This window comes from Streptomyces araujoniae (assembly GCF_050871195.1).
Lineage (GTDB): Bacteria > Actinomycetota > Actinomycetes > Streptomycetales > Streptomycetaceae > Streptomyces > Streptomyces bacillaris.
In genome coordinates this window covers 3375064-3432734 of sequence record NZ_CP194070.1, presented here as the reverse complement: position 1 = coordinate 3432734, position 57671 = coordinate 3375064, and the positions used below count along the sequence as shown (strand labels likewise).

45 protein-coding genes and 2 pseudogenes (2 of these 47 only partly in view) are annotated in these 57671 nt (G+C 70.5%); 25 read left to right on the top strand and 22 right to left on the bottom strand.

Annotated features, from left to right (window positions below):
* The 4 genes from ACQ9ZG_RS14510 to ACQ9ZG_RS14495 all read left to right on the top strand — a co-directional run.
* Positions 1-71, top strand: partial view of a DUF3631 domain-containing protein gene (locus tag ACQ9ZG_RS14510; RefSeq protein ID WP_109916185.1) — the 3' portion only. The gene continues 1228 nt to the left of window position 1, outside the view; 71 of the gene's 1299 nt are visible here — the last part of the coding sequence; the start codon falls outside the window, past its left edge; its stop codon occupies positions 69-71.
* A 419-nt stretch (positions 72-490) separates the two neighbouring features.
* Complete coding sequence (locus tag ACQ9ZG_RS14505) at positions 491-1345, top strand: DUF2637 domain-containing protein (RefSeq protein WP_109916186.1); 855 nt, start codon at positions 491-493, stop codon at positions 1343-1345.
* A gap of 323 nt (positions 1346-1668) precedes the next feature.
* The gene (locus ACQ9ZG_RS14500; protein WP_109916187.1) at positions 1669-2229 is read left to right on the top strand and encodes a MobC family plasmid mobilization relaxosome protein; all 561 of its coding nucleotides are present in this window, start codon (positions 1669-1671) and stop codon (positions 2227-2229) included.
* The gene (locus tag ACQ9ZG_RS14495; RefSeq protein WP_109916188.1) at positions 2226-3932 is read left to right on the top strand and encodes a relaxase/mobilization nuclease domain-containing protein; all 1707 of its coding nucleotides are present in this window, start codon (positions 2226-2228) and stop codon (positions 3930-3932) included. Before ACQ9ZG_RS14500 ends, ACQ9ZG_RS14495 begins: the two co-directional genes overlap by 4 nt.
* A 150-nt stretch (positions 3933-4082) precedes the next feature.
* Here the strand turns inward: ACQ9ZG_RS14495 and tyrS are convergent, their stop codons facing one another.
* From tyrS to ACQ9ZG_RS14445, 10 genes are all read right to left on the bottom strand, one after another.
* Entirely contained in the window at positions 4083-5486 is a 1404-nt protein-coding gene (gene tyrS / locus ACQ9ZG_RS14490) for a tyrosine--tRNA ligase (RefSeq protein WP_109916189.1), read from the bottom strand.
* A gap of 97 nt (positions 5487-5583) precedes the next feature.
* Entirely contained in the window at positions 5584-6495 is a 912-nt protein-coding gene (locus ACQ9ZG_RS14485) for a glycosyltransferase family 2 protein (protein ID WP_109916190.1), read from the bottom strand.
* Entirely contained in the window at positions 6492-7394 is a 903-nt protein-coding gene (locus ACQ9ZG_RS14480) for a hypothetical protein (protein ID WP_258312237.1), read from the bottom strand. Before ACQ9ZG_RS14480 ends, ACQ9ZG_RS14485 begins: the two co-directional genes overlap by 4 nt.
* A gap of 185 nt (positions 7395-7579) precedes the next feature.
* Positions 7580-8344 (bottom strand): class I SAM-dependent methyltransferase, encoded by a 765-nt coding sequence (locus tag ACQ9ZG_RS14475; protein WP_258312238.1) that lies wholly within the window; start codon positions 8342-8344, stop codon positions 7580-7582.
* Positions 8345-8437: 93 nt separating this feature from the next.
* Positions 8438-9454, bottom strand: coding sequence for a nucleotidyl transferase family protein (locus tag ACQ9ZG_RS14470; protein ID WP_109916191.1), 1017 nt, complete (start codon positions 9452-9454; stop codon positions 8438-8440).
* Entirely contained in the window at positions 9451-10347 is an 897-nt protein-coding gene (locus ACQ9ZG_RS14465) for a radical SAM protein (protein WP_109916192.1), read from the bottom strand. The genes ACQ9ZG_RS14470 and ACQ9ZG_RS14465 overlap by 4 nt, the downstream gene beginning before the upstream one ends.
* Entirely contained in the window at positions 10341-11492 is a 1152-nt protein-coding gene (locus tag ACQ9ZG_RS14460) for a hypothetical protein (protein WP_181398285.1), read from the bottom strand. Before ACQ9ZG_RS14460 ends, ACQ9ZG_RS14465 begins: the two co-directional genes overlap by 7 nt.
* Before the next feature lie 17 nt (positions 11493-11509).
* Positions 11510-12445: an alcohol dehydrogenase catalytic domain-containing protein gene (locus tag ACQ9ZG_RS14455; RefSeq protein WP_181398286.1), complete on the bottom strand. Its 936-nt coding sequence runs from the start codon at positions 12443-12445 to the stop codon at positions 11510-11512.
* A 62-nt stretch (positions 12446-12507) separates the two neighbouring features.
* Positions 12508-13185, bottom strand: coding sequence for an HAD family hydrolase (locus ACQ9ZG_RS14450; protein ID WP_181398287.1), 678 nt, complete (start codon positions 13183-13185; stop codon positions 12508-12510).
* Between the two features lie 306 nt (positions 13186-13491).
* The gene (locus ACQ9ZG_RS14445; protein ID WP_109916195.1) at positions 13492-13689 is read right to left on the bottom strand and encodes a hypothetical protein; all 198 of its coding nucleotides are present in this window, start codon (positions 13687-13689) and stop codon (positions 13492-13494) included.
* Between the two features lie 212 nt (positions 13690-13901).
* On the opposite strand from ACQ9ZG_RS14445, the gene ACQ9ZG_RS14440 reads away from it, so the two are divergent.
* Both ACQ9ZG_RS14440 and ACQ9ZG_RS14435 read left to right on the top strand, forming a co-directional pair.
* A complete protein-coding gene (locus ACQ9ZG_RS14440) occupies positions 13902-14942 on the top strand; it encodes an AAA family ATPase (RefSeq protein ID WP_109916208.1) in 1041 nt (346 codons plus the stop codon).
* Positions 14939-15499 carry a phosphotransferase-like protein gene (locus ACQ9ZG_RS14435; RefSeq protein ID WP_109916196.1) on the top strand — a complete coding sequence of 187 codons (561 nt, stop codon included), beginning with the start codon at positions 14939-14941 and terminating at the stop codon, positions 15497-15499. The genes ACQ9ZG_RS14440 and ACQ9ZG_RS14435 overlap by 4 nt, the downstream gene beginning before the upstream one ends.
* A gap of 37 nt (positions 15500-15536) precedes the next feature.
* Here the strand turns inward: ACQ9ZG_RS14435 and ACQ9ZG_RS14430 are convergent, their stop codons facing one another.
* Entirely contained in the window at positions 15537-16394 is an 858-nt protein-coding gene (locus ACQ9ZG_RS14430) for an NAD(P)-dependent oxidoreductase (protein WP_109916197.1), read from the bottom strand.
* Complete coding sequence (locus ACQ9ZG_RS14425; RefSeq protein WP_109916198.1) at positions 16391-17065, bottom strand: HAD family hydrolase; 675 nt, start codon at positions 17063-17065, stop codon at positions 16391-16393. The genes ACQ9ZG_RS14430 and ACQ9ZG_RS14425 overlap by 4 nt, the downstream gene beginning before the upstream one ends.
* A gap of 61 nt (positions 17066-17126) precedes the next feature.
* Here ACQ9ZG_RS14425 and ACQ9ZG_RS14420 point away from each other — a divergent pair.
* The 4 genes and pseudogenes from ACQ9ZG_RS14420 to ACQ9ZG_RS14405 form a co-directional block, all read left to right on the top strand.
* Positions 17127-17425, top strand: a pseudogene (locus ACQ9ZG_RS14420) (IS110 family transposase); the annotation flags it as partial.
* A 21-nt stretch (positions 17426-17446) separates the two neighbouring features.
* A pseudogene (locus ACQ9ZG_RS14415) lies at positions 17447-17714 on the top strand (transposase); the annotation flags it as partial.
* A gap of 297 nt (positions 17715-18011) precedes the next feature.
* A complete protein-coding gene (locus ACQ9ZG_RS14410; RefSeq protein ID WP_109916209.1) occupies positions 18012-22061 on the top strand; it encodes an Eco57I restriction-modification methylase domain-containing protein in 4050 nt (1349 codons plus the stop codon).
* On the top strand, positions 22061-25447 hold the full coding sequence (locus ACQ9ZG_RS14405) for a helicase-related protein (protein WP_109916199.1): 3387 nt from the start codon (positions 22061-22063) through the stop codon (positions 25445-25447). The genes ACQ9ZG_RS14410 and ACQ9ZG_RS14405 overlap by 1 nt, the downstream gene beginning before the upstream one ends.
* A gap of 568 nt (positions 25448-26015) precedes the next feature.
* Here ACQ9ZG_RS14405 and ACQ9ZG_RS14400 read toward each other — a convergent pair.
* Positions 26016-26726 carry an LURP-one-related family protein gene (locus tag ACQ9ZG_RS14400; protein ID WP_109916200.1) on the bottom strand — a complete coding sequence of 237 codons (711 nt, stop codon included), beginning with the start codon at positions 26724-26726 and terminating at the stop codon, positions 26016-26018.
* A 298-nt stretch (positions 26727-27024) separates the two neighbouring features.
* On the opposite strand from ACQ9ZG_RS14400, the gene ACQ9ZG_RS14395 reads away from it, so the two are divergent.
* The 5 genes from ACQ9ZG_RS14395 (at position 27025) to ACQ9ZG_RS14375 (ending at position 35968) form a co-directional block, all read left to right on the top strand.
* The gene (locus tag ACQ9ZG_RS14395; RefSeq protein WP_109916201.1) at positions 27025-28908 is read left to right on the top strand and encodes a sensor histidine kinase; all 1884 of its coding nucleotides are present in this window, start codon (positions 27025-27027) and stop codon (positions 28906-28908) included.
* Positions 28909-29012: 104 nt separating this feature from the next.
* Complete coding sequence (locus ACQ9ZG_RS14390) at positions 29013-29705, top strand: response regulator (RefSeq protein WP_099218452.1); 693 nt, start codon at positions 29013-29015, stop codon at positions 29703-29705.
* A gap of 150 nt (positions 29706-29855) precedes the next feature.
* A complete protein-coding gene (locus tag ACQ9ZG_RS14385) occupies positions 29856-30845 on the top strand; it encodes a hypothetical protein (protein ID WP_109916202.1) in 990 nt (329 codons plus the stop codon).
* Positions 30846-31114: 269 nt separating this feature from the next.
* Positions 31115-32959, top strand: coding sequence for an HSP90 family protein (locus ACQ9ZG_RS14380; protein ID WP_109916203.1), 1845 nt, complete (start codon positions 31115-31117; stop codon positions 32957-32959).
* 12 nt (positions 32960-32971) lie between these two features.
* Positions 32972-35968 carry a hypothetical protein gene (locus tag ACQ9ZG_RS14375; RefSeq protein WP_499280626.1) on the top strand — a complete coding sequence of 999 codons (2997 nt, stop codon included), beginning with the start codon at positions 32972-32974 and terminating at the stop codon, positions 35966-35968.
* Between the two features lie 450 nt (positions 35969-36418).
* On the opposite strand, the gene ACQ9ZG_RS14370 is transcribed toward ACQ9ZG_RS14375, so the two are convergent.
* From ACQ9ZG_RS14370 to ACQ9ZG_RS14355, 4 genes are all read right to left on the bottom strand, one after another.
* Positions 36419-36850 carry a GntR family transcriptional regulator gene (locus tag ACQ9ZG_RS14370; protein ID WP_109915187.1) on the bottom strand — a complete coding sequence of 144 codons (432 nt, stop codon included), beginning with the start codon at positions 36848-36850 and terminating at the stop codon, positions 36419-36421.
* A gap of 46 nt (positions 36851-36896) precedes the next feature.
* Complete coding sequence (locus ACQ9ZG_RS14365) at positions 36897-37883, bottom strand: ABC-2 membrane transporter-related protein (protein ID WP_109915186.1); 987 nt, start codon at positions 37881-37883, stop codon at positions 36897-36899.
* Positions 37880-38827 (bottom strand): ABC transporter ATP-binding protein, encoded by a 948-nt coding sequence (locus tag ACQ9ZG_RS14360; protein ID WP_109915185.1) that lies wholly within the window; start codon positions 38825-38827, stop codon positions 37880-37882. Before ACQ9ZG_RS14360 ends, ACQ9ZG_RS14365 begins: the two co-directional genes overlap by 4 nt.
* Positions 38828-39137: 310 nt before the next feature.
* Positions 39138-39821 carry a phosphotransferase gene (locus ACQ9ZG_RS14355; RefSeq protein WP_028416093.1) on the bottom strand — a complete coding sequence of 228 codons (684 nt, stop codon included), beginning with the start codon at positions 39819-39821 and terminating at the stop codon, positions 39138-39140.
* A gap of 224 nt (positions 39822-40045) precedes the next feature.
* Between ACQ9ZG_RS14355 and ACQ9ZG_RS14350 the strand changes: the two genes are divergently transcribed.
* Together ACQ9ZG_RS14350 and ACQ9ZG_RS14345 are read left to right on the top strand one after the other, a co-directional pair.
* Positions 40046-41428, top strand: coding sequence for a carbohydrate-binding protein (locus ACQ9ZG_RS14350; protein WP_028416094.1), 1383 nt, complete (start codon positions 40046-40048; stop codon positions 41426-41428).
* A 283-nt stretch (positions 41429-41711) separates the two neighbouring features.
* The gene (locus ACQ9ZG_RS14345; protein ID WP_109915184.1) at positions 41712-42560 is read left to right on the top strand and encodes a dioxygenase family protein; all 849 of its coding nucleotides are present in this window, start codon (positions 41712-41714) and stop codon (positions 42558-42560) included.
* A gap of 99 nt (positions 42561-42659) precedes the next feature.
* Here ACQ9ZG_RS14345 and ACQ9ZG_RS14340 read toward each other — a convergent pair whose 3' ends face one another.
* On the bottom strand, positions 42660-44333 hold the full coding sequence (locus tag ACQ9ZG_RS14340) for a bifunctional 3'-5' exonuclease/DNA polymerase (protein WP_499280625.1): 1674 nt from the start codon (positions 44331-44333) through the stop codon (positions 42660-42662).
* A 576-nt stretch (positions 44334-44909) separates the two neighbouring features.
* Between ACQ9ZG_RS14340 and ACQ9ZG_RS14335 the strand changes: the two genes are divergently transcribed.
* The gene (locus ACQ9ZG_RS14335) at positions 44910-46163 is read left to right on the top strand and encodes a DUF2786 domain-containing protein (RefSeq protein WP_499280623.1); all 1254 of its coding nucleotides are present in this window, start codon (positions 44910-44912) and stop codon (positions 46161-46163) included.
* A gap of 36 nt (positions 46164-46199) precedes the next feature.
* Positions 46200-48326, top strand: coding sequence for an FUSC family protein (locus ACQ9ZG_RS14330; protein WP_415738824.1), 2127 nt, complete (start codon positions 46200-46202; stop codon positions 48324-48326).
* A gap of 188 nt (positions 48327-48514) precedes the next feature.
* On the opposite strand, the gene ACQ9ZG_RS14325 is transcribed toward ACQ9ZG_RS14330, so the two are convergent.
* The gene (locus tag ACQ9ZG_RS14325; protein WP_109915612.1) at positions 48515-49051 is read right to left on the bottom strand and encodes a hypothetical protein; all 537 of its coding nucleotides are present in this window, start codon (positions 49049-49051) and stop codon (positions 48515-48517) included.
* A 256-nt stretch (positions 49052-49307) separates the two neighbouring features.
* Between ACQ9ZG_RS14325 and ACQ9ZG_RS14320 the strand changes: the two genes are divergently transcribed.
* Positions 49308-49550, top strand: coding sequence for a DUF397 domain-containing protein (locus ACQ9ZG_RS14320; RefSeq protein ID WP_018489377.1), 243 nt, complete (start codon positions 49308-49310; stop codon positions 49548-49550).
* A gap of 179 nt (positions 49551-49729) precedes the next feature.
* On the opposite strand, the gene ACQ9ZG_RS14315 is transcribed toward ACQ9ZG_RS14320, so the two are convergent.
* Entirely contained in the window at positions 49730-50236 is a 507-nt protein-coding gene (locus tag ACQ9ZG_RS14315) for an ATP-binding protein (protein ID WP_109915613.1), read from the bottom strand.
* A 349-nt stretch (positions 50237-50585) separates the two neighbouring features.
* On the opposite strand from ACQ9ZG_RS14315, the gene ACQ9ZG_RS14310 reads away from it, so the two are divergent.
* The 5 genes from ACQ9ZG_RS14310 to ACQ9ZG_RS14290 all read left to right on the top strand — a co-directional run bounded on the left by ACQ9ZG_RS14310 (position 50586) and on the right by ACQ9ZG_RS14290 (position 55839).
* On the top strand, positions 50586-51467 hold the full coding sequence (locus tag ACQ9ZG_RS14310) for a Sco1979 family transcriptional regulator (protein WP_078507692.1): 882 nt from the start codon (positions 50586-50588) through the stop codon (positions 51465-51467).
* Positions 51468-51525: 58 nt separating this feature from the next.
* Positions 51526-52983, top strand: a complete 1458-nt coding sequence (locus ACQ9ZG_RS14305) for an aldehyde dehydrogenase family protein (protein WP_109915614.1) — start codon at positions 51526-51528, stop codon at positions 52981-52983.
* Positions 52984-53090: 107 nt separating this feature from the next.
* Positions 53091-53732, top strand: coding sequence for a PadR family transcriptional regulator (locus ACQ9ZG_RS14300; RefSeq protein WP_109915615.1), 642 nt, complete (start codon positions 53091-53093; stop codon positions 53730-53732).
* Positions 53733-53806: 74 nt separating this feature from the next.
* Positions 53807-54973 carry an ATP-binding cassette domain-containing protein gene (locus tag ACQ9ZG_RS14295; RefSeq protein WP_499280621.1) on the top strand — a complete coding sequence of 389 codons (1167 nt, stop codon included), beginning with the start codon at positions 53807-53809 and terminating at the stop codon, positions 54971-54973.
* On the top strand, positions 54970-55839 hold the full coding sequence (locus ACQ9ZG_RS14290; protein WP_499280620.1) for an ABC transporter permease: 870 nt from the start codon (positions 54970-54972) through the stop codon (positions 55837-55839). The genes ACQ9ZG_RS14295 and ACQ9ZG_RS14290 overlap by 4 nt, the downstream gene beginning before the upstream one ends.
* 70 nt (positions 55840-55909) lie before the next feature.
* Here the strand turns inward: ACQ9ZG_RS14290 and gad are convergent, their stop codons facing one another.
* Entirely contained in the window at positions 55910-57337 is a 1428-nt protein-coding gene (gene gad / locus ACQ9ZG_RS14285; protein WP_109916369.1) for a glutamate decarboxylase, read from the bottom strand.
* A gap of 30 nt (positions 57338-57367) precedes the next feature.
* Positions 57368-57671: the 3' end of an NAD(P)H:quinone oxidoreductase gene (gene wrbA, locus ACQ9ZG_RS14280; RefSeq protein WP_109916368.1), read on the bottom strand. Its footprint extends 320 nt past the window's final position; only the last 304 of its 624 coding nucleotides appear in the window; its start codon lies off the right edge, out of view; the stop codon is at positions 57368-57370.

Sequence of the window (57671 nt, the reverse complement as noted above, 5' to 3'; positions counted from 1 at the left end):
AGTTCCTGGACGCCTGGCGGCGGTACTGCCCGACCGTCCACCCGGTCGACGCTCGGCGTGGCGAAAGCTGACCCCCACCTCCCTGGTTGCCGTACTTGCCGTCCCTGCCGTGATCGTGCAGGTCAGGGCACACAGCAGCAAGACGGCAGCCGAGGGCAAGACGGCAGCGCACGCGCCTGAGCACGTGCAGCCAGCAGGGGGACGGCGTCCAGCTCCGTCTTGCCCCGTCCCAGGCGTCTTCGCCGTATCGCAGCAGGTCACAGTCCTGCTCGCTGGGACGGCTGCCGCGACCGGCCGTCCCAGCGGATGCAGGCGCCCGGACACGAGCCGGGGCGGATCCGCCTCACCCCTGTCCCGAGTCGGGACAAGACGCCAGAGCTTCCCGCCAAGACGGCACGTCCAGCGCGCTGCCGTACCGCGCTGACCTGCACGTGCAACGCACAAGACGGCAAAGACGCCCCTCACCCACTACCCCCAAGGAGATTCCCGCTTGACCGCTCCGCACCTCACCACGTCATCACCGCAGACACGAGATGACGTCCCAGCCGAAGGGCAGCGCCCGAAGCGTGCCGACGTAGAGCGGCTCGTGCTCGGCGCGGCCGGCATCGTCATCGTGGTTCTGACAGCCGGAGCCTTCTGGCTGTCCTACGCGCACCTCGCCGATGTCGCAGGCCAGCACGGGCTGGGCGCATCCCCCATCCGCCGGTGGGCCTGGCCCGCCACCCTGGACGCGTTCATCGTCGCCGGTGAACTGCTCATGCTGCGGGCTGCGCTCCGGCGTACGACCGACCTCTGGGCCGTCGCCGTAACCGCTGCCGGATCGGTCGGCTCTATCGCACTGAACGTCGCTGGGGTCAGCGGCGCGGACAGCGAGCGCAGCGTTCCGCTCCTCGACTACGTGGTCGCTGCCGTCCCTCCAGCCGCCGCGATGGTCGCGTTCGGCGTGCTGATGCGACAGATCCACCAGCATGTGGCACCAACCGATGCCCCATCCGGTATCGGCTCCGTAGCTGTGCGGAACCGGCCGGTCGGTGAGCACGGCGAGGGTCGACGGCAGGACGCTGCCGCCGAGGTTCCGCAAGCTTCCGGCGAGGAGCGGACGGAATCCACGTCCCCGGTGCCGAAGGCCAAACCAGTCGGCGGCCGTCCTCCGAAGGCGACCATCGAAGAACTGAAGGCCATCGGCCGGGCCGCCGGTCGCCAGCACGGCAAACTCACGCGTGGCCTGCTGCGAGCTGCCGTGAAGGAACAGAACTTGACGATCGGAAGCGCGCGGCAGACCGAAGTCATGGAGTCGCTCCGGCCGGAACTCGAAGCCGCTGGCATCAAGGTCTCCGGAGGCTGACGCCTCATGTGCTCGGGTGACCGGAACCCTTCCGGTCACCCGAGCACACGCCGGTCGCCCCGCAGATCCCCACACCTGTGACAACGCGATGGCTCGCGCCACCGGGTCGCCGTGATCCTGTCCGCCGAGCCGCATCTGGAGCATCTTCCATGCAGCACAGCCAGCACCTACCTGACGACACCTCCGCTGAGCCGCCCGCCTCGGCACAGCCCCGTACGCTGCTGTCCCGACTGCGTCGGGCGTTCGGACGGGCTGCCCCGGGCGGAGCCAGTAGTACCCCGAGTCCGACTCAAGGCCGGTCTTCGGGGATCTCCGCCCCGGGGGTGGCGGAGACGGCCCAGCGCCAGGGGGCGCTTGGCCGGGAGGTCGGGGCCGAGGGCGGCCCCGACCCGGACGAGCTCCACGCCGTCCAGCAGCAGATCCTTCGCCCCGCACCCGCCACCGATCCGACAGCCGGCGAACGAGCACCGCAGAGCGTGCAGCCGACGATCCGCCGCTTCACCGGCACCAAGCGGACCGTCCGTGTCGGACCGCTGCGCTTCACTGGAGACGAGCACGCCGCGCTCCAGGAGGCCGCAGCCGAGCACGGCTACAAAGGGGAATCCGGCTTCACCGCGGACATCGCCCTCGCCTTCATCACCGGCCGGTTCACGGCGAACCTGCCGCTGTCCGAGGACCGTCGCCGCACCCACATGTTCCGCGCCCAGGTACTGCGTGAACTCAACCGGATCGGCGTCAACGTCAACCAGATCGCCCGCGCCCTCAACAGCGACCTCACCCCACCCGACGTACGTCACCGTCTCGACGAGCTCCACCACCTGCTGGACCTGCTCGCCCGAGCCCTGCATGAACCCGCCGAGACGGAGAAGGAGCAGGCCGCGTGATCGCCGCCATCAAACCGGCCGGGTCCAACACCCGTGGCCTGCTCGCCTACCTCTACGGCCCCGGCCGCCACGACGAGCACCTCGACCCGCACATCGTCACGGGCTTCGCCATGCTCGGTATGCCCGACCCCGGCCGGAACCCGGACGCCACGCTCACCCAGCTCGCCCGCCACCTCGACGAACCCGTGCACCTTCGGAACAGCGAGTTCGGGAAGAAGGTCACCGACCATGTCTGGCACTGTCCCGTCCGCGCAGCCCCCGAGGACCGGCACCTCTCCGACACGGAGTGGGCCGACATCGCCCAGCGCATCGTCGAAGCCGCAGGCATCGCCCCGCCCGGAGACGACCTCGGCTGCCGGTGGATCGCCGTGCGCCACGCGGACGACCATATCCACATCCTCGCCACCACCGTCCGCGAAGACGGCCGCCGCCCTAAACTCCACGGCAGCGGCATCCGCGTCGGTGACGCCTGCCGCCAGATCGAGACCGAGTACGGCCTGCGTCAGCTGAAGATGGGCGACCGCACCGCCGGAAAGCGCCCCACCCAGGCAGAGATGCACAAGGCTCAACGCCTCGGCTGGGAGCAGACCAGCGGCGACTGGCTCCAGGACCGCATCCGCGCCGCCATCCCCCACGCCAGCAACGCCGAGGAACTCCTCGCCTACCTCGAAGCCGACGGCATCGCGATCAAGCCCCGCCGCGCCCCGTCTGGAGACCTCCTCGGCTACGCCGCCGGCCGCCCCGGTGACCTCAACAAGGACGGGAAACAGATCTTCCACCCCGGCGGAACGATCGCCCCCGACCTCACCCTCCCCAAGCTCAGGGCCCGCCTCGAAACCACCGCACCCGAAGAACACCCCACCGCACGCCGACAGCGCCCCACCACCCCCTGGCACCAGGCCACCGACGCCCTCGACACCCTCCACCAGGGCATGACCGACGACACCCACGCCCAGGCCCACATCACGGCGCTCGGCGAACTCATCGAGGCCACCGCACAGAAAGCCCCTGACCACTCCCGAGCCGAACTACGAACCGCAGCACAGACATTCGCCCGCGCCCAGCACTCCCAGATCCAAGCCGAGCACCAGACCGCCTATACCCTGCGCCGCGCGACCCGCGACATCGCCCACACCACCACCGGCCCCGACGGCAGCGCCTTCGCCGCCCTGCTCGCCGCCCTCGTCTGGGCCACGATCATCGCCGCCCGCTGGCACGAAGCGAAGAACCACGCCCACCAGGCCGAAGCCGCCCGCCAGACTCTCCACCACCTACACAACGCCGCAGACCACGCCCTCGCCCCGGTCATCGACAACCTCGCCGCTCGTCAGCCGAGCGACCAGGCCAGCCGAACCCTGGCCCACGACGTCCGGGCCGCCGTCCCCGACCACGCCGACCGCATCCTCACCGACCCCGCCTGGCCGGCCCTCGCCACCGTCCTCGCCGACGCCGAAGCAGGCGGCCACAAACCCCACCAGCTCCTCAAGGAAGCCGCCGCTCAGCGCGAACTCACGAGCGCCCGCCAACCCGCCCGCGTCCTGATCACCCGCATCCAGCACACCAGCCGTAACCCGGCAGCCAACCGCCGTGCCGAAGCCGCCCGCCAACGCACCACCATGGGAACATCGCCTAACAATGGGGCTCCGGCATCACAGACGACGATTCCCTCTTCTGCTCCTGCACGGCACCGCCCCAGGCGATAGCGGACCGGCTGCGAGCGCAACCCCGATTGGACCTCGTGGTCCTGGTGTCTCTCCCCACATCCCAGGTCATGAGAACGCTCCTCGCCAGCTACACCGAGGGCAAACAGTGCGGTGCCGACCCACGATCGTGAGTCGGCACCGCGCCTGGTCTCAGACGTCGATGCGGGCGACCTTGCGGCCCACCTTGAGGTACAGCTCGGCACCTTCGAGCGCGCCGATCTCGCCGACGACTTCGCCGAGCGTCTGCTGAACAGAAGCCTCCGTGAGTGGCGTCGGCTGCTGGTCTCCGTTCGACTCGCGGATCAGGCGGAGCCCCTTCTGCTGAGCCACGCGGCGCACCGCGGAGATGCTGGGAGCAAAGTCCAGCGTGCGGCTGATCAGCGCCCCGAGGGTGTCCTCGGCGTGGTCCTTCAGGGAGATGACGGGGAGGTTCTGGGTGTCCGCGAAAGAGCGCTTGGAGAAGCGTGCCGTGAACTCCGCGCGGGCGGCGGCGGCAGCGTCCAAGCCGTGGAGGGCGGCCACCACCTCGCCGGCGAGGATGCGCTTGATCGCCATCGGGTGCGCGGTCCCCTCCTCCAGGCGCTTGGTGACCACGCGGATCTCGTCGTCCGTCCATTCGGTGAGCAGCTGGAGGTACGGCTCGGTCAGGTGGTCGGGGATGGACATCAGTCGGCCGTAGACGTCATCAGGCGACGCCGTCAGGCCAACGTAGTTGCCCTTGCTCTTGCTCATCTTGGTGCCCGTACCGTCGGTGCCTTCGATGAGCGGGGTAGTGATGACGACCTCGGGTGACTGATCCGAGATCTCCATGACCTTGCGGCACATCTGGAGGTTCAGCAGCTGGTCCACACCGCCGAGTTCGACGTCGGCGTCGATGGCCACGGAGTCCCAGGCCATGACGACGGAGTAGACGAACTCGGCGACGGACAGTCCATGGCCATCGGCCAGCCGGGTGCGGAAGTCCTCGCGCTGGAGCGACATGGAGACCGGCACCCGGGCGAGGACTCCGACGAGCTCCGGCAGGGTGACCTTGTTCAGCCACTCGCCGTTGAAGCGCAGGTCGGCACGCTCGAAGTCGATGAACGGCGTGACCTGCTGCTGGTAGCCGCTCAGATTGCGGGCGATGTCCTCGTCGGTGAGGGGCGGTCGATCCGAGGACCGTCCCGACGGGTCACCGATCTTGGCCGTGACGTCACCGATGATGAAGACGACGTGGTGGCCCATCCGCTGGAACCGGCTGGCGATGATGATCGGTACTGCGTGGCCCAGGTGGACGTCGGGCGAGGTCGGGTCGATGCCGTACTTGACGACGAACGGGCGTCCGGCGGCCTGCGCGGCTTCGATCTTCCCGGCCAGCACCGCCGCTGAGGGAATCAGGTGGTTCGCACGCCCCTCGACCAGTGCGGCCTGCTCCTCGGGGGAGAGGTCGGAGAGGTCCAGGGAACGCCGTGCCGTTGTCTCGCTGAGCAGCTGCGCGGCCGTATAGTCCGCGCCCAGGTCCGCTCCATCGAGGATGTGCATGACACGGGTGACGGACTCGCTCAAACGGCTCATGGCGCTTATACGCTCCTGGGTCGGACAACTGGCCTGACCAGTAGGGATTGGAAGCGGCGATTTTATCATCGCCAACCCCGTCGCATCACCGAAATGATCACGGTTCAGACCGCTCTCCCTGGGGCGTCGAGAGCTGTACCAGCGGCCGGCCCACGATCGCACTGGAGAGGGAGCGGAGCCACGGGGCTTTTGGGTCTTGGGCTCGGAGCGTGGCGATGAGCATCCCCGGAAGGAAGATCATGGCGCGGAGGTGCTTCTTTCGCTGCAGGGCGGATTCCACACTGTGCCCGGAAGCGAGTACGCGGAAATGCTGGGAGATCCTCCTGAGCTGGCGAGTCGTCGCCCAGGTGGGAGGGTTCCCATCCATCTTGCGGAGCCGATCCGAGAGTCCCAGACATACCTCGGCCCGATAGTCTTGCGACAGGCCGGGCGTACTTCGGTCGGTCATGCTGTGCGAGTGGACCCGATAGAAGGTCAACGGGTCCTGGAGGACGGCACCGTGGCCAGCCTCCCGCAGCGCGTGGAAGAAGATCTCGTTGCTCACCGGAAGGAGGCTGAGAGCAGCCTCGCGATGGACCACCAACGTGCTTGTGTTTCCGCCCGAGTGCGGATCTTTCAGCCTGGGGTTTCCGTTTGAGTCGACGACGTTTTCCCAGTGCTCGATGAACAGCGTTTCACCCGTCATCGCCTCGGCGCATGTACGGAGCTTCGATGGGTGGAACCAGTCATCGGCGTCGAGCGGAGCCACCCAGTCGCCTGTACTGAGCAGAAAAGCGTCGGTCAAGGTTTGGCCGAAACCTTGCTGGCTCCTCCGGATGACCTTGACGTTCTTTTCGTGGCGACGGCATACCTCCTCAGTTTCGTCGTTGGATCCGTCGTCGATGACGATTATTTCGTGAAGGATGAAATTTCCAGGCTCCTGTTCCAGACAGCTTGTTATGGCCTGGTCGAGATATCTGCCGTAGTTGTGGCAAAGGATCACACACGAAATACGCGGAATGGTGCTCACCGGTCACCCCCGTACACGAGGGCGTAGTCGTCCAGGATCGCCCTGTGTTCCTGGGTCCTGTAGTCGAGGAAATCGCGGTCGAGGCGGCGGGGCCTGGAGCCGAGCCGTGCTACCGCTTTCTCCAACGCGGTCAGGAACTTCTCTCCGAAGAGGTTGGGATGCCCCTGCGACCAATCGAACCATTCAGGTTCCTCGACGAATCCCTTGTGCCGCTCGTACTGCTCGGGCAAGTGCCCTGTGAGGGAGCAGACCGGAAGCAGGTTCAGGTCGAAGGCCAGTTCCAGCTGCCCGGAGTGACTCCCCCAGAGGTACGGCAGCAGCAGGGAGTCCGAAGCCAGCCCAGCTCTGACCACTTCGTCGTCCGTGGGGTACGGGCGCATGGTGAGGCGGATACGGGAATCGTGCCGGGCCGTCTCCAGGAGCAGCGGGGCTCGGCCGGCATGCGCGAAGTCCGAAGGGCTGAACGCGCGCAGGAGGACGTGGAGCGTGCTGTGGGGATCCGTGATCCCCAGGCTCCAGTTGGCCATGGTGGACAACTGGTCCCGGCTGGCACGGGAGGCACCGAACATGAGGTACCTGGCCCCCGGGCCTCTCGCCTCGCGCTCCAGGTCAGCCAGCGACTCCGGGGCAGCGACGTATCCGTGGGGGATGACCGTTGCAGTGACCCGCTCGCCGAGGACCTCCGTCAGCTTCGTGACGGATCCCTCAGTGAGACAGACCCAGTTGACCTCGGCAGATCGGAGCAGCCGCAGCCGCTCCACGAAGCCTTCGGCGTTGCCGACCATGGGCCGGGTGTCATGGGCGGTAAAGACCACGTTGACCCCGTAGCCCAGGCACGCGTCGAGCAGGCGCTCCAGGGTGGCGATGTCCTCGAAGTCGATGTGGTGCAGGTGCAGCACGTCGAGCCACGTGAGAGGGCCGTGTTCGAGGAGCCATGCGGCGCTGACCGCCTCTGGCACAGTCTCGCCCGTGGGAATCTCTGTCCCGTTCAGGATGTGGAAGTCAGGGCTCTGGAGCTTCCACGCGTACGGGGTACGAGCCGGCAGGTGAACGACACGCAGGCCCCTGGACCGGGGAACCGCCGTCACTGTTCTCCCACCTCCGTCCCTCCCACACCGACGAGGAGCAGCTGGGTGGACAGACCGTTGGAGGCGTCGTCGCTTCGGGTGAGGCCCGCGTAGTGGATCTCGAATCCGGATTCCCGCAGCAGCGCCTGGAACTCGTCGCTTGCCCACTCCCGCACATGGCTGGGGTTGCGCGGCGGTCCAGGGGTGTCGTAGCCGCTGCGGCACTCACGGGCCGGTGTGGACAGGACCGCAGCAGCGCTGCCCTCCTGCAACAGGGCCAGGATGAGGGACAGGGCCGGGGCCGGGTCCACCAGGTGCTCGATCACGTCGGAGCAGATCACCACCGACCGGCGAACTAGGTCCGGGTCGAGCGGCAGCCGCTCTGCCGATTCGAGGTCCGCCTCCACCCACTGTCCGAAGGGGTGGTTGTCGTGGCACCAGCGCAGGTTGTCCCCGAAGTCCACGCCGACGAAGGTCCAGTCGGGGTGCTCGGCGGCGAGCGAGGCCAGCTTGCCCGCCCGCCCGCAGCCGATGTCGATCACGACGTCACGGCCGAGCTCCTTGGCCCGTTCGGCGGCGTAGGGGTACACGTCGGGCTGCCAGGTGACGGTGTCGTCCGTCTCGTCAAGGAAGTACTCGACCTCGCTCCGGCTGCGGTAGCCGCAGCGAATGAAGAAGGTCTCGGGGCCGCCTATCGGCTGCGAGGACTCGGAGAGGGCCGGGGGCTGAGGGGCATCGGGGCCGGTCAGGGGCTGTGATGTGGTCGTGGTGTCCGCGTGCACAGTCAGACTCCTTGCTTGCTCGGATGTGTGGTGCGGCAGAGGGCACACGGCTTGCTACAGCCGCGGGTTCGGCGCTCCCCCGGAGGGGGCCTGCTACTTCGGCCAGCAGGAGAACAGCGTGATCAGTCGTTCGACGAGCTCCTCGCGGATCACACGCCACTCCCGGTCTCCGGCGCGCCGCGCGGCGGAGGCGCGGTCGTACTCCGCCTGGCCGACCTCGGGCAGACACGCGTACATCTGGAGCAGGGTCGACCCATCGTCGGAGGGTGCCGAGTCGGTGTCCGCCGCCAGCAGGGCCCTGATGTCCTCGGCGGGCATGGAGCCGTCGATTCCGGAGCCGGGGATGCTCTTACTCATCTTCGGCAGGCCCCCGAGGCCCGGGATCATCTTGGTGTAGATGCCGGCCAGTCGGTCTGCGGGCAGACCCCAGCGTTCCGCCCCGCGCCGGGCGAGGGCGACGTACTTGTGCTCGTCGACGCCCAGGGACACCAGCACGTGCCGTCCTTCGCGCAGCAGGTGCACGAAGTCAGCGGCCATCAGCAACGTGGCCTGCTTCATGCCGTAGTTGAGGTGGTCGAAGACGCCGTGGTTGCGGTAGAGCCCGGCGAGGTCCTCCTCGGCCCACTGGAAGTCGTCGTCGTCCAGATGGCGTGAGAGCAGGAACGCGGTGGCCATGACGTCGGTCTCGCCTTCCTGGCGGCGTAGTACACCGTGCCCTGGATCGAAGCCGAGCCCAAGTGCGAACTCCTCGTACTGGTCGGCCAGGCGGCGCACCGCGTCCAGCGGCGTGCGTCGCGCGTTGTAGGAGTCGAGGTCGCCCAGCACGATCTGCACGTCGAGTCCGTGTTGCTGGAGCTTGACCGCGCGCAGCAGCTGGAAGAGGGTGCCGGCGTGCGGCGCGCCGCCGAGCCCGATGCCGGTGGTGACGATCGCCGGCCGACCCGCCGAGACGGCGTCCGCGAACTCCCGCGCCCCGGTGTGGCAGACCCACTTCGTATGCAGGTCGCCGGGGCTCATCCCCGCGAGGGCGAAGTCGATGGTGCCGAGGCCAAGGTGCTCGTACTGGTGCTGGTCGATGACGCTCTCGTAGTACGCGGTGTCGAACTTCATGCGATCCCCTCCAACTGAGGCTGCTCTCGTAGGGCGAAGGCTCGGCGGACCAGCGGCTCAAAGCCGTCGACCAGCAGGTCCCCGATCACGGCGTTGCGAGGTGCGGCGACGCTGCCGAGGTCCGCGGTCACCGTTCCGTCGGAGAGGACCCAGACGCGGAACGGGTACGGGTCCTCGGGCGCCCGTGTGGGCTGGGCGAAGATCTCCACCGGGGCGACGACGCCGCGCACCCCGTCCACGGCCCGGACGAAGCCATCCCGCTCGAAGCCGTAGAGCTCCGCCTTGCCCGCGCTGGCACGGCCGATGGGCCTGTACTGGGAGATCAGCCAGTACTCGACCTCCGTGCGGTCAGCGATGCCGGTGACGAACTCCGCGAGCCGCGGCAGCTCCCGCACGGACGCGGCCGTGGTGAACGTGTTGAAGGCGAGTCGGCGCCGGTCAGCGACGAGGAAGTCGACGTTGGACCGGAACCGTTCGAAGTAGCCCTGCCCGCGGAACCAGTCGGCCGAGTCCGCCTCCGGACCGTCGATGGCCAGGGAGTAGAGGGTCACGTGGTCACGCACCCCCGCGTATCGGTCGCTCAGTAGAAGCCCGTTGGTGTGCAGATTGGTTTCGAAGCCGGCTTCCCGTGCGTGCCGGAGGGCGACCTCCAGGTGGTTGTCGTAGGGCATCACGGGGTCGCCGCCGGTGAACACGACACGGTGGGCTTCGGACTCGGTACGGACCTGGTCGATGACCCTCCGGACGGTGTCCGGGTCCGTCGTGACTCGGTTGCGCTCCCGGTAGCAGAACCGGCACACACCCGGTGAGGCGCTGGTCGGGGTCAGGTCCCAGGCGTTGCAGTCGGTGTTGAGGACCAGGTGAACGATCGCGAGTTCGTCGTGCGTCAGCATGGGGCCTTCTCCTTGTTGCCAGGGCTGACCAGGAGGGCTGTCGGGGTGACGTGCCGAAGGAGCGAGCGGAGTCTGTCCGGGGCACCGCCGGTGAGGCGTACGAACTGCTGCAGCGTGTCCAGACCCGCGCCGGCGTCGATGATCGTGAGGGCCGTGTCGATCCCGGATTGGACGGTGGGCACCGCCTCGGACATCACCATGAGCAAAGCCGCGTTGAGGGCGACCGCGTTCCGCGCCTGACCGATGTCATGGCCCGCCAGTACGCGTATCGCGGCGGCGACGTTCTCCCGAGGGTCCTCGTGCTGGGCGACGGACATCAGGTCCTGCGGCATCGAGGACGCGCTCTTGCGTACCTCGTCGTTGAAGGTCAGGTCCTCGTCGCCGGCGCTGATGCGGCAGGCTCGCACGGTGCTTCCGGGGATCAGCTCGTCGACCTGGACCGCCTTGCCGAGGCTGGAGTTGATGACCGTCACGTCGGGCAGGCCGAGTTTGGAGAGCAGCCGGGCGGAAGCGCCGACCGCCGGGTGCGAGAGGCCGTACACGTAGGCGGAACAGGTGACCGGGCTGAGGAGGGCGGGGAACGCCAGGCTGAGGGCGTGCACGGCCTGGAACCTGCCGCCGTAGCGGCGGTCGAACTCGGGCACGCGCTTCTCGATGGAGAAGAACCCGAAGCCGGTCTCCGCCGTGATGTCGACCATCTCCTGGTGCGGCACCGTGTCGCTCGTCGCGCCCACGAGGTCGATGAAGTCGCGGGACCCGGTCTTCGAGGACGCACTGCGCGATCCGAGCTTGGCGACGTGTGCTCCCCCGGTGGCCGCCACCAGCGCGGCCGCGGTGCTGAGGTTGATCGTCTTGAAGGTCTTCTTCCCGCTGCCCGTGTAGCCGACGAACCGCATGCCCTCCGGTGGCTGGTGGAAGTCCCAGCTGCTTCGGTCCAGGGAGGTCGCGGCCTGGACAGCGGCCTCGATCTCCTCCAACCGTGGCCCCCGCAGGAGCAGTCCCGTCAGGACGCTTCCCAGCATCACGTCGCGCGTGTGGCCCTCCGGTAAGGCGAGGATGCGCGTGATCCCGGCGTGGACGTCCTGGGGTGGAATGTCGGCAGGCGAGTTGATTTTGTGGGCCAGCAATGGCTTTGTGACCGCCATGGCGTGGTCTCCTTCCGTCACGTGTCGGATGTGAGCAGGACCTTGAAGGGGCGAGGGCGGGTTTCGTTGTTCAGGGCCGCCAGTCCCTGCGGCAGTTCGCCGAGGGGGAATCGGTCTCGGGTCATGAGGGCGGCCCAGTCGCCGCCCTTGGCAATCACGTCGATGGCGTCTTGGAAGTCGTCCTGGCCGTCCGCGCGGCAGTACGAGAAGGAGCCGCGCAGGGTGATCGAGCGACGGAAGACATCCCGCAGGGGGACCGAGAGAACGACGCGGGGGGCGTAGGCGTTCTGGACGAGAACCGTTCCCCCGCCACGAACAGCCCTCAGCGCCTGGCGTATGGGGGCTTCGCTCTGACCAGACGCGGCGTCCACCACGGCGTCGCACGCCGGCAGCTCGGCAGAGTGGAGAGTGATGTGCCGGTCGAGGACGTAGCGCAGTTGATGCGATCGCGAGGGTTCCCTGACCAGCATGTGCACGTCCCATCCAGCCTCTGCCGCGCAGACGGCCGTACACACCGCAAGGACGCCGCCCCCGATGATGCCGAGCCGCCCCATGGGCACACGTAGCCCGCAGCGGATTCCGTGCAGGGCTACCGCCATCGGATCGGCGAGGACTCCGTGCGCGGGATCGTGCAGGTGGCGAAGCGGGACGATGCTGTCGCGGGGCGCCCGTACGCAGTCGGCGAGACCTCCGGGAAGATCCCACCCGATGCGCTGGAGTCGTGGGCAGAGGTGGACATGGCCTCGGTCGCAGTAGTGGCACGACCGGCAGGAGACCAGCGGGTCGATTGCGACCCAGCCACCTGTCTCCGTGTCGACACCGACGATCTCGTGCCCGGGGTACCACGGTTCCGGCAACTGTCCTTGCCAAGGGTGATTGAGCTTCGCGACGTCGCTTCCGCACAACCCTGAGAAGCGTGTCTCGACGAGCGTCGTGTCGGGTGCCGAGGACATGGCGACCGGAGCGGGGAGTCGGCAGAGGACTCCGTTCGCAACCGCCCACGCGTACGGGCCGGTCATCGCTGCCCCCATCTGTCCAGCAAGGTGGGGAGAGCTTCCACATTGGGTATCGCCCTGCCGGACCAGGCGGTCTCGCCGAACGCGAGGCCACTCGGCCCGCCCCGACGCTCCACTCGCACGGCACGCATGCGGGCCCGCTCTGCGCCAGCAAGCTCGTCACCGCCGCCGTCGCCGCAGTAGAGGGCCTGCTGCGGGGCGACACCCAGGTTTCGGAGGACCGCGTGGAAGAGCAGACGGTCGGGCTTTACCGCCCCCGCCCGGCAGCTGAACACGACAGCGTCGAAGTGTGGCGCGAGGTCGCTTGAGCTCCACGCTTCGGCAATGTCCGGAGACGCGTCGCTGAGGACGGCCAGCCTGGCGCCACCGCGCCGAAGCTGCTCCAGCGCCTGCAGGAGAGAGGCATCGGCCTGGAGACGGACATGGGCGAGCCGGGCCAGGAGCACTTCCAGCTCATCCACACAGGCCGCAGTGGCGGCGCAGCAGGCGACGAGGTGAACCGCTACCTCGGTGGTGGACGCCATCTCCCCGTCGTGCCTCGCCTGCCAACTGTCGGACAGTATCGACTCGGCGACCGCCGGAGATACGCGCAGTATCGCAGCGAACTGGGCAGCGGCAGCCCTCCGCTCGACCACACTCGGGGCTGCGACGAGCGTTCCGAATAGATCGAGTATCACTGCGGTCGGGCGTAGAGCCGAAGCAGCAGAACTCCGCTGCGGTGAAGGGGCAAGCAGTACGTCGCCCACCGGATGTGTGGCGGGCGCGGACAGGCTCGTCGACATGGAGGTGCACGTCGGCGGATAGCGCATGGTGAGGCTCCATCGGTAGATCGGTGATCTCGTGCAGAACCGAACTCTCCGGCTGGCTGGGCTGCGGCCAGATGACGCCTTCTCGGGCGTCCGACAGACGAGGAAGGAGGATTTGACTGCCATCAGGTCGAGGCCACGCTGGGGCGCCAGGGCCCGGTGATGCCGTCGACGCGCTCACAGCCGTAGCCCTGACAGCAAGCCGGCGACCGACGCCGTGACGTCCTTCACGAACGGGCCGACGGTGTGGGTCCCGGCGAGATACAGACCGAAAACTGAGCAGACAACGGCGTGACCCGCCTTGAGCCCACCTCCGCGGCACAAGAAGACGATCACGATGCCGAGGAGCAGCAGGACAGCAACATCGACAGCCACCGCGGAGCCCCCTTCGATCTCGGACAAATAGTGGAGACCGAGGCGGGCACTGGGACGACCGCGTCGGTGTGACCATGACAGCGGCTCGGAGCTGTGCGGAGTATCACAAGCCGTTCCTGAAGCTGCTCATCAGCAGCTCATGGCCGGACGACCTGACTTTTCAACATCCGCTTACACACGGGTTCATGACAGGCAGACTTAGGCTCCGGATCATGACCAGGGATGGGCAGGCGGTAGGCGCGGTGAGTAAGAGTCGCCCGGGGTGGCGCCCGGACAAGTTGAGACAACAACGCGAAGCTCACGGCCTGACCCTCGAAGGCGCGGGTGAGCAACTGCGCGAGGTGGCCCGGGCCGCGGGGCTCACGGTGCCGGCGGCCAACTTTCAGACGCTGTGGCAGCACGAGCAGGGAGAGGTCTATCCCGGACCGCACTACCGTCGCGCGTACTGCCTTCTGTACCGCGCGACCGAGCCCGAGCTCGGCTTCCGTAACGCTCTGCCCGACGAGGCCACGAAGCTCAAGTTCACCGCGTCGAGCGAACCGCAGAACGGCGCCCACGTCCTGGCCGTGGAACGGGCGTTGCACCAGCTGGCGCCGAGCGCGGAGGACGCCGACGGCGTGGGCGTCCAGCAGCGAATCCTCGACGCTTGGAAGCGGCGTCACACCGGCGGCGATCCGAACCGGCCGACGCTGATGATGGTCGGAGGCTACGCGGGCAGCGGGAAGTCGGAGTTTGCCCGCTTCGTATCGCAACTCACTGGATGGCCCGTCCTCGACAAGGACCCGATCACGCGCCCGCTCGTCGAGCGCCTCCTTGTTGAAATGGGCAGCGAGCCCAACGACCGGCACACCGACCTCTACCGGGAGAAGGTCCGCCCGCTGGAGTACCAGTGCCTGCTGGAGACCGCGTACGCGAACGTCGACTGCGCGATCAGCACCGTCCTCTCCGCGCCCTTCATCGCCGAGACCACAGACCCTCGGTGGATGCGGCGCCTGATCAACCGCTGCGAAGCCCGCGGCGTCTCCGTGGCCGTCGTCTGGATTCAGTGCGACCTCGACACGATGCACGAGTACATCGGCTTCCGGTCCGCAGCGCGGGACAGCTGGAAACTCCAGAACTGGGACACGTACGCCGCCGGGATCGATCTTGAGCTGCGGCCCGTCGTGCCGCACTTGGTTGTCGACAACCGGCTCGGCTCCGCGATATCGCTCACGGACCAGGTGCGCCAGGTCTTCGGGACGGTGTTCCAGTGAGGCAGGGCATCCTGTTGTACGGGCCGCCGGCGGCGGGTAAGGACACGATCACGGCGGCGCTCGCCGAACTCGACGAGCGATATGTGCTGTTCACCCGGCTGAAGATCGGGACCGGGAAGACTCAGGGCTACCGGATGGGTACGCCAGAGCAGCTGACCGCCCTAGAGGCACGCGGCGACGTCATCTACCGCAACGACCGGTACGGCAACATCTACGTCGTCGACCGTCCCGGCCTCGACCAGGCCATGGAGGGCGGCAAGACCCCCGTCGTCCACCTCGGCCAGATGGCGGGGATGGAGCAGGTGACCGCCCTCTCCCCGGCGCGCTGGGTGCGCGTTCTTCTGTGGTGCTCCAAGGAGACCACCGCTCGCCGCTCACCACAGCGCGGTGACACCGACACGGCGGCCCGGCTGGCCGCCTGGGACGCCACTCAGGCCGACCTTGCGGCTCACCCGCGAGCCCAATGGGAACTGCGCGTGGAGACGGACGCGACGGCACCCCATGAAACCGCACAGAGGATCGACGACATCGTCCGCACCACGCCCCCTCGCTCCTGACAGCCAGGACGTCAGCGCCCGCGCGGATGCGACCTGCTCAACTCGGGTTGTCCGGGTCCCGCTCAAGGCGCAGAGCTTCCAGGGCCTCAGCGATATCCAGCCGCTCGTCTCTGTTCCCGTCCCACCGGGCAAGCGTCGCGGCAGCCGCGTGCATAAGGGAGTCCGGCAACCCGGCGTCGGCGAGAAGGGCCGCCGCGTCCTCAAGCTCAGGGCCCCAACGCCAGGCACGAGAAGCGGTCTTGGGGATGTAGTCGGTCTCCACGAGGTAGCTGCGGGTGCGCTTGGCCGCGATCAGCAGCAGCTCGTCCGCGACCCCGTACGTGTCCGCCGCCCCGTAGGCCACGGCAGCCAGCACCCGGGAGACCTTCTGGTAGCTGGAGTACGCGAGCTTGAGTGCGGAAGCTTTGCCGATGCAGTCGCCCAGGACGTGGGTGTGCACGTCGGTGCCGGCGAAAAGCTCGCCGATCCGGTCGGTCTGTTCGACGGCGCCGGAAAGGTAGAGCGTCGGGGACTTGCCGCCCACCGGAGGCGATCCGACCACCGCTGCGTCGATGACCGGCATCGGGGCCAGGCGATCGGCGATATTCATCACGCGCGACGGCGAGACGGCGTTCGCGTCGACATAGATCGTGCCCGCTTCGGACATGCCGAGCTCGGCTACCTGGCCGGCGGTGTCCTCCGCTGCGGCGGGAGGGCACAGGGAGAGCAGCACATCGGACCGGGAGACAAGCTCGGACAGCGCCGCGGCTTCGAGGCCCGCGCCCTCGGCCCGGCGGCGGGTTGCGTCGCTGCGTCCGTCGGGGCACCACAGCACGATGTGGCCTCTCGCGTGCAGCTGGGCGCCGAAAGCGGAGCCCATACTGCCGGGGTGCAACAGCCCAATGGTGCTCGTCATGCCGCGGTCCTTGTGTGGTCGACGGGGTGCAAAAGCAGCAGGTCGATGGCGGCGCGTGCATGCGGAACCACGTGGTCCGGCCTGGGATCGTCCGGCGGCCAGGAACGGCCGTTGCCGATCCAGATGGTGCGCAGTCCTGCGGAGCGTCCGCCGCCGATGTCGTTGACCGGGTTGTCCCCGACCATCCAGCCACCGTCGCCCAGTACGGTGCCGCAGCGGGACGCCGCCAGGGCGAAGTGCCGGGTCTGCGGCTTGCGCGCGTCAGCCTCCTCGGAGACGAAGACGCCGTCCACGCGCTCGGAGATACCAGTGGCCCGCAGCTTGGCGCGCTGGATGTCCACCGCACCGTTGGTCGCCACCCCCACCCGCCAGCCGACCGCACGCAACTCGTCCAAGCCGTCGAGGACCCCCGCCTGGCACGACACCAAGGCCGCGATGTCAGTGCAGTACGTGTGCCACAACTCCGGAGTCGACACGGGCAGCCGGTACCGAGCGCGGATCACGTCGAAGGTAGACGGATAGGCCCGCTCGGACACCATGTCTAGGACATTCGCCTGTTCTTCGTCTCCCAGGCCGTGCTGGGCGGTGAACTCTGCGGCCCAGCCGGCGAGCGTTCCCCGCCGGTCCACGAGGGTGTTGTCGAGATCGAAGAGAACCAGAGGGTGCTGCACATCCTGCACCCTAATGCGCGCCGGTCAGCAGTGTGCTCGGGGCTGCGGGGCGGGTCGAAGGGCCGCACCAGCCACCCGAGCGTCCGGCAAGAGCATCGCGGTCATGGCTCGCTGGATCAAGAACCAGCGCCTGGCCTCCGTCGGTTACGTATGGGCCTTCTCCGCCTTGACCGCCTCACCCGGCGCCAAGGACCACTACGACCGGCGACGCAACGAGGGCGACCGCCACACCGCTGCCAACGCAACCTCTTCAACCGCATGGTCGGTTGCCTCCACGGCTGCCTGACCAAATGCATCCGCTACGACGAAGCGACTGCCTTCCCCGCATCAGCGGACCGACAACTCGCCACTGCCGTTTGACAGATCAACCGCACCGGATGTCTGCCCCTCCACGACACCACCCAGAACCGGATTCTGCTGGAGATCGTCTCCCTCGCACTCGACCTCCTTGCCTGGATGCCCCTCCTCGCCCTGACCGGCAAAGCCCGGCTCTGGGAGCCTCGCCGCCTGCGCCCGCGGCTGTTCTCCACCACGGCCCAGCTCGTCACCACCGGCCGCTGCCACATCCTCCGCCTGGCACACCACTGGCCGTGGACCGACGTGATCACCAGCGCGCTCGCGGCTCGATGCCCTCCCAAACCCCTGTTGACCAGCAGCGTCCCGCCCATACGGGCAGCAAGCACACCCCCGAGCCGTGGAACCCGGCGTCCCCGGCGGCGCGACAGCGGGGCCATCAGCCTGCCCACAAGAAGAAATCCCCGCCCTGAACGAGCAGAAAAGGTTCCAGTCAGCAAGCTGACGGGCCCTCATGCAGATCAAGGCTAGAGCAGGGCAACAGGCGCGCAGGGCACAATCATGGAGCCGAGTAAGATCAGTTTTTCATACTAATCTTGAGACAAGAACCGCTGCTTGAAGCACTTCTGAGGTTCCGTCATAGGGGGACGTGTTGACCCAGGCAGGCATCGAGGACTTCCTCGGCGAGGCGGAAGCCCACGAAATATCCTGGAATCAGCCGGACGGTGCACCGGAATCACTGGCTGCGGAACGAGTCTTGATTGCCGAAGGACCCCAAGCCTTCGAAGTCGCCATCGCCTCAGCGGTCACCCGGCCCCGTGTAGACGATGTCCGCCGTCTGTGGGCCCTGCGGTGGAATCGCCGGGCCGCCCCGGTCGTCTTGGTCGTCGGCTACCTCGATGACGGCACCTGGAAGGCAGCCGTCTGCGGAACCAAGGACGACCCGGCCGTCCTGCCCGACCTGAACCTTGATCAGGTAGAACGTATCTGTACCGCATCCCTGGAGGCTCCCGACTCGGCGAACGCGGAACGCACCCTGCACCGCCTGCTTGCGGGGCTCAAAGACCAGATGGTCCCGGGCCTTTTCAACTCTGGTCTGTTCGCCGCCCACGAACTGCGCCACGGTGTCCCCATCCGCGCCGACTGGGCAAACGCGCAGATGAAGGGAGTGCCGCTGTTGCGGCAGCGGGGCGCCGAACTCATCCACGGGCTCGGCTACTCGACCACCCCGCACGGATCCACCGCAATGATCCTCTCGGCCGGAAACGATCGGAGGGCAGTGGGCGTCCTGCTGAACGAGCAGGAGATGTTCGACCGTCCCACCGCCCGCCTCGGAGCGGTCTCCCCCGTGGCGTTGGGCCTGGCCATAGCGCAGGAGCAGGGGCTTCCGTGGCTGGTGATCAGCCGGGACACCCAGATCCGTCTCTACTCGGCCAACCCTGATATCGGTGTCGGCCGCAAGGGCCAGGCCGAGACCTTCGTCGAAATTGACCTGGCGCTCCTGGCCGAAGCGGATGCCGCCTACCTGCCCCTGCTGTTCTCCGCTGCCGCTCTGACCGACGACGGCAGCGTTCCCCAGATCCTGGAAACCTCCGCCGACCACGCCGCAGCGCTGGGCAGGCGCCTTCGGGAGCGCGTGTACAAGGACGTGGTGCCGCAGCTGGCCACCGCAGTCGCCCGGCATAGGGGAGCCGCCGACGAGGCCGAGCTAGCCGAGGCGTACCATCGAACGCTGATCATCCTGTTCCGGCTTCTGTTCACCGCCTATGCCGAAGACCGCGGCCTGCTGCCCTACCTGCGTAATCCTTGCTACACCGCGAAAGCCCTCAAGACTCTCGCGCGGGAGTTCGCCGAGAAGCCGGAGCAGGAGTTCAACGCTGTCGCGACCGGTCGGTGGGACGACCTTCTCGCCGTCTGGCGGGCCATCGATGACGGAAACACCCCATGGGGTGTTCCGGCCTACAACGGTGGCCTGTTCGCCTCCGACGACGTCCACTCCGCCGGCCGGGCCATCGCAGACCTGCGGCTGACCGACGATGAGATCGGGCCCGCACTGCGCGCCCTGCTCATCGACACAGGCGAGGACGGGTCGGTCGGGCCCGTGGACTTCCGATCTCTGTCCGTACGGGAGTTCGGCACCATCTACGAGGGACTGCTGGAGTCCTCTCTCTCGATCGCTCCCGGCCCGCTCGCCGTTGACCCGAAGACAGAGGCGTACGTCCCGGCCAAGAAGACCGATACGGTCGTTGTCGCCGCAGGCGACGTCTATTTCCACAACGCCTCCGGGACACGCAAGTCCACTGGCTCCTACTTCACCAAAGCCTTCGCGGTCGAGCACCTGCTCGACACCGCTTTGACGCCGGTGCTCACCGATCACCTGGCCATGGTCAAGGCCCTGCTGGATGCCGGGGACGAGGCGGCAGCGGCAGAGACGTTTTTCGACTTCCGTGTCGCCGATCTCGCGATGGGGTCGGGGCATTTCCTAGTCGCTGCCATCGACCGGATCGAGAACCAGTTCTCCGTCTTCCTCACCCTCCATCCGATCCCGGCAGTCAACGACGAGCTGCACCGCCTCGCGGATGCGGCCAGGGCCGCCCTGGGATCCAACTCCGCCGACATTGAGGTTGAGCCGTCCGCGCTCCTGCGCCGGCAGATCGCCCGCCGCTGCGTCTACGGCTTGGACATCAACCGCATGGCAGTTGAGCTCGCGCGTCTCGCGGTGTGGATTCACACCTTCGTGCCCGGTCTGCCGATGAGCAGCCTCGATCACGGGCTCGTCGTCGGGAACAGCCTGACAGGCATGGCCACCATCGAGGAGGTCATCGAGGTTCTCGACCCAGCAAGCGGAGACGGCACGATCAGCCTCCTTGAGGACCGGATCCGGTCCCAGCTTTCCCCAGCGCGTGACCTGCTGGTGCGTGTCGCCCGCACCAGCGAGGCGAACAAGCAGGAAGTAAAGGACGCAAAGGCCGCACACGCCGAGGCGATGGCAGCCGCTGGCCGTGTCACGGCCCTGTTCGACGCGGCCGTGGCCATTCGGCTGGGACTCGTCAAGTGGCAGCCCGAACCGGAGCAGGCCGTCGCCGCGGCCTCCACCGAGTACGTGCGGGAAGAGGTGCGAAACCTCAACGCCGCGTACTTCCCGGTGCTGTTCCCCGAGGTGTTCCTTCGTGATCGTCCGGGCTTCGACGTACTGCTGGGAAACCCGCCGTGGGAGGAAGTCACCGTTGAGAAGCTGGGCTTCTGGGCTTTGCGGTTCCCCGGCCTGAAGAGTCTTCCTGCGAAAGCGCAGGCGGAGAAGATCGCCGCATTGGAGCGCGACCGACTGGATCTGGCCGCTGAGTACGAGGCCGAGGTCAGCGCCGCGGCCCTGCTGCGGCAAGCCTTGCTGCGCGGGCCGTTTCCAGGCATCGGGAAAGGCGACCCGGACCTCTACAAAGCGTTCACCTGGAGGATTTGGCAGACTCTCCGCTCGGACGGAGCCGCTGGTGTGGTCCTCCCCCGCAGCGCTCTGAGCGCGGTCGGCAGCGCCGAGTGGCGCGAGAAGGTCTTGAGTGAGGGCACCTTCAACGACGTGACCCTGCTGCGCAATTCGGCGGAATGGGTCTTCGACGAAGTACATCCGCAGTACACGATCGGGCTCGTCGGCATCCGCAAGGGCTCGGGCCATGCGGGACGTCTTCGGATGAGCGGCCCGTTCGTGTCGCTGAGGGACTACCGCTCCCGTACGGCAGAAGGCCGGGTCGAGGTCGCCACCGACAGCTTCCTGTCCTGGTCGGAGTGGGCTGCCTTCCCCGCCATCCCCGATGCCGCAGCGCTCCGCGTCTTCGCCGAGATGCGCCGACAGTCGCGCCTGGACGACACGAGTGGGACATGGCGTGCCCGCCCTGTCACCGAGTTCCACGCGACGAGCGACAAGAAGAAAGGGCACTTCTCCGTCGACCTCGCCAACCCGTCGGGGTGGCCCGTATACAAAGGCGCGTCCTTCGACCTGTGGAGCCCCGACACCGGGACCTATTACGGCTGGGCCGACCCCGCCCACGTCACGAAGGAGCTGCAGTCCCGCAGGCTACGCCAGGCGCGGACCACCAGGTCCGCCTTCACGGAGTTCGCCCCTGCGGTCATCCGGGACGCGGGGACGCTACCGTGCCTGCGCCCGCGGATCATGCTGCGTGACATCACTCGCTCCAATGACAGCCGCACGGTGCGGGTCGCACTCGTGCCAGGGAACGTGGTCGCCACGAATCAAGCGCCCTACCTGCTCTTTCCCCGAGGGGATGAGCGGGATGAGGCATACCTGCTTGGCGTGCTGTCCAGCATCCCCTTGGACTGGCTCGCCCGAACCATCGTCGAGACTCATCTGAACTTCCACATCCTCAACAGTCTTCCCATCCCCCGGCCCGAACCCGATTCCGTACTACGAGAGCGGGTTGTGCAGACCGCCGGTCGACTGGCCGCGGTGGACGGTCGCTACACCGACTGGGCCGGCAGGGTCGGCGTTCCCGTCGGATCCGTCACCGACGAGGAAACCAAGAACGATCTGATGGCCGAACTCGATGCCGTCGTCGCCCTGCTGTACGGCCTCGACCGGGAAGAGGTCTCCCACATCTTCGCCACCTTCCACCGCACCTGGGACTCTCGAGAACGCCTGGCCGCGGTGTTGACCTACTACGACCGCTGGCAGGCCCAGGTGGGAGCGTGATGGAGCCCAGTTCTGGTTACCGGTCGGAGTTCGCGACCAACCGTGCGGGTGGCGAACGGGTCGCCGACGCGATCAACGCGCTGCTGGGGGGCTTGCGTGCACGGCTTAAGGTCCCTCCGCGGCTGGCGATCGCGACTGCGTATTTCAATCCGAGTGGGTTCGCGCTCCTTGCCAGCGAACTGGAGCAGGCCGGGGGCGTGAGGCTGCTGCTCGGTGCCGAGCCGTCACCGGAAGGGGAGCGGGCCCGCGTGAGCGCACTGGGGCAGAAACCTCGTCGGCGTCGCCGCGGCCCGTCACCGGAGGTCGTACAGGCGTTAGAAGGCCACCACAGGTCGATGGAGGAGGACCGAGACCTTCTGGGGTTCACCCGCAACGCTGATGCGCAGGCCCGGCGGCTGGTGGACTGGCTGCGCGGCAACCCGAACGTAGAGATCCGCAGGTACGAGGCCGAGTTCCTGCACGGCAAGGCATTCATCGTGGAGACCGATGCCACTGGGGTGATCGCCGGGTCCTCGAACTTCACCTATGCGGGGCTGGCCAAGAACAAGGAGCTCAACCTCGGCCAATACCAGCCGGGCACGGTGCGGCAGGTGATCGAGTGGTTCAACGAGCACTGGGATGCTGCCAAGCCCTACGACCTGGCCGCCCTGTATGAGGCGCGCTGGTTCCCGCACCAGCCGTGGGATGTGTTCCTGCGCATGCTGTTCGAGCTGTACGGCGCGGACCTGGAAGAGGAGGACAACGCCACATCCCGGCTGGGGCTGACCGGGTTCCAGGCGGACGGGGTATGGCGCGCCCGACGCATCCTGGCCCGCCGCAAGGGCGTCCTCATCGCTGATGAGGTCGGTCTCGGCAAGACGTACGTAGCCGGTGAGATGATCCACGAGGCGGTCTTCGACCGCCGTCAGAAGGTCCTGATCATCGCACCGGCGACGCTGCGGGACTCTACGTGGGAGCCGTTCCTGCGGGAGAAGAACCTGCGCGCCGACGTTCGGTCGTACGAGCAGCTGGTCGCCGGTGTCGAGGACGCCGGAGCCCGAGCAGCCCACCTTCAGGCTTTCGACGAGTACGCCATGGTGGTCGTGGACGAGGCCCACGCGCTGCGTAACAGCAAGACACAGCGTGCCGAGGCGCTGCGGCAGGTGCTCGCCGGCTCGGTCCCCAAAGACCTGGTGCTGCTGACCGCGACACCGGTGAACAACAGCCTGGAAGACCTCTACAACCTCATCGCCTACTTCACGCCGAACGACGCCGCATTCAGCGACGTGGGCATCCCCAGCCTGCGCGACTATTTCAAGCGTGCCATGGAGATGAACCCCGACGCCCTGTCTCCGGAACACCTGTTCGACGTGCTGGACGAAATAGCCGTCCGCCGTACCCGGCGATTCGTCAAAAACCACTACGTCCGGGAAAGGATCGTGGTCGGTGACCAGGTGCAGGAAGTCCGGTTCCCCACATGCCGCGTAGTGCGGGTGGACTACAACCTTGACAGGATTCTGCCCGGGGTATTCCACGATCTGGCTGTCGCACTCGGCGCGGAGATAGCCGAGGAGACCCTGGCCACGTCGCCGGCGGTCGGCGTCATCCTGGAGGAGCCCGGCGAAGTCCTCACCATGGCCCGCTATGTTCCCTCCCGGTTCCACTGGCATGGGGAGACCGAGCAGTACCAGGCGCAGAACGCCGGGCTGATTCGCTCGAACCTCCTCAAGAGGTTTGAGTCGTCCTCCTACGCGTTCGAACAGACCGTCACCAAAATGATCGCCTCGCACAACACCTTCCTCAGCGCCCTGGACTCCGGTCTGGTCCTCACTGGAGACCCCTTGCGCGAGTGGGTCGGTCTCTCGGGCGAGGAGGTTGAAGACTGGATCGCGTCACTGGATGAGAAAAATGCTGAGAACGTCGCGCGAACCTCGGAATTCAACGTGAAGGCCCTGCGGGAGGCAGTCGAGGCGGACCGGGACCTATTGGAGACCTTCCGAGACCGTGTACGTGCCGTGCACACAGGCAACGATCCAAAGGTCGAGGCTCTTGTCGAGGAACTCGCCTCCATCGCGAAGGATGCCGCTGCCGAAGGGATCGGAGAGGAGGACACCCGCAACAAGCGGAAGGTACTGGTGTTCACCTATTACGCCGACACCGCCGACTACCTGGGCGGTGCGATCCGCGACGCGCTTGCCGACGATCTGCGGCTGGCTGCCTACCGAGGCCGTATGGCCACCGTGTCGGGCCCAGACCGTGACCACCGCTCCGACATCATCATGGGCTTCGCCCCCAAAACCGCGGGTACCGGCGTCGAGGATGACATATACGACTTGATCGTGACCACCGATGTGCTCGCCGAAGGCGTCAACCTCCAACAGGCCCGGCACATCATCAACTACGACCTGCCGTGGAACCCGATGAGGCTCGTGCAGCGGCACGGCCGCATCGACCGCATCGGATCCCCGCACAAAGAGATCTACATGCGGGCGTTCTTCCCCGACAAAGACCTCGATGAGATCCTTCGCCTGGAGGAACGCCTCCAGCGCAAGCTGAAACAGGCCGCCGCGTCCGTCGGCGTCGGCGAGGTGCTGCCCGGCATCGAGGCAGTGGAGCACAACATTGCCGAGACCCGCGAACGGATTGAGCAGATCCGCCGCGAGGAAGCCGTCCTGTTCAACGACGGAGGAAACGCTGCGCTCTCCGGCGAGGAATACCGCCGGCGGCTGGCGAACGCGTTCCAGAACAACGCTACCGAGAACCGGGTTCGGGGCTTGCCCTGGGGGTCCGGCACGGGCTTTCACCGGGAGGGAGCCAGCCCAGGCTTCGTGTTCTGTGCCCGTATCGGAAACCACCCGAAGCCCTGGTACCGGTATGTTCCCCTCAACGACGACCTGACCCCTCAGACCAGCGGCCCGGACAGCGAGCCGGTGGTCATCGACGACACTCTCGCCTGTCTCGCCCATGCCGACCCGCAGACAGACACCTGCCCGGCGCTGTTGACCGAGCGGATGTACGCTGCGGCGTTCGAAGCATGGTCCGCCGTACGGAAGCACATAAAGAACCGGTGGGACTTCCAGGCCGACCCGGCCAACTTCGAGCCCCAGGTACCCAAAGTCATGCGTGACGCTGCCGCGTTTGTCCGGGAACACGGCCAGTTCCTCGGTGATGAACAGGACACACTCTCAGCCCGTCTTAACGCCCCGTACTCAGTCCGTGTCCAGCGCGAAGTCCGGAACGCCCTCACCAGCCAGGAAATCACAGCCGCAGGCAAAGTCCAGGCGCTCGCGGAGATCGCGGACCGGCACGGGCTGACTCCGCCCGAGCCGCCGCCACTCCGGCCCGCGATCGATCTTGATGACATCCATGTGGTGTGCTGGACCGCGATCACACCTGAACAGCCTTGAGATCCATATGAGGTCCAGGACGGGCCGCAGGATCCGCTGTCGGCTGCCTCACGCTTTCGTGTCATCCACGCCCTCGGCCACCGGGACACAACGGGTTTCCGGCGGGCCGGCTCCGCAGGGGCGGTGGTAGCTCGCTTGCGGGCTGTGTCGACGGTCATGCAATTCCGTGACGTTCCACAGGCCCGTGAGCCGCAGGAACTGGGTCGGGCCCGTAGACGCCCTCAGCGCTCAATATCCATTCCCGTGTCGAAGTCACGGAGCAGTGCCGACCGCTCTTGCGTGAGCGCTGCGTGAGCGGACGGGGCGGCACACGCTGGACTGGGCGTCATGCCGATCGAGATCGCAAGCCCCTGATCAGCGGAAACGGGATTGAGCGGCACCGCTCGGCACCAGCCGGGACGATCTTGCAAGCCCTCGTAATGCGTAGGTCTCGGGTTCGAATCCCGAAGGCGGCTCAGTGAAACCCCAGGTCACGTAGCTCGTGGCCTGGGGTTTTTCTCTTTTGCTGGCCTTGGGACATGGGTCAATCGAACACCTGAGGTCGACGCAAGCGCAGCGGTGCGGCGCGTCAGTCCACTTCCAGGGCGTCCAGAGCCAGCGCGTGGGCGATGGCGAGGCGGCGGTCGATGTCGGGTGCGAGGATCTCCAGTACGTACCGGGTGTGCAGCCCCAGCTTCTTGGTGATGGTCATCAGCGGCTTGCCGCTCTCGGTGTACTTGAAGCGGTACGGCCAGATGAACGGCACGTATTCGAGGTACGGCACGAACTCCCAGACGAACCGAACGAAGGCCGCCACCCGGCTGCGCTCGCGGCCGGTCAGGTTCATCGTCCCCGGCTGCCGCACCTGCCATGTTCTGCGGAGGAGAGACGCGCCCGCGTCCTCGTGGAACGACCCGAAGGCCTGGCCCGAAGCGTCCCGCACGTCGTACATGTAGCCCACTTCGTGGTCGCGGCCCTTGAAGGAGGCGAGGACGGACTTCCTGGACGCGTCCGTGTAGACGGTCACCTGCCCCCTGAGCGACAGCCGCTTCTCGCGTGCGTAGGCGACGGGCTCGCCCTCGGAGCCGTCCGGCCGGGCCACGCTCACCACGTAATCGCCGGCCGTGAGGCTCAGTGACTTCCTGATGACGAAGGTGTCGTGGGACTGGATGTCCGGTACTTCCGCGGGGGTGGGGGCCGGGGTCGGCGCGGGGGCTGGGGTGGGCTTGGTCAGGCTGACGGCTGCCTCGTCCTTCTCCGTGCCCGTTCCTGCAGTCGACTCCGTGCCCGTGCTGTCCATGTGACCTCTCCCGTTGTCCCCGTGTCCCCGCTCCTGTCCGTCCATCGTCGGCCGCGCGACCGGCCCGGCGCAGTCTCCGGAAGTCGCGGTCCCGGGCGACGAAAGGTGTCAACTTTCGTCGTACGGTGGCACGACGCCCGGCCGATGCGCGCTCTTTCCCGGGGGTCCTACCGTCGGTCCGGTGTATGCGGACAGGGAAGTGGATGTGGATGTGAGGGCGGGTACGGGTGTGGGAGATCGACGGGTACGTTCCGCCGGGCTCGCCGTTCGGGGCCTTCGGCGGCGGTTGGCCGGCGGAGTGGTCTGGAGTCCCGCCCGTATCGTCGGGGAGGCGGTGCTCGCCGTCACCCTCGCCGGGCTCGCCACTGGCCTCGGCGCGTGGGTGGGCACGCTCGGTGCGGGGACCGTCCTCCTCGCCGGGGCGATGGCCCTGCTGGTGCCCGCGCGCCACGCGCTGCCCGCGACCACCCTGATCCTCTCCGCCCCGCTGGCCGGGGGGTGGAACGCCATGGCCTCCGTGCTGCTGGTCTGCGCCGCCTGGTCGGCGGGGCGGCGGGTCACGGAACCCTGGCGGGTGGCCGCCGCGTTCGGGGCCGCGGGTGTGCTCTACACCGTCCCGGGCCTGTACCGCGACGTCACCTCGGGGGCCGCGTCTGTACTGCCCGTCACCCTCGGGTTGAACGTCCTGGCCTTCCTCACCCTGGCTGTGGTGCCGGCGCTCGTCGCCCGTTATCGGGACCAACGAAGGCGGCTGCTCGACGCGTTGTGGCAGAACAACCAGCAACTCCAGCGCGAGCAGGCGATGGTGGCCCGTGAGGCACGGTTGCTGGAGCGCAACCGCATCGCCCATGACATGCACGACAGCCTCGGCCACCAGCTCGCCCTGATCTCCGTGCACGCGGGAGCCCTCCAGGTCGACCCGGAGCTGACCGGGAACCAACAGGAGGCCGTACGGATCCTCCGGGGCGCCTCCGTCACCGCGATGGCGGAGCTGCGGGCGGCGGTGGGGGTGCTCCACGATGAGGCGGAGTACTGGGAGCAGCAGAACGAGCGCCAGAACGAGCAGCAGTACCAGGGGTATCCGTCTCGGCAGGGGGATCCAGAGGATCAGGGGGAGGCTTCCTACCGGGAGCACCGGGAGCACCGGGAGCACCGGGAGCACCGGGAGCGCCGGGAGCAGTCGGCGGGCGGCGGTGCCTCGGTGCCGTACGCGCCCCGTACCACTGCCGCCATCGACGGCCTGGTCGAGTCGTCCCGGGGCGCGGGCACGACGGTGTCGCTGGACCGGAGCGGTGTCCGGCAGCCGCTGGCGCCCGCCGCCGACCACGAGGCGTACCGCATCGTCCAGGAGGGGCTGACCAACGCCCACAAGCACGCGCCGGGCGCCCCGATACGCCTTGCCCTGCGGTACGAACCGGACAGCCTGGTCGTGGAGGTCACCAACGGGCCCGTGCCGGGCGGGGCGCCCGAGGTGCCGCCGGAGATCAGCGGCGGCCAGGGGCTGAAGGGGCTGCGCGAGCGGGTCGGCCGGGTCGGCGGCATGGTGCACACCGGGCCCACCGAGGACGGCGGCTTCCGGATCGCGGGGATGCTGCCGTACGGGGAGGAGAGCACGGCGGGAAGCGGGGCGGAGGGCCGGTCGGGGAACCTCGGGGGGTACGGGGCGGGAAACGCTGCCCGGGGCGCGGGGCCGTACGGCGCGACCTCCGTCGTACCGGCTCGCGACGTTCGGGGGCAGTGGCGTCCGGGGGCGGTGGGCGACGGTGGAACGGTCATCAACAGGGCCGATCCACAGAGGGAGTTCACCACCATCATGAGTACCAGGAAGAACGTCGCCATCGGCTGCGCCGTCACCGCCGTCGTCCTCGTCGGGGGCGTCATCGGCCTGGGCGTCTGGGGGATCGGCGTCATGACGGAAGAGGTGAAGAAGGCGGAGATCTCGCCGAGCGTCTACGAGGAGGCGAAGGTCGGGGACGCCGAGGCGGACGTCCAGGCCACGCTCCCCGAGGAGGACTCGTGGCTCACCTCGGACCTGGCGGACCAGGGGCCCCCGCTTCCCGAGGGAGCGACGTGCCGGCACTTCACCTCCGAGGACGACCAGGGGGTCGACGAACTCACCGTCTTCCGGTTCTGCTTCCGGGACGGGAAGCTGGTCTCCAAGGAGACGTACAAGGCGACGTGATGCCGGGCTCCGTGCGGCGGGCCGGCCGGTACAGGGCATGATGGCGGGGCCACCCCGTCCGTTCTCCTTGACAACGTCATGATCGACACCGCGCAGGAGGCTGTGTGATCCGGGTCCTCGTCGCCGACGACGAGCCGCTCATCAGGGCCGGCATCAGAGCGATCCTCACCTCGGCCGACGACATCGACGTGGTCGCCGAGGCCGGGGACGGCCGCGAGGCGGTGGAGAAGGCCCGGGGCGGCGGGGTCGACGTGGCGCTGCTGGACATCCAGATGCCGGTGATGGACGGGCTGACGGCGCTGGTCGAGCTCGGCCGCGCCGCGCCGAAGGTACGGGCCCTGATCCTCACCACCTTCGGCGAGCGGGACAACGTACTGCGGGCGCTCGGCCACGGCGGTGCGGGGTTCCTGCTGAAGGACTCCGCGCCCGGCGAGCTGATCCAGGCGGTGCGGGCCGCGGCGGCGGGCAACGCGTACCTCTCACCCGCGGCCACCCGGCATGTGGCGGACGCGCTCTCCGCCCCCGGGGCCACCACCCGCGGGGAGGCCGCGCGGCGCCGGCTCGACGGGCTCACCACCCGGGAGCGCGAGGTGCTGGCGTTGCTCGGGGAGGGGCTCTCCAACGCGGACGCGGGGCGGCGGCTGCATATGAGCGAGGCCACGGTGAAGACGTACGTCAGCCGGATCCTCACCAAGCTCGACTGCGGCAACCGCGTCCAGGCCGCCCTCCTCGCTCGCGACGCGGGGCTCCAGCCGGGGGGACTTCAGCCGGGCGGGCACGGACCGGGTGGGCACTGACCCCGCGGTTCCGCTGGCGTTGTCGGACTTCGCGGGGCTGGAGGCCTCCGCCCCCGCGTGAAGCCCCTGTGAATATCCCGTAGAGCCCCTGTCGGAGGCCCCCCTTATGCTGCACCCGAAGATCACGCGGTATCAGGGGAGGGCTCGGGCATGCTCGGGAAGTTGTTCGGCAGGGGCGGGGAGAGAGCGGCGGTGCGGGATCCGTATGCCCTGCCGGGGGAGCGGCGGCGGAAGGGCGAGAGCTATCGCGTGCGAGCGCTCGGGGACCGGCGGGTGCTCGCGGTGGTGCAGGCCGCCGGGAGGGGGGACTGGGAGCAGGTCAAGGCCGGGCTCGAACCCTTCGATCTCGGGCGGGACCACCGGGTGCTCGGTGAGCTGGCCGACGTGGGCGGGGTGGAGGAGTGGATCGGGCAGGCCGTGGAGGGGGACGCCGAGCACCGGGCCCTCGCGCTGCTGATATCCGGGGCGCGCCAGGTCACCTGGGGGTGGGAGGCCCGTACCGCCGCGCGGGCCGTCGATGTCACGCGGGAGCAGTGGCAGGTCTTCGGGGAGCGGCTCGCCGTCGCGGAGGAGCAGTTGCTGGCCGCCGTGGAGCTGGAGAGCGGGTGGGTCACCCCGTGGCGGTGGCTGCTCGCCTCCGGGCGGGGGATGTCGCTGGGGGACGAGGTGAACCGCGCCCGGTTCGACGCCGCCCTGCGGCGGGAGCCGTTGGACCTGGACATCCACATCGACTGGCTCTCGCAGTTGCAGCCCCGGTGGGGCGGCGAGCCGGGGGAGGCGCTGGCCTTCGCCCGCGAGGCGCTCGGGCGGGCTCCGCAGGGGCATCGGCTCGGCTGTCTGATCGCCAGCGCCCGGATCGAGGAGTGGGTCGAGTCCGACGACGGGGACTGCCTCGAAACGGACGAGATCCGGGCGGAGTTGCGGGCCGCGGCCGAGCACAGCATCCTCCACCCCTCCTATGTGCGCAGCCCCGGGTGGCAGCACGACTTCAACGCGTTCGCCATGGCCCTGTCCCTCTCCGGTGAGCGCCACACCGTCCGCCGTGTCTTCCAGGCGCTCGACGGCGCCCGTACCGAGTGGCCCTGGGACTACTTCGCCGAGCCGGAGGAGCAGTTCGACCGGCGCGCCCGTCGCGGCTGAGGCCGGTGCCCCCGCGGGCCGGTGCCCCCCCCGCAGGGCGGTTCCGGTCCGTGTCCGCGTAGGCCGGTTCCGGTCACTGCCCGCAGGTGGTTCGGTCCGTGACCGCGCGGGCCGGTTCTCGTCCGTGCAGGCTCGTTCCGGTCCCTGCCCGTGCAGGCGGTTCGGTTCGTGCCCGCGCGGGGTGGCTCCGGCCCGTGCCCGCGTAGGCCGGTTCCGTCCGTGCCCGCTCTCCTACCCGTTGCCCTTGATCTTCTTCCCTGGACGCTTCCATGACCCTGACCCCCGCCGACCGCGCCTTCCAAGTCGATCTGCGCGGCCTCGTCGATCTCCTCTCCCACCACCTCTACTCCAGCCCCCGCGTCTATCTGCGTGAGCTGCTCCAGAACGCCGTGGACGCGCTGACCGCCCGGCGCGCCCTCGAACCGGACGCCCCGGCCGACGCCTTCGGCATCCGGCTGTACGCCGACGGGTCCGTCGTGCGCGTCGAGGACGACGGGGTCGGGCTCAGCGAGGCGGACGTGCACACCTTCCTCGCCACCATCGGGCGCAGCAGCAAGCGCGCCGAGGGGATCGCCGAGCAGCGCGGCGATTTCATCGGGCAGTTCGGGATCGGGCTGCTGTCCTGTTTTCTCGTCGCCGACGAGATCCATGTCCTCAGCCGGTCCGCCCGCGACCCCGACGCCCCCGCCGTGGAGTGGCGCGGGCACGGGGACGGCAGCTACAGCGTCCGGACCCTGCCCGCATCCGCCCGGCCCGCGCCCGGCACCACCGTCACGCTGACCCCGCGCAGCGACGCGGGCGAGTGGACCCGGCCCGCCCAGGTGCAGGCGCTCGGACGGCACTTCGGGTCGCTGCTGCGGCATCCGGTCGTCTTCGACGACGGTTCGGGCGGGGCCGGGGTCTCCGTCAACCCCGAGCCGGCGCCCTGGGCGCGTACGTATCCGACGCCGGGTGCCCGGTCCCGAGCGCTGGCGGCGTACGGGCAGGAGGTCTTCGGGTTCGCGCCGCTGGACACCATCGAGCTGGACCTCCCGGCCGTCGGGCTGAGGGGCATCGCCTGTGTGCTGCCCGAGGCGGTGCCGGCCGGGCGGCGCCACGGGCACCGGGTGCACGTCAAGGGGATGCTGCTCTCCGAGCAGGCCGACGAGATCCTGCCCGAGTGGGCCTTCTTCGTCCGCTGTGTCATCGACGCCGAGAGCCTGCGCCCGACCGCGTCCCGCGAGGCGCTGTACGAGGACGACACCCTCGCCGCCGTACGCGACGCCCTCGCCGAGCGGCTGCGGGAGTGGATCGCACGGGCCGCCGCCAGCGACCCCGAGCTGCTCGGGCGGTTCCTCCAGACGCACCACCTGGCCGTGAAGTCGCTCGCCGTGCACGACGACGAGATCCTGCGGCTGCTGCTGCCCTGGCTGCCGTTCGAGACGACCGACGGGCACACCACCCTCGACGAGTTCGCGCGCACCCACCGCACGGTGCTGGTGACGTCGAGCGTGGAGGAGTTCCGCCAGGTCGCGGCCATCGCCTCGGCCGCCGGGCTCGGCGTCGTCAACGGCGGCTACACCTACGACCGCGAACTGGTCCACCGGCTCCCCGAGATCCGGCCCGGGGCGAGCGTCGCCGACCTCGACCCGGCCACCCTCACCGCCCACCTCGACCCCGTCGACCGGGAGACCGAACTCGCCGCCGCGGCCTACCTCGCCCTGGCCCGCGACGCCCTCGCGGTCTTCGACTGCGATGTCGCGCTGCGCACCTTCCACCCCGCCTCCGCGCCCGCCCTCCTCGTCGACAGCCGCGAGGCCCGGCACGAGCGGACCCGCTCCCAGCTCGCCCGTGAGCAGGAGGGCGGCCTCTGGGGCGACATCCTCGGCGCCCTGCGCCAGGAGGCCCCGCGCGCGCAGCTGATCCTCAACCAGCTCAACCCGCTGGTGCGCACCGCCGTCGCCATCGACGAGCCGGAACTCGCCCGTACCAGCGCCGAAGCCCTCTACGGACAGGCCGCGCTGCTCTCCCGGCGCCCGCTCAGGCCCGCCGAGTCGAGCCTGATCAACCGCTCCTTCCTCGACCTTCTCGCCCACGCCCTGCGCAAGGACAGCTCCCTGCGCGAGGACAGCTAAGGACAGCCGACGATGCCGACCGACGCACCCCACCCCCAGAGCACCGACGAGCTGCTCCACGCCCTCCAGGAGAACCACCGGCGCCCCTACGGCCGGACCAGGACCGTCACCGCGGAGGAACTCGTCGACGCCGCCGAGCGGTTCGACGAGCCCGTACCGCTCATCCACGCCCTCCTCGAACTCCAGGAGGCGTACACCTACGGCTCCGACCCCCGGAAGTCGCCCGTCGTCTTCGCCCGGCTGCTCACCCTCTTCGACGAGCAGCCCGACGCCTTCGACGAGCGCCTGCGCCACCAGCTGTTCTGGCGGTTCAAGTGGGTGGCCAACGCCCTGATCGCGCTGCCCGAGATACCGCTGACCAGCCTGCGCCAGTGGCTGGGGGAGATGCGCGACCGGTACGAGAAGGCCGGGCTCGGCCTTCAGCCGTACTACGGGCAGGCCTACCAGCTCGCCGCCCACGTGGGCGAGGACACCACCCTCGCCTACGAGCTGTGGGCGGCCCGCCGCCGCACCCCGCTCAGCGACTGCGAGGCCTGCGAGATCCGCGAGCGCGCCCTCCACCGGGCCGACGCGGGCGACGACGAACGCGCGCTGGAGATCTGGGCGCCCGTCCTGGCGGGCAAGGAGTCCTGCCAGGAGGAGCCCGCCCGCTCCGTCTCGTACGCGCTGCTCCCCCTGGTGCGCACCGGCCGCGCCGACCGGGCGCGCGAGCTGCACCTCGCCGGGTACCGCGCCTGCCGCCGCAACGCGGGGATGGCCGGTGAGGTCGGCCGCCACCTGGAGTTCTGCGCGCTGACCGGCAACGAGGGCCGGGGCGTCGAACTCCTCGCGGAGAACCGGAACCTGTTCGACGAGGTGGACTCCCCGCTCGACCTGCTCCACTTCCTGACCGGCGTCGAGGTGCTGCTGAGCCGGGTCGAGGGCCTCGGCCACGGTGAGCTGCCCGTCGCCGGGTACGCCGGGCGCGCCTGGACCGTGGCCTCGCTGCGCGCCGAGGTACGGGAGCGGGGGGAGGGCCTCGCCGCCCGCTTCGACACCCGTAACGGCACCACCCTCCACTCCGACCACCGCCGGGAACGGCTCGACCGGGCCCCGCTCCTGGACGCGCTGGAGCTGACCCTGCGCAGCCGCGGCCTGGACGACCTGGCCGAGGGCGCCTCCCGTACGGACGTGGCCACCGGCTCCGGGACGGCGCCCGCGCCCACCGCCCCCCGGACCGCCGAGGCCCTTCCGGAGTCCGTGCCCGAACTCATCCTGCGCGCACGGGAACTGGACGAGCTGGGGCACCCGGACGCGCGGGCCTGCTGGGCCCGGCTGCGCACCCTCGTCGCCGCCCCCGGCTACACCCACCCGGACGACCCGGCCGTCGGCCCGTACGTCCGGCTCCGCGCGGACCTGCTCTCGGACGAGGCCAACCGGGCGGCGGAGCGGGACGAGTTCGCCGTCTCCGTCGAGCTCCAGGAGGAGGCCGCCGGGCTGTACGACGAGGCCGGTGCGCCGGGTGACGCGGTGCTCGCCCGCGCCTGCGGGCTGCTCGCCGCCGCCGAGATCCCCGCCGGGACTCCCTCGGAAGGCGGGTCGGAAGGCGGGGCGGGGAAGGCGATGGCCGACGCTCTGACCGGGGCCCACGCGGGCCTGGTCCGGCTGCACGAGGAGACGCCCGGTCTCGCTCCGTACATCGAGGGGCGGCTGCTGCGGCTGCGGGCCTCCGCGCTCGGGCTGCGCCTCCAGGCGTCGGGGGACCAGGAGCATGTCGCCCCGGTGCTGGCCGAGGTCGAGCTGCTGGAGTCCTTCGCCCTCCGGCACTCCATCGACGGGCAGGTCTCCGGCGCGAAGCTGCTGCGCGCCGGTACGTACGCGCTCTCCGGCGACCTCCCGGCCGCCGTCACCGAGGCCGACGCCCTCCGCGAGCGGCTGACGGAACACGGCCCCGCCTGGCATCTGCCGCGCGTCCTCGGTCTGCGCGGGCGGCTCCAGCTCGGGCTGCGGGACGCGTCGGCCGCGTACGCGGATCTGACCGAGGGGCTGCGGCAGGCCGCCGCCTGGCCCGCCGAAGCGGTCGACACCGGCCGGCTGCACGGCGATCTCGCCGAGGCCTGCATGCACCTCGGCCGCCCCGACGAGGCGCTGACCCAGCTGACCCGGTCGGCCGAGGCGGAGCTGCGGGCGGAGAAGCGGACGGACGCGTTCTGCGCGTACAGCAACGCGGCCCAGCTCTGCCTCGACCTGGGCCGGATCGAGGACTGCATCGCGCTGCTCGACTCGCTGCTGACCGAACCGGACGTGGTGGCGGGGAAGGTGGACGACCGGCTGGTGGCCCAGCTGCGGCTGGTCCGGGCCCGCGCGCTGCACGCGGGGGAGGATCTCAAGGCCGCCACGGCGGAGTTCGTCACCCTCGCCGCCGAGTCGGCCGGCTGGGAGGACGACCCGGGCAGCCACGCCATGATCGCCGCCGAGACGGCGATGCTGCTGGCGGAGTCCGGTGAGTTCGAGCGGGCCGGTGAGGCGGCCGGCCGGGCGCTCGCCGCCCACGCGCTGGCCCCGCGCTACGAGCAGCTCAGCAACTGCCTGCGCGAACTCGCCCGCCTCCGGGCCCAGCAGCAGGGGCCCGACGGGCTGGACGGCGCCCTCGCCCATCTCACCACGGCGGAGCGGATCGCCGACGAGGCCCGTGCGGCCGGGTTCGAGCCCGTGGGGCGGTCCCTGGAGAGCGCCCTGGCCTATGAGCACGGGCGGGTCAACGCCTATGTCGGGCAGTACGACGACGCCCTCGCCGCCCTGGAGAAGGCCCTCGCCCTCGTCGGGGAGCCGGGGCCGGAGACGGGCGGCGCCGGGGAGTGGGCGGAGTGCGTCCGGCTCGCGGGCATCGTGGAGGGGGTCTACCTGGAGCGGCCCGCCGCCGCGCTCACCCGTCTCGACGCGGCGGTGGACCGGCTGGCGGCCCTCGGCCACACCGACGAGCGCGAGCCGCTGGCCTCCCTGGCGGCGCAGTTGCGCGACGAGGCGTGAGGAGGGGGCGGGGGCCGGGGCGCGCGCTGTCGTCCCTGCCTCTGCCCCCACTCCTGTCCCCGTCCAGCTCCTGCCGTCGCCCCTGCCCCGTCCCGGCTCCTGTCCACGCCCCAGCTCCTGCCGCCTGCCCACGGTGGCGGCCACCGCCGCAACCGGGCCTGACCGGCCGGCCGCGGAAGGCCGGTCCGGCAAGCGCCGGAGGGAGCGCCGAGCGTCGGGGAGGGGGAGCTCGAGAGATAGGGGTAACGGGGGAGGGGAGCCTCGGGAGATGGGGAGCGCCGGGGAAGCGGGAGGTCAGCTCTCCTGGCCGCCCCTGTACTCGGCGGCGGGAGGTCAGCCTTCCTGGCTGCCCGCGTACCCGGTCGCGGGAGGTCAGCCTTCCTGGCTGCCCGCGTACCCGGCGGCGGCAGGTCAGCCCTCCTGGCCGCCCGCGTACCCGGTCGCGGGAGGTCAGCTCTCCTGGCCGCCCCCGTACCCGGTCCCGAGCGCCTCGCCCGGATACGCCGCCCCGAACGCCGAGTGGAACAGGTCCGAGACGTCCTGGCCGGAGAGCCCTTCCGCCCTGGCCCGGTCCATCCACTCGGCCAGGGACGCGCGGAGCGGCGAGTCCGGGGCGGACTGGGGGCGGGCCAGGGAGCGGGTGATGAACGTGCCCGCGCCCTGGCGGACCTCGGCCAGGCCCGCCCGCTCCAGCTCGCGGTAGGCCTTCAGGGTGGTGTTCGGGTTGACCTTGGTGTCCGCGGCGACCTGGGCTGCGGTGGGCAGCCGGTCGCCCTCCTCCAGGGCCCCCATGCGCAGCGCCTGTTCGACCTGGCGGACGATCTGGAGGTACGTCGCCACTCCGCTGCGCCGGTCGATGCGGAACACGACCACGGACTTCACCTTCCGCTCGTTTGCCGACACTTTACGTAGACGGTGCGCACCGCCCCTACAGCGGGCGGGCCGAGACCCGCCACAGGACGAACCCCGTGAGGAGCGCCGTACCGGCGAGCAGGATGCCGGCCGCGGTCCACTGCATCGCCGCCATCTGGTCGTAGTCGAGGTACTCGATGACGTTGTTGACGATCCCGTGCTTCGCGATGCACGCGTTCTGGGCCTCGTCGGTGGCCTCGGCGCAGGTGCCCCAGCCGAAGAGGTCCCCCTTCGCGTTGCCGACCCAGCGGTCCACCTCGTACGACTCGTCGAAGCGGGAGGGGAGTTCGGTGTCCAGCGGGTAGGTGAACATCCGGGTGGAGCCGAGCTTGACCCGCAGCTCGTCCCAGACGAACTGGGTGACGACGGTGAAGAGGAACGTCACCACCATGGCGGGCAGCAGGCGGCGCACCACGACGCCGACGGTGACGCCGAGGGCCGTCGTGAAGAGGAGGAGCGCGGGCAGGACCGGGCCGGTGCTGTCGAAGACCGTGCCCTCGATCCACCGGGTGGAGAAGAAGGCGCGGTGCGGCTCCCACCACCAGGTGAACGCGGCCGAGAGCATCACCCCGCAGACCAGGGCGAGGCCGTAGGCGAAGCCCAGTTTGGCGATGATCCACTGGCGGCGGGTCACGGACTGGGTGGTGACCAGCTGCGCGGTGCCGTTCTCCTGGTCGGCCGAGATCAGCGGGGCGCCGACGAAGAAGGCGAGGATCAGCGGGATGCCGCCGAGGAGGGTGACGATGTAGCCGTACCCCCGGGTGTCCTCGACCGCGTACCGGACCTCCTTCCCCGGCCAGCCGGCCGCGTCCAGCGCCCCGGCCATCTCGTGGCGCTGGTAGACGATCGCGAGCGTGCCGAGCACGGAGAGCCCGAGGACGTAGGCCAGGGCGATGCGGTGCTGGCGCAGCACGAGCCAGGGAAGGCCGCGCAACAGGCGACGCCGGGGGCGGAGTCCGGCGTGGTCCTCGGTGCGGGCGGGGGTGGAGGCGGGGGCGCTCATGCGGCCTGGTTCCCTTCGGCTTCGACGCGGGCGCCCTGGGTGTAGAGCGAGGGCGCGCCCGGGGATCGGAGATGGGCGAGCAGGACCTCCTCCAGGGAGGGCTCGACGCTCTCCCAGTCGGCGGGCAGCGGTCCCTTCGGGCGGATCATCGCGCGGAACTGCCGTCCCTGGACGCGGGTTTCGACCACGGTGTGCCCGTCGAGTTCGGCGGGCAGGCGGCCGTCCCGGACCACGCCCGTCACCAGGGTGTGGGCGGGGACGAGCGCGTCGGCGTCACCGGCCATCCGGATCCGGCCCTCCGCGACCACCAGCAGGTAGTCGCACATGTCCTCCAGCTCGGTGAGCAGATGCGAGGACATCACCACGGTGGTGCCGCGCTCGACGGCCTCCGCCATCAGCAGCGTGCTCATCTCGTCGCGAGCCAGCGGGTCGAGGTCCGCCATCGGCTCGTCGAGGAGCAGCAGGCCGGGGCGCTTGCCGAAGGCGAGCGCGAAGGCCACGCGGGTGCGCTGGCCGCCGGAGAGCGCCCCGATCCGCGTGTGCATCGCGATGTTGCCGGAGCGGACGATCCGCTCGGCCGCCAAGGCGTCCCAGCCGGGGTTGAGTTCGGCGCCCATCCGCAGCGTGTCGCCGACCGTGAACCGCTTGAACAGCGGCTTCTCCTGACCGAGGAAGGCGAACCTCGGCATCACGGAGGGGTCGTCCACGGGCGTCCCGAAGATGCTCAACCCGCCCGTGGTCGGCCGGACCTGACGGGTCGCCAGTCCGAGCAGGGTGCTCTTCCCGGCCCCGTTCGGGCCGACCAGTCCGCAGATGCGCCCGGCCGGGATCCGGAAGGAGCAGTCGCGCAGCGCCCAGCCGCCGCCGAGGTAGCGCTTGCCCAGCCCGCGGGCCTCCAGTGCCCAGCCGCCCGTGGTCCCGTTCGAAGTGCTCGTGTCTGCCACGCGCCTCGCCTCGATTCCATTAGTCAATTAATGGAATCATGGTGTTCTGAGGGAATGGCTGTCAAGCGCGCGAGGCGGGCGAGCCTCCGGGCAGGGCCAAGGGCGGCGCGGCGCAGGGCTGAGAGCAGCGCGGCGCAGGGCCAGGAGCGGCGCAGGACGGAAGGCGGGTCGGTGCAGGGCTAGGAGTGGCGTGGCGCAGGGCGGAAGGTGGGGCGGTGCAGGGCTAGGAGTGGCGTGGCGCTGGGCGGAAGGTACCCTGGCGCAGATTGGCTGACGCTGCGTCAATCATGGTTCGCGCGGGCTCGGATGGTTACGGAGCGCAGCTCAGCACCAGCTCCACCGCCGCGTCCAGGCAGTCGCGTTCGGGGGCCGTCAGGAACGGGTTCTCCTGCTGGTTCGCGCGGGCGCGGGCCAGGTCGGCGGGGTCGGCGCCCCCGTCGTCGGCCAGCTCCGCCAGCAGGGAGGCCAGCAGCGTACGGGCCTGAGCCTCCGGCGCCGGGAACTCAGGGTCGAGCGCCACCCGGGCCAGGGTCAGCGCCGACATGGCCCGGTCGAAGCCGGGCCGGCCCTCGGTGGCGGTGGACCAGTCGATCACCACCGGACCCCGCTCCGTCAGCATCACGTTCGCCGGGTGCAGGTCGAGGTGGAGGATGCAGTCACCCGGGTCGGCCGAGACGCGGGGCGGGATCGCGTGCAGTTCGCGCAGCAGCCGGGCGAGCAGCGCGCCCCCCTCGGCGGCGCCCAGGTTCCCCGCGAGCAGCGCCTCGGACATGGTCGGGCCGGAGAGCCGCTGGAGCACCAGATCGGTGGGGCGGGCCCCGTCGGCGGGCGGTCCGATGCGCGGCACCGGATACCCGAAGGCACGGACGTACGACATCACGGCCAGCTCCTCCGTGGTGCAGGAGCGGTCGCGGTAGCGGCGAAGGACCCAGGAGCCGTCGAGTTCGTACACGTCGGCGGTGCGCCCCGAGCCCAGAAGTTGCCCTGTGTGCATGGGGCCGAACCTACCCGGGCGTACCGGTGAAGGGGAGACACCGGCCCCGGGGCCCGGGGCCGCGACCCGGGAGTATGCCGCTCCGGAAGGGCCCCATAACGCCGGAGGAGGGGGTGAACGGGATCTCCTGTGCCCGGTCCGCGCGCCGCTACGGTGTCGGCAATTCCCTGGTCCGGACCAACCCCCTGCCGGACCGGACACCCCCCTGAAACAAGGAGAGTTACGTGGAGAACACCAAGCTCCGCAGACGCGTGCTCGCCACCGCTACCGCCACGGTGGCCGTGGGCGCGCTCGCCCTCGCGGGACTGACCGGAGTGGCGTCCGCCGGCCCCGCGGACTCCGCCGCCCCGGCCGTCTCCGCCGACAGCCTCTCGCCCGGACTGCTCGCCGCCATGGAACGCGACCTCGGGCTCGACGAGAACGAGGCCAGGACCCGGATAGCCGGCGAGTACCGGGCCGCCGCCGTCGCCACCGGCCTGGAGAAGTCCCTCGGCGCCAGCTACGCCGGGGCCCGGGTCAGCGGGGACAAGGCGGACCTCACCGTCTCCACCACCGACGCCTCCGCGGCCGCGCTCATCACGGAGGCGGGCGCGAAGGCGGAGGTCGTCGGCCACAGCCTGGACCGCCTCGAAGCGGCCAAGGACGCCCTCGACAAGGCGGCGCGGAGCAAGGCCCCGAAGAACGTGCCCGTCTGGTACGTCGACGTCGAGGCCAACCGGGTCGTCGTCAACGCCACGGACGTCCGGGCCGGCGAGGCGTTCGCGAAGGCCGCGGGCGTCAGCGACCAGGTGGTCACCGTCGCCCGCACCACCGAGCAGCCCCGCGCCCTCGCGGACATCCGGGGCGGCGACGCGTACTACATGGGCGGCGGAGGCCGCTGTTCCGTCGGCTTCTCCGTGACGCGCGGCACCCAGAACGGGTTCGTCACCGCCGGCCACTGCGGCCGGGTGGGCACCACCACCACCGGCGTCAACCAGCAGGCCCAGGGCAGCTTCCAGGGCTCGACCTTCCCGGGCCGTGACTACGCCTGGGTCGCCACCAACGCCAACTGGGTGCCCAAGCCCCTGGTCAACGGCTACGGCCGCGGCGACGTGACCGTCGCCGGCTCCACCCCGTCCGTCGTCGGCGCCTCGGTCTGCCGCTCCGGCTCCACCACCGGCTGGCACTGCGGCACGATCCAGCAGCTCAACACCAGCGTCACCTACCCGGAGGGCACCATCTCCGGCGTGACCCGCACCAGCGTCTGCGCCGAGCCGGGCGACTCCGGCGGCGCGTACATCTCCGGCAGCCAGGCGCAGGGTGTCACCTCCGGCGGCTCCGGCAACTGCCGCTCCGGCGGTACGACGTACTTCCAGCCACTCCTCCCGGCCCTGCAGGCGTACGGGCTGACGCTCGTCACCAGCGGCGGCGGCCAGCCGACCCCGACCAACACGCCCACCACCCAGCCGCCCACCGAGCAGCCGGGCGGCACCTGGGCGGCCGGCACCTCCTACGCCGTCGGCTCCACGGTGACGTACGGCGGCTCCACCTTCCGCTGCCTCCAGGCGCACACCGCCCAGCCCGGCTGGACCCCGGACGTGGTCCCGGCCCTCTGGCAGCGCGTCTGACGGCCTGCCCTGCCCGGACTCCGGATCCCGGTTCCTGGCTCCAGATTCCCGGCCTCCGACTCCCGGCCTCCGACTCCTGACTCCCGAACTCCGGCTCCTGGCTCCCGACTTCCGTTCCGGATCTCGGGCGGCGGCGCAACCCACCGCCGCCCGAGCCGGGGCCGGGGCCGAGCCGGGGCCGGGTCCGGGGCACTACTTCCAGCGACATCCGGCGTCACCGAACCTCCTGAACCTCTCCGCTCCCCGCACCGAGGACTCCGAGGAAACTGTCATGACCCCACAAATGGACAACGCAACCCCCCACGAGCCGGACGCCTCCGGCACCGACGAGACGTCCGCCGGCCGGCGGCGCATCAGCCGCAAAGGTCTCCTGAAGGCCGCGATGGTCGCGGGCGCGGCTCCTCTGCTCGCCGGAGGAGGTGTCGCGCTCGCCCGGGACACCGCGTCGTCGGGAGGGGACGTCCTGCTGGACCCCACCCCGCAGTGCGACGACGGCGACGACCCGACCCCGCCGCAGATGGAGGGCCCGTACTTCAAGCCCAACTCCCCGCGGCGCACCAGCCTGGTGACATCGGGCACCCCGGGCGTACCGCTCACCGTGAGCGGTTACGTCTTCGGCCGGTCCTGCCGACCGGTCTCCGGGGCGCTGCTCGACTTCTGGCAGGCCGACACCAACGGCTCGTACGACATGGCGCAGTACGCCTTCCGGGGGCACCAGTTCACCGGTGCCGACGGCTCGTTCAGCCTCACCACCGTCGTGCCGGGGCTCTACCCGGGCCGTACGCGGCACATCCATGTGAAGGCGCAGGCCCCCGGGGGCCGCGTCCTCACCACGCAGCTGTACTTCCCGGGTGAGCCGCGGAACAACACCGACGCCCTGTTCGACCCGAGGCTGCTGATGAACGTCCGCAGCGCCGGCAACGGGCGCCAGGGCACCTTCGACTTCGTGCTGGACGTCGCCCAGACGCCCGGCCCGACCGATCCGCCGGGCGGCACCTGGGCGCCCGGGACTTCCTACCGCGCGGGAGACCGCGTCACCTACGGCGGGGTCGCCTACCGCTGCCGGCAGGCACACCAGGCCATGACGGGCTGGGAGCCGCCGAACGTCCCCGCGCTGTGGGAACGCGGGTAGCGACGGCAGCAGCGGACGCGCACCACCGCCCCGCGCCCCGTTCACGCCGTCCGGCGCGTGAACGGGGCGCTTCCGCATGCGCGCCGTCCCGGCCGCGCGTCACTTCGCGTCGGAGTACCGCTCCGCCACCGCCGTGGTGAAGGGGAACCGCACCGGGGTCTCCCCGAAGGCGATCCGTCCGGCCTGCTCGCCGGCGGCCCGGATGGCCTCGGTCACGGCGGCGCTCTCCCCGGCCGGGCAGTGCACGATCACCTCGTCGTGCTGGAAGAAGACCAGCTCGGCGCGGAGCCCCTGCTCATGGAGGGTGCGGCGCAGCCCGGCCAGCAGGAGAAGGGCCCAGTCGGCGGCGCTGCCCTGGACCACGAAGTTGCGGGTGAAGCGGCCCCGGGCCCGGGCCAGGCCGCCGTCGGAGGAGGGTTCGCCGCCCTCCTGGGGGATGCCCGCCTCCTCGTCCTGGCCCGCCAGGGCGACCGGCGGGCTGGTGCGGCCCAGCCAGGTCCGCACCGTCCGCCCCTCCTCGCCCGCCCGGGCCGCGTCGTCCACGTAGGCGACGGCGAGCGGGAAGCGGCGGCGCAGGGCGGCCAGGTTCTTCAGCCCGTCCCCGGACGTCTGGCCGTAGACCGCGCCGAGCAGCGCCAGCTTGGCGTGTTCGCGGTCACCGTGGAACGCCCGGTCGGAGAGCGCCTTGTAGAGGTCGCCGTCATGACCGGCCACCTCCATCAGACCCCGGTCGCGCGAGATCGCGGCCAGCACCCGCGGCTCCAGCTGGTCGGCGTCGGCGACGACCAGCCGCCACCCCTCGTCGGCGACGACGGCCTGCCGGATGACCTTGGGGATCTGGAGGGCCCCGCCGCCGTTGGTCGTCCAGCGGCCGCTGACCGTGCCGCCCGGCTGGTACTCGGGGCGGAAGCGGCCCTCGCGCACCCAGTCCTGGAGCCAGCTCCAGCCGTGGGCCGTCCAGATCCGGTACAGCTTCTTGTACGCGATCAGCGGCTCGACCGCCGGGTGGTCCAGCCCCTCCAGCTCCCACCGCCGGGTCGACTTCACCGCGATCCCCGCCCGCGCGAACGCCTTCACCACATCGGCCGGCAGATCGGGCCGGACCCTCCGGCCGAAGGCCGCCGACACCTCGTCCGCCAGCTCCGCCAGCCTCCGGGGCTCGCCCCCGCCCGCGTACCGCTCGCCCAGCAGCCCGTGCAGCACCTCCCGGTGGACGTCGGCCCGCCAGGGCAGCCCCGCCCGGCGCATCTCCGCCGCGACCAGCATCCCCGCCGACTCCGACGCGGTCAGCAGCCGCATCCGGTCCGGGTGCTCGGCGGTGTCGTGGCGGCGCACCTGGTCCGCGTAGACCCGCAGCAGCCCCGCGAAGGGGACACCGGGGCCGGAGGACGGCTCGAAGAGGGAGGACTGCGCACCGGGTTCGGCGGAGCGGGCGGGCGGGTCCGGCGGCACGGGCGCGTTCTCCAGCCGGGCCAGCGCGGCGGCCGCGGACCGGGGCTCGCCCAGCCGCCCCGCGTGCCCGAGCAGCAGCAGTTCGGCGCACTCGATGTCGTAGCACCGCTCGACGCGGACCCCGGCGGCGAGCAGCCGGGGGTAGATCCCCTCGGTGGACCGCCAGACCCACCGCCCCACCCCGGGCCGGGAGCGGACGGACGCGACGAGATCGGGCTCGGCCAGCACGGGACCGGCGGGTGTGCCGTCCGCGGCGAGCGGCACGAGCAGCGCGCCGTCCCCGCCCCCGTCCGCGGCCGCCACCGCCCACCGTTCGGTCATACGGTGAGTCTGGCACCCAGCACTGACAACGCCCGGGATCCCCGGCCACAGCCCGGATCCCGGCCACAGCCCGGATCCCCGGCCACAGCCCGGATCCCCGGCCACAGCCCGGATCCCCGGCCACAGCCCGGATCCCGGCCACAGCCCGGATCCCGGCCACAGCCCGGATCCCGGCCACAGCCCGGATCCCGGCCACAGCCCGGATCCCGGCCACAGCCCGGATCCCGGCCACAGCCCGGATCCCGGCCACAGCCCGGATCCCGGCCACAGCCCGGATCCCGGCCACAGCCCGGATCCCGGCCACAGCCCGCCCCCCCGGGACCTGCTGCCCTCCGGGCCCGCTGCCCTGGCACCCGCTGCCCTCGGACTCGCCACGCTCGGACCCGCCGCCTCCGCATCCCCCGCCCCCCCGGGACTCGCCGCCCCTCCGCCCAGCCCCCCGGGCCCCGGACCCGCCACCTCCGGATCGGCCGCTCCTCCGACCCGCCGCCCTTCCTCCCCCCTCACCCCCGGCGCAGGCGGCATCCCCGCCGCCCGCGCCCGGATCCGCTGCGGCGGGCGGCCTACCCTGGGCGGATGGAATCGGTGATCGACCAGGCCTGCGCGGCGGCGCTGTACGCGGAGGGTGACGCGGCCCTGGACACCGGGGCCTCCCTGCTCGCGGCCGCCCCGGACGCGGACGACGCGCTGCACCGGCGCGGCGAGGAGTTCGTGACCCGGGCCTGGGGGAGGGGCTGGCTCCCCGCCGACCTGATCCGGTTCGTCCGGCTGGAGCTGGACGAGCGGCGGGCGGTGCTGGCGGCCACGCTGATCACCGCCGAGACGGCCCGGTACGGAGAGCTGCCGCCCCGCTGGCGGGCCCAGCTCGACGAGCTGTCGGGACTGCCGCCCGCACCGCGCAACAAACCGGACCGGTTCGGTTACGCCTCCGACCTGCTGGAGCTGTTCCGGCTGCTGCTCCGGCTCCCCGCGATCGAGCCCGTCGGCCCGGCCCCCGGCACCGCCACCGGCCACCTCCATCGGACGCCCGCCGCCGACGAGCCGCGCATGCTCACCCGGATCCGGGCGCTGCTGGCCAAGGCGGAGGCGACCGGCTTCCCCGAGGAGGCCGAGGCGCTGACGGCCAAGGCGCAGGAGCTGATGGCCCGGCACAGCATCGACGAGGCGCTGATAGCCGCCCGCAGCCGGAGCGACGGGAGCCCCGGAGCCTGCCGGATCGGGGTGGAGCCCCCGTACGAGAGCGCGAAGGCGATCCTGCTCGACGCAGTCGCCTCCGCCAACCGCTGCCAGGCCGTGTGGAACGGCGACCTCGGCTTCAGCACGGTCGTCGGCTTCGAGCCGGACCTGGAGGCCGTGGAGCTGCTGTTCACCTCGCTGCTGGTGCAGGGCACGGCGGCGATGACCCGGGCGGAGGCCGGCCAGCGCGCCTCCGGCCGTAAGCGGACCAAGACCTTCCGGCAGTCGTTCCTGATGGCGTACGCCCAGCGGCTGGGCTCCCGGCTCGCGGACAGCGCCGAACGGGCCACGGCGGAGGCGGACGCGGACACGGCCGCCGGGGCCGGCCCGGGCGGTGCCGCCGCCCCCACCGGCCTGCTCCCCGTCCTCGCCGCCCGGGACGTCGCCGTCACCGAGGCCACCGAGCGGATGTTCCCCCGGACCACCACCACCCGGGTCCGGGGCGCCACCGACCTGGACGGCTGGAACCACGGCACCGAGGCCGCCGACCGCGCCCGGGTGGGCGGCCCCGGGAAGGGCCAAGGGGGCCGCGGCGGTGGCGAGCACGGTCGTGGTGGCGGACACGGACGCGGTAGCGGCGAAATCATGGCGTAAGTCGGGCTTGTCCGTAATTCGGGCTAGGCTCGGCCCATGAGCTGGCTCCGGGCGCTGAAGGAGACCGCCCGCTCGGGGCTGGAGATCGAGCGGCAGCGACTCGAACCGCTCATCGCCTTCCGCGGGGCGGCCGGGCTCGCCCTCGTCGTCGGCACGAGCCTGGTCCTCTTCGGGCCGGAGATCGCGGCCAGCTCGGCGTTCGGGGCCTTCCAGGCGGCCATCGCCACCTTCCAGCGCAGCTGGCGCCCGCGCCCCGTGCTCGCCCTCGTCTCCGGCGCCAGCCTCGCCGTGTCGACCTTCGTCGGTTACGTCTCCGCCTCGCACCCCGTGCTCTTCCTCTGCCTGCTCGGCGCCTGGACCTTCCTCGCCGGTCTGGCCTGGGCTGCGGGGCCGACGGGCGGGATCATCGCCTCGTCCAACGTCGCGATCATGCTGGTCACGATCACCCTGCCCACCTCCGTGGCGGACGCCGCCGCCCACGCCGGGATGATCCTGGCCGGCGGGGTGGTCCAGGCGGCGCTGATCGTGCTGTTCCCGGTACGGAGATGGGGCGCCCAGCGCGACGCGCTCGCCGACGCGCTGGCCGCCGAGGCGGACTACGCCCGGCGGCTGCGCCACGACCCGGTCGCCCCCTTCGACCCGCTGCCCCTGATGACCGCCCGCAGCGCCGCCGCCGTCACCCCGCGCCAGGCCCGCCGCCGCCCCGCCGAGCTGCAGGGCGCCCGGGGCATCGCGGAACGGCTGCGTCCGGTCCTCGCCTCGCTGGCCGACCCGGCGATGGGCGTCCCCGCCGACGGCCTGGAGCGGGCCTGGGTGAACGAACTGCTGGGCGCGGCCGGCTCCGTGCTCGACGCCGCCGCCCGGGCGGTCCGGCACGGCGAGCCCGTCCACCTCTCCGCCACCGACCTCGGCGTCCTCAAGACCCCCGACAACGACGTGATCCTCGTCGGCCCCGCCCTCCGCGCCGCCGACCGGCTCGCCGCCCTGCTCGACGACGTCCTGGAGATCGCGGAGGGCACCGGCACCGACAGCGGGCTCCCCGAACACCTCACCCCCGACACCCGCCACCGCCCCACCCTGCTGCGGCTCGTGCCGGTCGTGCTCAAGGCGATCCGCCGCGAGCTGTACCGCGGCTCCCCGATCCTGCGCCACGCGATCAGGGTCGCGGTGGTCGCGGTGTGCGGGTACTTCGTCGGTGAGGCGGTGCCGCTCGGCCACGGCTACTGGGCGCCGATGACCGCCGTCATGGTGATGCGCCCGGAGTTCTCGCAGACGTACGGCCGTTCCGTGGCCCGCTTCGGCGGCACCCTCGTCGGCGTCGGCCTCGCCACCGCGATCGTGCAGACCGCCCACCCCGACGCCCGGCTCTCCGCGCTGCTGTCGGTGGTCTGCGCCGGGCTGATGTACCTGCTGATGCGCACCGGGTACGCGGTCAGCCAGGTCTGCGTCAGCGCCTACGTCGTCTTCCTGCTCGGCATGGCCGGCGACGACTGGTCCCAGACCGTCACCGAACGCATCGTGCTCACCCTGGTCGGCGGGCTCCTCGCGATGGTCTCGTACGCGATCTACCCGGCCTGGGAGACCCCCCGGCTGCGCAACCGGCTGGCCGAGTGGCTGGTGGCGGACGGGAAGTACGCGGCGACGGTGGTCGACCGGTACGCCGACCCGGCCCACCGGGACCTGGAGGAGGTGCGGGACGCCCTCATCGCCACCCGGGAGGCCAGGGTCGCCTGGCAGGAGGCGCTGGCGACCGCCCAGCACGAACCCGTACGCCACCGGGGCATCTCGCGGGCCGCCGCCACCGACGCCCAGCACGCCCTGGCCCAGCTCGGCCGCTCGGCGATGGTGCTGGAGGCCCACCTTCCGGCCCGGTCGGCCGACCCGGTGCCGGGCGCCGCCCAACTGGCGGAGGCGCTGCGCCGGGCCACCGAGAAGGGCGCCAAGGCGGTACGGGAGCGGCGGCTGCCCGACTGGCAGCCGGTGGTGGACGCGGTCGCCCACTGGGACGTGGCGACCCCGACGGAGGACGGCACGACCCCGGTGGGCGACCCGGTGGTGCGCCGGGGCGCGGCCCTGCTCCTGGAGGCGCTGGAGGAGTTCACCCGCGCCCTGGACGAGCGCGGCGGCTCCACCCGGGTGAGCAGCACCCTCGCGAAGAACTGAGCCGCGCTCCGCCGGGGACCGCGCCCGCACCGACCGCTCCGGTACAGCCCGCTCCGATACCGCCCGCTCCCCTACGGGCCGCTCCCGCGCACACGGCTCCCGTACGGGCCGCTCCCGCACACGCCGTTCCCGTACAGACCGTTCCCGTACAGACCGGGCCCGTACAGACCGGCCCGTACAGACAGGTCTCAGGAGGACGGCAGCTCCGGCATCTCCGGAAGCGTCGGCAGGTCCGAGGGCAGGTCCGTCGGCAGGTCCGTCGGCAGCGACGGCAGATCCGTCGGCAGCTTGCCCTGCTCGGCCTTGGACAGGGTGTCCTTCACCCCGCCGTCCCAGGACAGGACCAGCTTCTCGCCGTCGTTGGACTCGATCGAGGCCATCGTGCGGTCGGTGGAGCCGCCGGTGCACTTCAGCGCGAGCATCACCTCGCCCATGTCCTTCACATCGCCCTGGCACACGGCCTTGTCGGCGACGAGGGCGACCTTGCCCGCGGTGATGGAGACGGTGACGTTCTTGCCGTCCGTCAGCCCCACCCAGGTGCCCTCCAGCGCCGCGGCGTCCACGCCGGGGCCCGTCGAGCCCTGGCCGTCGCCGGGCTTCGCGCTGGACGTGGCGTCCGGCCCCGAGCCCTTGCCCCCGTCGTCGTCGCTGCCGCACGCCGTCAGCGTCAGCGCGGCGGCGAGCGCGGCCACCACGACACCACCGGTGGTTGCGAACCTGGTCACGTGGAGTTCCCCCTTGCTGTTTTCCGGTCGTAAAGACCGCGTCACGTTACCAAGGTTCTTCTCGTCAACTCCGTTAAGCGGGAGCGAAATACGCGTGCTGTTCGTCTCTCCCCGGGGGCGGATACCCTCCAGTGCGGAAAGTCTGTAATCGAAGCAACACCCGGCGTGCACGTGCATCTGCTCATGCATGCGCATATGAACAGAGCTATGATCCGATCCAGTTGACACTTGCACCTTGCAACTCGGGGAGCGTCCTGTGCACCACGTGTACAACGGCATGGCGGCCGCAGAGCTTCACGGAGTCGTCTGGCAGAAGAGCAGGCACAGCAACTCCCAGGGCTCCTGCGTGGAGTTCGCCAAACTGCCCGGAGGGGATGTGGCGATGCGGAACTCACGCCATCCCGACGGGCCCGCACTCGTCTATACGCCGGCCGAGATCGAGGCGCTGCTGCTCGGCGTCAAGGACGGCGAGTTCGACCATCTGGCGACCGGCGGCTGAAACGTTCCGGCAGTCGGAGGCCGACCTGCTCCGGTCGTCGGCGGCCGAACCGCTCCGGACGCCGAACCGCTCCTGCGCCCGCAGACCCGACCGCTGCGACGGCCGTACGCCGGACCGTTCCTGAGGCCGGTGGCCGGAGGTGGAAGCCGCTCCGGCGGTCCGGGGCCCCGAAGGGCCCCTCACATCCCCTTCTTCGCGCAGTCCGAGAGCCGGAACAGGGCCCAGACGACCTTGCCGTACAGCGGCACCGACGGGAACTCACCGGCCGGAGCGGGCGAGGGGTGCCACCCCCAGCTGTCGCTGACGCACTCCACCAGGAACAGCCCGCGGCCCGACTCGGCCGAATCCGCCGCCTCGCCCGCCACCGGGCTCTCCCGGCTGGGATCGCGCACCGCGCAGACCAGCCGCGAGCTCCAGCGCATCAGATGGAGCCGCACCGGCGGGTCCTGGAACTCCCGGAGCGGGTCGCTCGGCAGCGCGTGGCGCAGGGCGTTGGTGACGAGTTCGGACACCACGAGGGCGACATCGTCGAAGCGGTCGCTCAGCTCCCACCGGTCCAGGGTGGACCTGGTGAACTGCCGTGCTCCGCCGACCGCTTCGTAGCGGGCGGGCAGAGCGCAGGAGGCCGAGCCGGCGACCCCTGAGGGGTCGGTCGGGGGAAGCCCCTGCCGTAACGGCTCGAGCATCGTCGATCCATTCGTCCCCATACGAGGCACTCCCGGGATTCGCGGCTGTAGCGGCACTGCCTGTCAGCGGTACTGCGGGGGGTACAGCGGCACAACACGAGCACGCAGGTGCGCAGGGCTCATGCTTCCCAATGCGCACAGCAGATGCAAGGGCAGATGCACGTGCACGCGCCGGACCTGCCCGGTACCGTGGTGATTCCGGGGTATTTCTTCCGTCGGGCAGTTTCGGAGCTTTCTGGACGTCTTCCCATTTCCGTAATCGATTGAGTACGGGCTGAAGCGTTTTGGTGGCAGAATCCTTGGCTTCGGGGTCGAGGGTTCTGGGGGCGCCCCGAGTGCCCGGTAGGCGATGGGGAGGGTTGGGCCAGTGTCGGCAGGCGAGTCGAGTGGATCAGTGGTGCGGCGCATCCTGCTGGGCTCTCAGCTCAGAAGGCTGCGGGAGTCGCGCGGTATCACCCGTGAGGCGGCCGGCTACTCCATCCGGGCCTCCGAATCGAAGATCAGCCGCATGGAGTTGGGACGGGTGAGCTTCAAGGCCAGGGACGTCGAGGATCTGCTCACGCTCTACGGAGTCGCGGACGTCGCGGAGCGCGATGCGCTTCTCGGTCTGGCCCGCGAGGCCAATGTGGCGGGCTGGTGGCACAGTTTCGGCAATGCGCTGCCCGGCTGGTTCCAGACCTATGTGGGTCTGGAGGGAGCGGCCTCCCTCATCCGTATCTACGAAGTCCAGTTCGTACACGGCCTGTTGCAGACCGAGGCCTATGCCCATGCCGTCGTCTCCCGCGGTATGCGCGGAGCGCCGGAGGCCGACATCGAGCGCCGGGTCGCGCTGCGCCTGGAGCGCCAGAAGGTCCTCGTCTCCGAGCGCGCGCCGGACTTCCACGCCGTGCTCGACGAGGCCGCGCTCCGCCGCCCGTACGGCGAACGCGAGGTGATGCGCGCCCAGTTGCGGCATCTGATCGATATGTCGGAGCACCCGAACATCACGCTCCAAGTGATGCCCTTCAGCTACGGAGGGCATGCGGGCGAGAGCGGTTCGTTCACCTTGCTCCGATTCCCGGAATCCGATCTGTCGGACATTGTCTATTTGGAGCAGCTGACAAGTGCGCTCTATCTGGACAAGACCGAGGAAGTCGCGCAGTACGAAAAGGCCATGGAGTGCCTGCGCAAGGACAGTCCCGGGCCCGAGGAGAGCCGCGATCTCCTGCGCGGACTCCTCCAACTGACGTGATTTCTCGTTACGATGACGTCACATCAGGAGTCTGCGAACGCCTGCAGTAAGGGATTGCATGTCCTTCTTCCGTGAACTGGCCCACCAGTACATCGACGGCGAGTGGCTGGACGGCAGCGGCTCGTGGGACATCATCGATTTCAATCCCTACAACGGTGAGAAACTCGCCGCCGTCACCGTGGCCACCGCGCTGGAGGTCGACCGCGCCTACCGGGCGGCCGAGCGGGCGCAGCCGGAGTGGGCCGCCGTCAGCCCGTACGAGCGGCGCGCCGTCATCGAGCGCGCCCTGCGGATCACCGAGGAACTCGCCGAGGAGATCACCGAGGCGATCATCGACGAACTGGGCGGCATCCGGTCGCGGGCGGCGCACGAGGTGCACGCGGCGTCGGAGTTCCTGCGCGAGGCGGTCCGCCAGGCTGTGCGGCCCACGGCGAGGCTGCTGCCGGCCGTGGGCGACGGCCGGGAGAACCGGGTCCACCGGCTGCCCGTCGGTGTCGTGGGCGTCATCAGCGCCTTCAACTTCCCTTTCCTGGTGGGGATGAAGTCGGTCGCACCCGCCCTGGCGCTCGGCAACGCGGTCGTCGTCAAGCCCCACCAGAACGCGCCCGTCGTCGGCGGCGGGCTGATCGCCAAGATATTCGAGGACGCGGGGCTGCCGGCCGGGCTGCTCAACGTCGTCATCACCGACAGCGCCGAGATCGGCGACGCGTTCATCGAGCACCCCGTGCCCAAGGTGATCTCGTTCAGCGGTTCCGAGCGGGTCGGCCGGCACATCGCCGCCACCGCGGCCGGGTTCTTCAAACGGACCGTTCTCGAGCTGGGCGGCAACAGCGCCCTCGTGGTGCTCGCGGACGCCGACGTCGACCAGGCGGTCCGGGCGGCCCTCTTCAGCCGCTTCGTCTATCAGGGGCAGACCTGCCTGGCCGCCACGCGCATCCTGGTGGACCGGGCGGTGGCGGGGGAGTTCGCCGAGAAGTTCACCGCCCGGGTGGCCGCCCTCAAGGCCGGCGACCCGAGGGATCCGGAGACCACCGTCGGACCCGTCATCAACGCCTTCCAGGCCGATGCCCTGGACGCCCTGGTGGACCGGGCGGTCGAGGACGGTGCGACGGCTCTCGTACGCGGCCGGACCGTCGGCAACGTCGTCGCGCCGACCGTTCTCACCGGCCTCGCGGAGGACTCCCCGCTGCTCCGGCAGGAGATCCTCGGCCCGGTGGCCCTGCTGGTGACGTTCGACGGCGAGGACGACGCCGTACGGATCGTCAACGACGGCCCCTACGGGCTGAGCGGCGCCGTCCACACCGGGGACGTGGAGCGCGGGGTGCGGTTCGCGAGGCGGATCGACAGCGGGATGTTCCACGTCAACGACTCCACCGTCCAGGACGACCCGCTGGTCCCGTTCGGCGGGGAGAAGGCGTCCGGGACGGGGCGGTTGAACGGCGAGGCGGCGGTGGAGGCGTTCACCACGCAGCGGTGGATGTCGATCCAGCACGGCCGCGCGGCCTTCCCCTTCTGAGCCGCCCCCTCCGGCTTCTGGGCCGCCCCTCCAGGGGCCTGGCGGACTCTCCCCTTCCGGCCGCTCGGGCTACCCTAGTCAAAGTTGAATAGGAAGGGGTGGGCCCCATGTCCGCGATCCGGCTGCTGGTCCTCGGCGCTGTGCGGATGCACGGCCGCGCGCACGGCTACCAGGTCCGCAACGACCTGGAGTACTGGGGCGCCCACGAGTGGTCCACCGCCAAGCCGGGCTCGATCTACCACGCCCTGAAGCAGATGGCGAAGCAGGGGATGCTCCTCGCGCACGAGACGGCCCCCTCCACCGCCGGCGGCCCGCCGCGCACCGAGTACGAGGTCACCGACGAGGGGCTCGCGGAGTACCGCAGCCTCCTGCGCGACGCGATCCGCTCGTACGACCAGAACCTCGACGTCCTCTCGGCGGCGATCGGGTTCATCGTCGACCTGCCCCGCGAGGAGGCGGTCGCGCTGCTCAGGGAGCGGGTGGCGGGGATCAAGGCGTGGCGGGACTCGGTCACCGGGTACTACACGCCCGAGGAGGGCCCCGAGTCCCTCGGCCACATCGGCGAGATCATGAACCTGTGGGTGCACTCGGCCGACGCGGGCGCGGAGTGGACCCGGGGGCTGATCGAGCGGATCGAGGGCGGCGCGTACACCTTCGCGGGCGAGGGCGACCCGTTCGTCGGCGTGCTGGCCGAGGGCGAGGAGAACCCGTACGCGACGGGTGTGCCGGACCCCGGGGACAACGACTGATCAAGTTTGACTAATGAATCGCCCGGGTCTACTTTTGTGCTGCTAGTCAAGTTTGACTACAAGGGTGTGGAGGGGTGGCGGGTTACGTGACCGAGGCGATCGTCCTGGACGGTGTCCACAAGAGGTACGGGGAGAAACGCGCCCTCGACGGGCTGGACCTCGCGGTCGGCGCGGGCACCGTCCACGCGGTGCTCGGCCCCAACGGGGCGGGCAAGACCACCGCCGTACGGATCATGTCGACGCTGCTGCGCCCCGACGCGGGCCGGGTCACGGTGGCCGGGTTCGACGTCCGCGAGCGGGCCTCCGACGTGCGGCGCCGGATCGGCCTCCTCGGGCAGCACGCGGCGGTGGACGAGCAGCTCGGCGGACGGCAGAACCTGGAGATGTTCGGGCGGCTGTACCACCTGGGCGCACGCCGGGCGGGCAGCCGGGCCGACGAACTCCTGGCGCGGTTCGGGCTCGCGGACACCGGGCGCAAGGCGGTCAAGCAGTACAGCGGGGGGATGCGCCGGCGGCTCGACCTGGCCGCCTCGCTGATCACCGAACCGGCCGTCCTCTTCCTGGACGAGCCCACGACCGGCCTCGATCCGCGCGGCCGGGCGGAGGTCTGGGACGCCGTACGGTCCCTGGTCGGCGGCGGCACCACCGTCCTGCTGACCACGCAGTATCTGGAGGAGGCGGACCAGCTGGCCGACCGGATCTCCCTGATCGACGAGGGCAGGGCCGCCGCGGAGGGCACCTCCGACCAGCTCAAGGCGCTCGTCGGCGGCGACCGGATCGACATCGTCCTGCGCGACGCGGCCCGCCTGGCGGAGGCGGCCGCGCTGCTGGGCCCCGACCCGGTGCTCGACCCGGACCGCCGGCTGATCAGCGCCCCCGCCCCGGACCGGATGGCGGCGCTCACGCGGGCGGTCCGGGCACTCCAGGAGGCGGGCGTCGAGGCGGAGGACATCGCGGTGCGCCGCCCGACGCTGGACGAGGTGTTCCTCTCCCTGACCGGCGGCCCCGCCGGTGAACGCACGGCGCACGGGGCGCGCGGACGTACGGGCGGCGGGACCGGCGGGCGCACGGGAGGCGGCGCCGGCGGGCGTACGGGAGGCGGGACCGCCCGGCGTGCGGAAGTTGGGACAGGCGGGAGCACGGAAGGCGGGGCCGCCCGGCGTGCGGAGGCTGGGACCGGCGCGCGTACGGCACTCGGGGCGGCCGGACGCACGGCCCGCGGGACGGAGGCGGCGGCATGAGCGCGACGACGGCGTACGGCGACAGCGCGGCCCCGGGCCCGGCCCCGGCGCCGTCCCCGGCCGCACCCGCGGATCAGGGCGGCGGCCGGCTCGCCTGGGCCCTGGCCGACTCCTGGACGATGACCCGCCGCGAACTCGCCCACTGGGCCCGGCAGCCCGTCGAGGTGGTGGTGGGCCTGGCCTTCCCGGTGATGCTGCTCCTGATGTTCACGTACCTGGTCGGCGGCGGCCGGGGCGTGGACGGCGACCCCACCGAGTTCCTGGTCCCCGGGATGCTCGCGCTGACCATGGCCTTCGGCCTGGAGAGCACGATGTTCGCGGTCACCCAGGACCTGAACAGGGGGGTCATCGACCGGTTCCGCGCCCTGCCGATGGTCCCGGGCGCGGTCCTGGTCGGCCGCAGCGCCGCGGACATGCTCCAGTCGGTGGCCGCGCTCGCCGTGATGGCCGGGGTCGGCTACGCGGTCGGCTGGCGCTGGCACGACGGGGCCGCGTCGGCGCTCGCCGCGGTGGGGCTGCTGCTCCTGCTCCGGTTCGCGATGCTCTGGGTCGGCATCCACCTGGCCATGGTGGCGGGCCGCCCCGAGCTGGTCACGGCGGTCCAGATCCTGGTCTGGCCGGTCGGCTTCCTCTCCAACGTCTTCGCCACCCCGGCGTCGATGCCGGGGTGGCTGGGCGCGGTGGTCGAGTGGAACCCGATGTCCGCCACCGCCACCGCCGTACGGGAGCTGTTCGGCAACCCGGGCGGTGCCACCGGCTCGTGGGCCGCCGAACACGCCCAACTCCTCGCGGTCCTCTGGCCGTTGGCGATCATCGCGGTGTTCTTCCCGCTGGCGGTGGGGAAGTTCGCCCGGCTCAGCCGCTAACCGCCGGCCGTCGCCCGGCTCAGCGGCCGGCCGATGGCCGTCACCCGGCTCGGCGGCTGTCCGGCGGCCGTCAGTGGTGGAACGCCGTCCGGGCCGGCCGGTCATGGCTCAACGGGTGCTTCTGCGAACGGAGTTCGGGGAGCAGCAGCTTCAGGTCCTCGATCAGCAGGGCGGCCAGGTCGGAGGAGAAGCCGTTGCGGCAGACCACCCGCAGCACCGACAGGTCCTGGCGGTTGGCGGGGAAGGTGTAGGCCGGGACCAGCCACCCGTGCTCGCGCAGCCGGCGGGAGACGTCGAAGACGTCGTACGCGTGGACGTCCGGGTTCGTCGTGAAGGCGAAGACCGGCAGCTCGTCGCCCCGGGTGAGGAGCCGGAAGTCGCCCAGCTCCGCCACCTCCCGGGACAGCCCGCAGGCCACGTCCCGGGCGGACTGCTGGACCGCCCGGTAGCCGTCGTGCCCGAGGCGCAGGAACGTGTAGTACTGCGCGACCACCTGCGCCCCGGGCCGGGAGAAGTTCAGCGCGAAGGTCGGCATGTCGCCGCCCAGGTAGTTGACCCGGAAGACCAACTCCTCCGGCAGCTCGTCCGACGTACGCCACAGGGCCCAGCCGACCCCCGGGTAGACCAGCCCGTACTTGTGGCCCGAGGTGTTGATCGACGAGACGCGCGGCAGCCGGAAGTCCCACTGCAGCTCCGGGTCCAGGAAGGGTGCCACCATCCCGCCCGAGGCCCCGTCGACATGGACGGGGATGTCGAGGCCGGTGCGCTCCTGGAGGGCGTCCAGGGCCGCGCACAGGTCCGCGATGGGCTCGTAGGAGCCGTCGAAGGTGGAGCCCAGGATTCCGACGACCCCGATCGTGTTCTCGTCGCACAGCTCGGCGGCGGCCTGCGGGTCGAGATGGAAGCGCTCACCGTCCATCGGTACCTGACGGGCCTCCACCTCCCAGAAGTTGCAGAACTTCTCCCAGCAGACCTGCACGTTGACGCCCATCACCAGGTTGGGCCGGGCGGTCGCCGGATAGCGGTCCGCGTTCCGCTTGGCCCAGCGGCGCTTGAGGGCGAGCCCGGCCAGCATGCACGCCTCGCTCGACCCGGTGGTCGAACACCCCACGGCGGTCGACGGATCGGGCGCGTTCCACAGGTCCGCGAGCATCGCCACGCACCGCCGCTCCAGCTCGGCGGTGCGCGGGTACTCGTCCTTGTCGATCATGTTCTTGTCCTGGCACTCACCCATCAGCACCCCGGCCTGGGGCTCCATCCAGGTGGTGACGAAGGTGGCCAGATTGAGCCGGGAGTTGCCGTCGAGCATCAGCTCGTCATGGACCAGCCGGTACGCCGTCAGGGGCGGCAGCGGCCCCTCGGGGAGCTTGTGCCGGGGCGGCGCGGTGGTCATCGCCGCCGTCGGATCGGCCTCGCCGTAGAAGGGGTTGAGGGCGAGCCGGCGCCGCTCCTCGGAGTGTTCGTCCCGGTGCGGCTGGGCGCCTCGGTGGAGCGGCATGGGGGAGCCTCCTCGGTCGGCTTCGGTTTCTCAGCTCTCGGCGGCGAGCCCGGCCTTCAGGGCCCGGGTGAACTTCACGACGCGCTCCGCCTGCACCCGGGCGGCGGTGAGCGTCACGTCACCGACCGGGATGTCGCCCTGGCCGGACACGTGCGAGGTGCCGTACGGATTGCCGTCGACGAACTTCGACGGGTCGGTGTACCCGGGGGCGACGAGGATGCCGCCGAAGTGGTGGATCGTGTTGTAGAGCGCGAGCAGCGTGGACTCCTGGCCGCCGTGGGCGGTGGAGCTGGCGGTGAAGCCGCTGTAGACCTTGTCGGCCAGCTGCCCGGAC

Bases quoted from the DNA above. Each gene is read 5' to 3' on its own strand.
- ACQ9ZG_RS14380 (WP_109916203.1), top strand. From the start codon at position 31,115: ATGACCCTGACCCCCGCCGACCGCGCCTTCCAAGTCGATCTGCGCGGC.
- ACQ9ZG_RS14430 (WP_109916197.1), bottom strand. From the start codon at position 16,394: ATGACGAGCACCATTGGGCTGTTGCACCCCGGCAGTATGGGCTCCGCT.
- tyrS (WP_109916189.1), bottom strand. From the start codon at position 5,486: ATGAGCCGTTTGAGCGAGTCCGTCACCCGTGTCATGCACATCCTCGAT.
- ACQ9ZG_RS14305 (WP_109915614.1), top strand. From the start codon at position 51,526: ATGTCCTTCTTCCGTGAACTGGCCCACCAGTACATCGACGGCGAGTGG.
- ACQ9ZG_RS14330 (WP_415738824.1), top strand. From the start codon at position 46,200: ATGAGCTGGCTCCGGGCGCTGAAGGAGACCGCCCGCTCGGGGCTGGAG.
- ACQ9ZG_RS14440 (WP_109916208.1), top strand. From the start codon at position 13,902: ATGACCAGGGATGGGCAGGCGGTAGGCGCGGTGAGTAAGAGTCGCCCG.
- ACQ9ZG_RS14315 (WP_109915613.1), bottom strand. From the start codon at position 50,236: ATGCTCGAGCCGTTACGGCAGGGGCTTCCCCCGACCGACCCCTCAGGG.
- ACQ9ZG_RS14340 (WP_499280625.1), bottom strand. From the start codon at position 44,333: ATGACCGAACGGTGGGCGGTGGCGGCCGCGGACGGGGGCGGGGACGGC.
- gad (WP_109916369.1), bottom strand. From the start codon at position 57,337: ATGCCGCTCCACCGAGGCGCCCAGCCGCACCGGGACGAACACTCCGAG.
- ACQ9ZG_RS14460 (WP_181398285.1), bottom strand. From the start codon at position 11,492: ATGGCGGTCACAAAGCCATTGCTGGCCCACAAAATCAACTCGCCTGCC.
- ACQ9ZG_RS14470 (WP_109916191.1), bottom strand. From the start codon at position 9,454: ATGAAGTTCGACACCGCGTACTACGAGAGCGTCATCGACCAGCACCAG.
- ACQ9ZG_RS14300 (WP_109915615.1), top strand. From the start codon at position 53,091: ATGTCCGCGATCCGGCTGCTGGTCCTCGGCGCTGTGCGGATGCACGGC.
- ACQ9ZG_RS14335 (WP_499280623.1), top strand. From the start codon at position 44,910: ATGGAATCGGTGATCGACCAGGCCTGCGCGGCGGCGCTGTACGCGGAG.
- ACQ9ZG_RS14400 (WP_109916200.1), bottom strand. From the start codon at position 26,726: ATGGACAGCACGGGCACGGAGTCGACTGCAGGAACGGGCACGGAGAAG.
- ACQ9ZG_RS14405 (WP_109916199.1), top strand. From the start codon at position 22,061: ATGGAGCCCAGTTCTGGTTACCGGTCGGAGTTCGCGACCAACCGTGCG.
- ACQ9ZG_RS14365 (WP_109915186.1), bottom strand. From the start codon at position 37,883: ATGAGCGCCCCCGCCTCCACCCCCGCCCGCACCGAGGACCACGCCGGA.
- ACQ9ZG_RS14310 (WP_078507692.1), top strand. From the start codon at position 50,586: ATGGGGAGGGTTGGGCCAGTGTCGGCAGGCGAGTCGAGTGGATCAGTG.
- ACQ9ZG_RS14385 (WP_109916202.1), top strand. From the start codon at position 29,856: ATGCTCGGGAAGTTGTTCGGCAGGGGCGGGGAGAGAGCGGCGGTGCGG.
- ACQ9ZG_RS14355 (WP_028416093.1), bottom strand. From the start codon at position 39,821: ATGCACACAGGGCAACTTCTGGGCTCGGGGCGCACCGCCGACGTGTAC.
- ACQ9ZG_RS14455 (WP_181398286.1), bottom strand. From the start codon at position 12,445: ATGTCCTCGGCACCCGACACGACGCTCGTCGAGACACGCTTCTCAGGG.
- ACQ9ZG_RS14375 (WP_499280626.1), top strand. From the start codon at position 32,972: ATGCCGACCGACGCACCCCACCCCCAGAGCACCGACGAGCTGCTCCAC.
- ACQ9ZG_RS14345 (WP_109915184.1), top strand. From the start codon at position 41,712: ATGGACAACGCAACCCCCCACGAGCCGGACGCCTCCGGCACCGACGAG.
- ACQ9ZG_RS14465 (WP_109916192.1), bottom strand. From the start codon at position 10,347: ATGCTGACGCACGACGAACTCGCGATCGTTCACCTGGTCCTCAACACC.
- ACQ9ZG_RS14290 (WP_499280620.1), top strand. From the start codon at position 54,970: ATGAGCGCGACGACGGCGTACGGCGACAGCGCGGCCCCGGGCCCGGCC.